The organism is Gordonia sp. McavH-238-E (assembly GCF_022348225.1).
Taxonomy (GTDB): domain Bacteria; phylum Actinomycetota; class Actinomycetes; order Mycobacteriales; family Mycobacteriaceae; genus Gordonia; species Gordonia terrae.
On the sequence record NZ_JAKRFE010000002.1, the window covers coordinates 230687 to 288357 of the forward strand.

A 57671-nucleotide genomic window follows, 5' to 3' on the forward strand; every position below is an offset into this window, starting at 1 on the left:
CGGGTTGCCGTCGGAATCCACGACCATCACGTTCGAGACGTGGATCGAGGCTTCCTGGGTCACGATGCCGCCGGAGGAGGCACCGCGCTCGTTGGCCGACGCGGCGGTGTGCTTCTTGATTCGGTTGACGCCCTCGACGAGAACTCGCTGCGTCTTCGGGAAGGCCTGGATGACCTTGCCCTTGGCGCCCTTGTCCTTGCCAGAGATGACGATCACGGTGTCACCCTTGTGGACCTTCATGTCAGATCACCTCCGGTGCCAGCGACACGATCTTCATGAACTTCTTCTCGCGCAGCTCGCGGCCGACCGGGCCGAAGATGCGGGTACCGCGGGGGTCGCTCTCACCCTTGAGGATGACGGCGGCGTTCTCGTCGAAGCGGATGTAGCTTCCGTCCGCACGACGGCGCTCCTTGGTGGTGCGCACGATGACGGCCTTGACGACCTCACCCTTCTTGACGTTGCCGCCCGGGATGGCGTCCTTGACAGTGGCGACGATGACGTCGCCAATGCCGGCGTAGCGCCGCGAGGAACCGCCGAGCACGCGGATGCACAAGATCTCCTTGGCACCGGTGTTGTCGGCAACTCGCAGGCGGGATTCCTGCTGAATCACTCGTTAGTCTCCTTGACCTGGCTTCTTATGTACGGCGGATTTCCGACCCGACGCACACGGTCCGTTGCCACCGAACACACGCCTGCCTGGGGTTTTGGCCAGGCTGTGACACCTGAGCGGTCCGCCCCAGTGGGTTCGTGAGCCGATTCGCGACACAACAGTGCCGCAGGCAACCCCACAAGTGTAGGGGAATGCCCAGGTCCGGGCCAAATCGGTGCCGCCGTCATCGGCCGCGGGTTTCGGATGACACCGGGCCGGGAAAGTTTTTTTCGCATCGACCCATCTGGGGTGTACCGCCACGCGAAGCACCCATGAGACGAGATCGACCAGATTACAAGCCCGCCCGGCGAGCCACGAGAGCGCGTCGGGAGGGAGCGAAACACGGGGGGCGTGTCAGCACCGGGGGAAATCTCGGCTGCCGATCGTGAGCCGAACGATCACCATGCCTCCCGGCTCCGCAGCTCAGTCCGACAACCGCGGGCCTGACGGCAAGTCCTCGACTCCGGGCCACCCGCCCCGAGTTCGTGGACCGGAGTTCGAATCCCCACGCTCGATCCGGGTTCGACGCTGCCGTGCGGGCGCACTCACAGGGGAGGCACGCGTGACCACAGACGACGCGGTCCGGAACACCGTTGCTACCGACATCGACACCGGCCTGACGATCCCGATGACCGCCGCACAGCGCGGCATCTTCTACGCACAGCAGCTCGAGCCGGACGTGCCGATGACCATCGACGCGTACGTCGAGTTCCGCGGCGACACCTCGGGTCCACAGGCCGAGAACGGTGACGACCCCCTCGTCGACGTCGATCCGGACATCATGCAGCGGGCGGTCACCCTGACCGAGCGCGAGACCGAGGCCCCCCTGCTCCGCCTGATCCCGACCGACGACGGCGAGCCGATGATGGTGCTCGACCGGTCGCAGGGAGTGATACTCGGGCGGCAGGACTTCTCCGATGCCGACGACCCGCGCGCGGCCGCGCTGGCCTGGATCGACCGCAGGCGAAGCGCGAGCTCGGACGTGTTCGAAGACCGCATCCTGGAGACCCATCTGCTGAAAATCGGTCCCGGACACTCGATCTGGTACTGCCACGGTCACCACATCGGCTTCGACGGCTACGCGGCGATGTACATGATGCTGCGCGTCGCCTCGCACTACACCGCGATCGTGAACGGGACCCCGCCCCCGATCGCGGACACCGCGTCGATGGTCGACATCGCCGAGTTCGACCGCGAATACCGCGCGTCGGCGAAGTTCGTCGAGGACCGCGAGCACTGGGCGGCACACCTGGCCGATATGCCCGAGATGACCACTCTCACCAGCCTTTCGGCCTCGGCGGCGCCGCTGTCGGACGTCCGCTCGGCGGTGCTCGACGACACGCTCGTCGCGCGCATCCGCGAACTCGGCCGCACGCACCGGGTCCGGCCCGCCTCGGTCATCACTGCCGCCGTCGCCGCCTACGTCGCGCGCTACACCGACCGCGACGAGGCGATGCTGAGCCTGCCGGTCGCCGCCCGCGATCGCGATGTCCTCCGCACCTCGGCGGGCCTGACGTCGAACGTCATCCCGCTGCGCATCGCGCTCGACGACGACACGGCCACCCTGGCCGATCTGTTGACGTCGGCGAACTCGGAGATCAAGGTCGCCGTCCGCCATCAGAAGTTCCGGCACGAGGACATCACCTCGCAGATCCTCGGCGCGGCCGGTGCCCGACGAGGATTCTTCGGCCCGCTGGTCAACGTCATGCTGTTCTTCCAGCACATCGACTTCGGTCCGCTGAAGGGCGAATTGCACGTGCTGTCCACGGGTCCGATCGAGGACCTGTCGGTGAACGTCTACGACAGCCTCGACGGTGGGATGACCCTCGACCTCGAGGCGAACCCCAACATCTACCCGGCCGACGAGATCACCACCCATCACCGGCGCCTGGTCGACTTCGTCACCGCCTTCGTCGGAGCGCCGGTCGAGACCAGGGTGGCGGACCTGCATGTTCTCAGCGACGCCGAACGCACCGAACTCCCCGAGCGCATGACCGGGGAGCGGGTCGACCACGGCGACACCACCCTCGTCGACCTGCTCGACGACGCGGCCCGGGCCCACCCCGACGAGATCGCGATCACCGACGCGCAGGACGGCCGCTCGCTCACCCATCGCGAGTTCGCCCGCGCGGCAACGCAGATCGCCTCCGCACTCGCCCGTCGCGGGATCGGCCCCGAGAGCGTCGTCGGCGTTCAGCTGCCCCGCAGCACAGACCAGGTCGTGTCGTTGCACGGCGTCGTCCGGGCCGGCGCGGCGTTCCTGCCGATCGACCCGGCCGAGCCGGCCGACCGGCTCGGTCACATCCTCGAGGTGGCCTCGCCCGACCTCGTCATCACCGAATCGGTACTCGCCGAACTGCGCGCCGACGACGATCCCGACGCGGCCGCGCCGACGCCCCCGAGCCCCGACACGGCCGCCTACGTGCTGTTCACGTCCGGGTCCACCGGAAAGCCGAAGGGCGTGGTCATCACCCACCGCGCCATCGTCAACCGCCTCGCGTGGATGCAGTCCCGGTATGACCTCGCCACCGACGACCGCGTGCTGCAGAAGACCCCGGCCACCTTCGACGTGTCGGTGTGGGAGTTCTTCTGGCCGTTCACGACCGGCGCCGCGCTCGTCGTGCCGACCGCCGACGGGCACCGTGATCCGTGGTACCTGCGCGATGTGATCGCCGAACATCGGGTCACCACCGTGCATTTCGTCCCGTCGATGCTGGCCGCCTTCACCGCGGCGCTCGACACCGACGACGCGTCGGCGCTGACGAGTCTGCGCCGGATCTTCACCAGCGGTGAGGCACTGACGCCCTCGACGGTCGGCGCCTCGGCGACGCTGACCGCCGCACCGATCCACAACCTCTACGGTCCCACCGAGGCCGCGGTCGACGTCACCCATCACGACGACTGCCGCGCCGACCTCCCGGTCATCCCCATCGGCTCCCCGGTGTGGAACACCAGCGTCCACGTGCTCGATCACCGCCTGCGGCCGCAACCGCCCGGCGCGATCGGCGAGCTCTATCTCGGCGGTGTCCAGCTGGCCCGCGGGTACCGCTCCCGCGCAGACCTGACCTCGTCGCGGTTCGTCGCCTCGCCCGCGGCGCCGGGTGAACGTCTTTATCGCACCGGCGATCTCGTCCGTCTGAACGCCACCGGCGAGCTGGAGTACCTCGGCCGCACCGACTCCCAGGTCAAGATCCGCGGCCAGCGCGTCGAGCTCGGTGAGATCGAATCGACGCTCAGCGGCCTCGACCACGTCACCGCGGCCGGTGTGGTGATCCGCGACGATCTCATCGCCGGTGAGGCCACGATCGTCGGCTACGTCACGGGAACCGGGCTCGCCGACCGTGACCTGCGCGCCGAACTCCGCACCGCGCTTCCCGATCACATGATCCCCACCGCGATCATGGTCCTCGGCTCGTTGCCCACCACCGCCAACGGCAAGCTCGACCGGCGCGCCCTCCCCCGGCCGGATCTGCGGACCCACCGCGAGTTCGTCGCCGCCCGCACCCCGCTCGAGCGTCTCGTCGTGACCACCGTCGCCGACGTGCTGGACCTGCAGGACGAGGACGCGGCCGACCGCTCGTCGGGCAGTTCCGCGGACGCCGAGACGGCCTCGGTCTCCCTGAGCGACAACTTCTTCGAGATCGGCGGGACGTCGCTGTCCGCGACTCGGATGGCGTCGCGGCTCTCCCGGGCCACCGGCCACCGGATCGGGATCCGCACCGTGTTCGATGCCGACGACCTCGCCGGCATCGTCGCGACCATCGACGACCTCGGCGTCGACACCGACACCCTGGCCGCCGCGGGTACCGCGGGCGTCGACGAGACCGCGGGCCGGACCGCGTCCGGGGCCGTGCCGCTGTCCCCCGCCCAGCACCGCCTGTGGCTGGCGACCCGTCTGGACCCGGCGTCCTCGGCGACATACAACATGCCGTTCACCGTCCGGTTCGTCGGGGCACTCGACACCGACGCCCTCCGCGCGGCACTCGTCGACGTGGTCCGACGACACGAGCCGCTGCGCAGCGTCGTCGCCGAGATCGACGGCGTGGCCTGCATCTCCGCCACCGACCCGGGCGAGGTCGACGTCGACCTCCCGGTTCTCGCCGCCGCCGACGTCGCGCAGTGCCCTGACCGCGACTTCGCCTCGCGGCCCTTCGACCTGGCCACCGAGATCCCCGTTCGTGCACGCCTCGTCCGGACCGACGACGACGATCACCGGCTGACGATGGTCGTCCACCACATCGCGGCCGACGGCTGGTCGCTTGCCCCACTCGCCGGCGACCTGGCCACCGCCTACAAAGCCCGACGCGACGGGACCGAACCCACCTGGGCGGAGCTGCCGGTCAGCTACTCGCAGACCAGCGCCGTCCGGCATGCCTGGCTCGACGAGAGTCCCCACGCCGCAGCCGAACTCGACTTCTGGCGGGACACCCTCGCCGGCGCGCCGGGTGAGACCGAACTGCCCCTGGACCGGCCGCGGGGCCGGGACTCCGAGGTCACCGGCCGATCCGGCTCCTCGGTGACCTCGACGATCGACGCCGACACCTATACCGCGATCCGGACCATCGCCACCGACGCCGACGCCACGGTGTTCATGGTGCTCCATGCGTCGGTGGCGCTCCTGCTGCGTTCCCTCGCGCAGTCCTCGGACGTCCTCGTGGGCACACCGGTGTCCGGCCGCGGCGATGCCGATCTCGACGACCTCGTCGGCATGTTCGTCAACACGCTCGCGTTGCGCACCGACGTCGACAAGGACATGCCGTTCGCCGATCTGGTGGCCCGGGTCCGGGACACCGACCTGAACGCGTTCGACAACGCCGACATGCCGTTCGATCGGCTCGTGACGGAGCTGAACCCGGTCCGGTCGGGCAACGTCCACCCGTTCTTCCAGGTGTCGCTGGCCCTGGAGGACCGCTCCGCGATCCGCCTCGACTTCGCCGGACTCGCGGCGACCGCGTCCCGCGTGGACACCGGCCGCACCACCTTCGACCTGCAGTTCACCTTCACCGAGGTGCGCGGGGCGAGCGGCGAACCGACCGGGCTGACCCTCGAGATCGGTTACGCCACCGCACTCTTCGACCGGGGCACGGTGGCCGGGCTCGGCTCGCGACTGATCCGGATGCTGGAGGCGGCGACCGCCGACCCGAACGCACCCGTCGGCGATCTCCCCGTTCTCGACCTGCACGAGCGTCTCGACCTCGTGCCGGCCGTCGGCGACGGCCGCCGCCCGGTCGAGCACCTGACCCGGTTGCTGTCGGCGGCCGCGGAGTCCTCGCCGCACCGTATCGCGGTCACCGACGGCACGCGCTCGTTGACCTACCGCGAACTCGACACGGCGTCGAACCGGTTGGCGCGGTTGCTCATCGACGGCGGCGCCGGTCCCGAACGTCATGTGGCCGTGGCTCTTCCGCGCGGTGTCGAATGGATGACGACGATGTGGGCGATCGCCCGCACCGGAGCCGCCTGGGTCCCGATCGACCCCGCCTACCCGGCGGGCCGCATCGAACACATGCTGACCGACTCGGGAGCGCGGCTGCTCGTCACCGATCGCGCATCCGATCCCCGCGCCGGGGGTGAGGTCACCACCGTCGTGCTCGACGACCCGGACACCCGCACCCGCATCGACGCCGGATCCTCGGCGGCTGTGACGGATTCGGACCGCCGAGGCGTCCTCGACGTCGACCAGCCCGCCTACCTGATCTACACATCCGGCACCACCGGCACGCCGAAGGGCGTGGTGGTCAGTCATCGTGGACTCGCCGACTTCGGTGCGCAGCAGGTCACGCAGTACGGGATCACCCCCGGCAGCCGGACCATGCACATGGCGTCGCCGAGCTTCGACGCGTCGGTGCTCGAGATCCTGATGGCGATCTCCGCCGGGTCGACGATGCACATCGTCCCGCCGGGCATCGTCGGCGGCGCCGAACTCGCCGAGCTCATGCGGGACGCGCGGATCACGCACGCGTTCCTCACCCCGTCGGTGCTGACGACCATGTCCCCGGACGACGTGCCCGACCTCGAGGCACTCGTCATCGGTGGCGAACACCCGAACTCCGAGGTGGTGCGCACCTGGTCGTCCGGACCGAAGCTGTTCAACGCATACGGTCCCACCGAGACCACCGTCGTGGCCGCGGTGTCGGCGGCGATCAGTCCCGATTACACGACGCTGACGATCGGTCGCCCCATCCGCGGCATCTCCGCGGTGGTGCTGGACGAGCGCCTGCGCCCGGTCGCCCCCGGCGCGGTCGGCGAGTTGTACATCGCCGGCGAGCATCTCGCCCGCGGGTATCACGGTGTCCGGCCGCTGACGTCGAAGCGTTTCATCGCCAACCCGTACGGCGATCCCGGCGAGCGGATGTACCGTACCGGCGACCTCGTGCGCTGGACCGCCGACCACGAACTCGAGTTCCGCGGGCGCGCCGACCATCAGACCAAGATCCGCGGCCATCGCATCGAGCTCGGCGAGATCGACGCCGCCCTCGTCGCCGACGACGCGGTCCGCGCCGCGGTCACCACCACGCACGGCGAGGGCGATCGCGCCCATCTCGTGTCGTACGTGACGGTCACCGACGGTGGCCAAGGTCAGGCCGCGGCTGTGCGCGACCGGTTGGCGCAACGCCTGCCCCGGCACATGATCCCGTCCACGATCATCGAACTCGACGAGATCCCCACGACTCCCATCGGCAAGGTCGATCTCCGCGCCCTGCCCGCGCCCGAACCGGCCTCGGTGGGCGCCGACGTCGCGTTCATCGCACCCCGCACCCCCATCGAGCAGGCCGTCGCCGATCTCATCGCCGAGCGTCTGGAGCTGGAGCCCGGCACCATCGGGCGCGATCACGACTTCTTCGATCTCGGCGGCAACTCACTGCTGGCGACCCAGATCGTCGGCGCGCTGGAGAATCTCACCGGGCAGCGCATCCCCGTCCGCGAGGTCTTCGATCATTCGACCGTCGCCGGCATCGCCCGTCTCGCCGGCACCGACGACGGCCACGCCTCGCTCGTCGAGGCGCGGACACTGCCCGATCTGCGGCACGATCCGGACAGCCCGGCCCAGCCCGGACCCGCTCAGCAGCAGCTCTGGTTCCTCAACCAGCTGGCCGGCCTCCCGGATGCCGACGGAAGCCACCCGGAGGCCGAGACCGGCTCGCCGACTGCCGATTACGCCATCGCCTTCGCGCTGGACCTGCGCGGCGACCTCGACGTGGCCGCCCTGGCCGGCGCACTCCGGTACGCCGTCGAGCGCCACGAGATGCTCCGCACGGTCTACCCTGAGCACGACGGACGGCCCGTCCTCGACGTTCGTCCCGCCGACGAGGTCCACACCGACCTGACCGTCGACGAGACGACCGCGGCCGACTGGGCGGAGCGGGCACAGGCACTGGCCCGTCGTCCGTTCGACCTCACCGTCGACGTGCCGCTGCGCGTCGCTCTGCACCGGATCGACGGCGACGTCACGCATCACAAGCTGACTCTCGTCATCCACCACATCGCCGCCGACGGCTGGTCGATGGTGCCGTTGCACCGCGACATCACCCACGCGTACGCCGAACTGCGCGCCGCCGCCGAGAACGGCGCCGAGCCCACGCTCACCGCCACCCCGGCAGCCCTGGACTATCGCGACTACCTCCGCTGGCAGGCCGACCACCTCGAGTCCCGGACCGACCTGGCCGACCGGTGGCGCCAGGATCTCGACGGCCTCGACGTCGGACCGATCCTCCTCCCCGATGCGCCGGCCGGAACCAGCCGGACCGCCGGCGTCGTCGACATCGAGTTCGACACCGACCTGCGCAGCCGGTTGAGTGCGCTGGGTGACGGCCGGGCAACCGAGTTCATGTGCGTGCATGCGGTGTTCGCCGCGCTGCTGCACCGGTTGACGGCCGACCCGCAGGTCCACGTCGCCGGTACGCCGTCGGACATCGTCATCGGCACCCCGGTCGCCGGACGCACCGACCCCCGCCTCGCCGAGATCGTCGGCATGTTCGTGAACTCGGTCGTCCTCCGGACCCCGGTCGACGGGAGCAAGGGGTTCGCGGCGCTCCTCGAGTCGGTGCGCAACCGGGATCTCGAGGCGCTGTCGGCCGCGGACATGCCCTTCGAGCAGATCGTCTCGATGCTCAATCCGCCTCGAACAGATCGTCATCCGGTGTTCCAGATCGCCCTCGCCTTCGACGCGGGGGTCTCCGACACCCTCGAACCCGACCACACCCGGGTGGACCTGCCCGGCCTGGAGATCGTCGCCGAGGAGATCGAGACCGACGGCGTGCGGTTCGACCTCGAGCTGCGAATCCGCAGCGGTCGCGCACGATTCACCTACGCGACCGACGTCCACAGCGCCGAGCGTGTCACCGAACTGGCCCGCATGTTCGTCGATCTCGCGCGTACGGTCGTCGCGGACCCGTCCACCCCGCTCGACGACCTCGCCCTCGGCCACCCCGGCATCACCGGCAACGCGAACGTCGCCGACGCCGACGCCGATCGGGGTGACGCCGTCGAGCCGAGGCACCTCGCCGACATCATCGCCGACACCGTCATCGATCACGCCGAGCAGGTCGCGATCGAAGACGGCGACCGCACGCTCACCTACGCCGAACTCGACCGGGTGTCCGCCCGCTGGGCGCGGTCCCTGCGAGATCTCGGGGTCGGTCCGGAGGACGTGATCGCGATCGCCGTCGATCGCAGCCTGGAGTCGGTCATCGCCACCTGGGCCGTGGCCAAGTCCGGCGCCGCCGCCCTGCCGGTCGACATGCGTTATCCGGCCGAGCGGATCGCCCACATGATCGCCGACTCCGGCGCCATCCTCGGCATCAGCGGCACCGACCATCGTCGCGATGTGCCGCGCGACATCTGGTGGCTCACCCCGCAGGACCTGTGCGCAGGCGAGCGGACGGCGTTCGCGTCCCCGGCCCGCCACCTCGATTCGATCGCGTACATCGTCTACACGTCAGGATCCACCGGAAAGCCCAAGGGCGTCAGCGTGACCCACCGCGGTCTGGCCGCGTTCGCCGCGACCCAGCGGGAACGGTACGAGGTCGGCCCCGGTGACCGCACCCTGCTGTTCGCCTCCCCCTCGTTCGACGCGTCCATGCTGGAGTTCCTGCTCGCGGTCGAATCCGGCGCGACGATGGTGGTCGCCCCGACGACGATCTACGGCGGTGACGAACTCGTCGAATTCCTCGACGACCGCGAGGTGACCCACGCGTTCATCACCCCGTCGGCGCTCGCGGCCGCCGCGCCGCATCCCCTGCCGCACCTCCGGACGCTGGGTGTGGGTGGCGAGGCGAGCACGCCGGAGCTGGTGGCGCGTTGGGGAACCGGCCGTCGTTACATCAACTCCTACGGGCCCACCGAGACGACGATCGTCGCCGCGATGTCGGCCCCGCTGCACCCGGATGAGCCGATCACCATCGGCACGCCGGTCCACGAGTGCACCGCGCTCGTGCTCGACCACCGGTTGCGCCCGCTGCCCGACCACGTCCCCGGCGAGCTCTATCTCGCCGGGCCGGGAGTGGCACGCGGCTATCTCGGCCGGCGGAGTCTGACCGCCGGACGATTCGTGGCCTCACCCACCGGTCGCGGGGCCGTCATGTACCGTACCGGCGACATCGTCCACCGCGGCGCCGACGGCGCGCTGATCTACCACGGACGCAGCGACAACCAGGTGAAGGTCCGCGGCTTCCGCATCGAGCTCGACGAGGTGAGTGCCGCGCTGGCGGCCGTCGACGGGGTCGACTTCGCCACCACCGTCGTGCGCGGTGAGAGCGCATCGGCCACCCTGGTCGGCTACGTCACCCGGTCCGGCGGTAGCCCGGACGCCGAGACGCCGGAACACCAGACCTTGGACACGGCAACGGTTCTCGAGTCCGTGCGCCGTCGACTCCCCCGCCACATGGTCCCGTCCGCGATCGTCGTGCTGGACGAGATCCCGTTGACCGGCAACGGCAAGCTCGACCGGCGGGCGCTGCCGGAGCCCTCGGCGAGCAGCATCTCGTCCACCGGTCGCGCCCCGCGCACCGACGCCGAGACCGCGCTGGTCGAGATCGTCGCCGACGTGCTCGGTCTCGCCCGGGACGAGGTGGGGGCCACCGACGACTTCTTCCTGCTCGGCGGCACCTCACTGCAGGCGACCACGCTGGTCAGCCGGATCAACCGCGCGTCGATCGATGGTCGGCTGCGCGTCCGGGACGTGTTCGACAACCCGACCGCCGAGGCCCTCGCCGACCTCATCAGCCTGCCCGAGGACTGGGAATCCGCCGCTGCGGCCGACGCCTCGGCGGACCGCCCGGAGCGCCGGGACGCATTCCCGCTCGCGCCGGTCCAGCGCCGGTTGTGGTCATTGGCCGCGGCCGACCCGGCGTCGACCGAGTACCTCATGCCCTTCGTCCTGCGACTGTCCGGCGAGGTCGATGTCGACGCGCTGCGCGGGGCCCTGGCCGACGTGGTCGGGCGGCACACGAGCCTCCGGACGGTCTTCGAGGCCGTCGACGGCGCCCCGTCCGGCCGCGTGCTCGACGACCCCGAGGCGGTCGTCGGCGCGCTGACGCCGATCGTGCCCGCGAACCCGGACGCGCTCATGAGCGAGCTCGCACGTCTCGCGTCCACGCCGATCGATCCGACCACCGAGGCGCCGTTGCGCGCAGCGCTTCTCGTCGACCCCGGTACCGGTGACGACGCCGGCACCCGGCACTGCGCCGACCACGTACTGATGCTCGTCGTACACCACATCGCCGCCGACGGCGCGTCGTTGCCGATCCTCGTCGGCGACCTCGCGCAGGCCTACCGCGAACGGCGCTCCGGCCGGATCGGGACCTGGGCCGCCGCCGAACTCGACTACCGCGATCACGCCGTCGAGAGTGCAGCGGCGATCACGGCCGCCGAGGAGCTGGAGTTCTGGACCGGACATCTCACGGGTGCGCCCGCCGAGAGCACGGTCGAACCGGTGGCCGGTGGACAGCGTCGATCGGGCGGACAGGGCGAATCCGGCGCACGGTCGGTGAGCCTGCCTCTCCCGGCGCACACCCGGGCGGGCCTGACCGCCTTCGCCCGCGAGCAGTCGACGACACCGTTCTCGGTACTGCACACCGCGCTCGCGATCCTGCTGCACCGTCTCGGTGTCGGCGACGACCTCGTCATCGGCAGCCCCGTGGACAACCGCACCGGGGTGGCCGGAGTCGACCGCGACTACAGCGGCGTGGTCGGCATGTTCGTCAACATGGTGCCGCTGCGCAGCCGGCTGAGGAGCGCGGACACCGTCGCCGCGCTCGTCCGCCGGACCCGCGATGCCGACGTCGACGCCCTCGATCACCGGGGCGTGCCGTTCGACGACGTGGTGACCGCGCTCAACCCCGAACGGGCGCACGGCCGACACCCGCTCTTCCAGGTGGCGCTGTCGGTGCACGACTTCGCCGGCGGCGCACCGACTCCGGTCGGTGGTGCGGACTCCCTCGCCGGGACCGCCGTCCCGATGGACGACGACCTGCTCGCCGAGGTCGCCGAATTCGACTCGCTCGCAGCCAAGTTCGACCTCCAGTTCACCGTCACCGGCCTGGGTGCGACCGATGCCGACACCGACGCCGCCGTCCAGATCACCTACGACGCCGCGCGGTACGGCCACGACGACGCCCACCTGCTGGGGACCCGATTGATGCGGGTCCTGCGCGGGATGCTCGGCGATCCCGGACGCGCGATCGGCGACATCCGCATCACGGATCCGCTCGAGGTCGCCGAGCGCACCCCTGCGCTGGGTCCGCGCGGCAAGGCGCCGACCACGCTGGATGTCCTGATCGCCGACGCCGTGCGACGCAACCCGAACGGACTCGCCGCCATCGGCGGGTCCGCCGGGGACGGCGACGCCCCCGAGACAGTCACCTATGCCGAGCTCGACGCTCGTTCGAACCGGCTGGCGCGGGTGCTGCTCGGCCGCGGGGTCGGGGCCCACGCCCGTCCGGACGACGAGCCGGGGACCGCAGGTCCCGACGTCCGGTCGTCCCGGGAACCGGTGGTCGCGATGGCGATCAGTCGCTCCCTCGATTCCCTGGTGGCGATCTGGGCGATCGTGAAGGCCGGTGCCGCGTACGTTCCGATCGACCCGGAGTATCCGGCGGACCGCATCGCGCACATGCTGGACGACAGTGGCGCGCAACTGGTCGTGACGACCTCGTCGGCATGGGAACGCATGCGGGAGAGCTCGGCCGGCAACGACGTACCGACCCTGGTGCTCGACGCCGCGTCGACCCGGACCCGCATGAAGCACTCGTCGCCGGCACCGATCACCGACGCCGAACGGGAGGCGACGATTCGCCCGGATCAGTTGGCGTACATCATCTACACGTCGGGGTCGACCGGTAAGCCCAAGGGCGTCCTGGTCCCGCACAGCGGGTTGCGCGCCGTGCACGACGAACTCGCCGAACGGATGACCCCCGGGCCCACCTCCCGCGTGTTGCACTTCGCCTCACCGAGTTTCGACGCCTCGGTGCTGGAGATGCTGCTCGCACTGGCCGGTTCGTCGGCGCTGACCATCGTCGAACCGCACGTCTACGGCGGTACCGCACTCAGCGACGTGATCAACACGCGACAGGCGACGCATGCGTTCATCACCCCCGCCGCGGTCGCCAGCATGGATCCCGCCGCCGTGCCGTCACTGCGCGCTCTCGCGGTCGGCGGCGAGGCCTACGGAACCGATCTCGTGCGGCGCTGGTCGCCCGGTCGCACGATGATCAACGTCTACGGCCCCACCGAGACCACGATCATCACGACCGGCAGCCGTTCGCTCACCCCGAACACGCCGCTGACGATCGGCACGCCGAACAACGGCGTCGGCGCGCTCGTCCTCGACTACCGGCTCCACCCGGTGCCGCCCGGCGTCACCGGCGATCTGTACCTGACCGGCGTGCAGCTCACGCGCGGCTATCACCGCCGACCCGGCCTCACCGCCGTCCGGTTCGTCCCGGCTCCCATGGTCACCGGGCCGCGGTTCGCCGGTCAGCGGATGTACCGCACGGGTGACCTGGTCCGCTGGACCGGCGACGGCGAACTCGTCTACGTCGGCCGCAGCGACACCCAGGTCCAGGTCCGCGGGTTCCGCATCGAACTGGGTGAGATCGACGACGCGCTGGCCGCCGAACCCGACGTCGACTTCGCCGTCACGCTGGTCGACGGCACCGGGACGCAGGCGATCCTGCGGAGCTACGTCACCGCGACGCCCGGATCCGATCCGGAGCCCGCCGATCTGCGACGTCGGGTGGGGCGCCGCCTGCCCCGGCACATGGTGCCCGCGTCCGTGTCCGTGCTCGACGCCATCCCGCTGACCCCGACCGGCAAACTCGACCGGGCAGCCCTGCCGACGCCGTCGGCGTCCGCGTCGGGCCGAGCTCCGGCTCCCGGGACCGAGGCGACCGTCGCCCGCTTCTTCGCCGAGGTCCTCGAGATCGACGTCGACGCCGTCGGTGCCGACGACGGGTTCTTCGACCTGGGCGGCAACTCGCTGATGGCCACCGCGGTGACGAGCAGGCTGACCGAGCTCACCGGGCAGCACGTCGCGGCGCAGACGCTGTTCGGGGCCCCGAGTCCCGCGGAACTCGCCGACCTGCTCGACGGCGGGGCGGATCCGAACCGGGCCGACGAGCCGTCGGCATCCGGCCTCGGCACACTCCTGCCGCTGCGCCGCGTCCCGGACAGCGCCGGAAGCGACACTCCCGCACCGCTGTTCGTGGTTCACCCGGCAATCGGTCTGTCCTGGAGCTTCACCTCCCTGCTGCCTCACCTGCCCGCGGACCGCGCGGTGTACGGGCTGCAGCACCCGGCGCTCGCCGGCGATCCGTGCCCACAGACGATCGCCGACCTCGCCGAGGTGTACGTCGCGCGCCTGCGGTCGGTCTCGCCCGCGGGGCCGTACCACCTGCTCGGCTGGTCGCTGGGCGGGCTCATCGCCCACGAGATGGCCGTGCAGTTGCAGGATGCCGGTGAGACCGTCGAGCGGCTCGTCCTGCTCGACAGCTACGTCGTCGCCGAACGCCCCGATCTCGACACCGAGGCGTCGATCGCGGAACTGATGCGCGAGTTCGGACTCGACGTCCCCGACGAGATCGCCGAGAAGGGCACCGGCGACGCCGCCGAGCCCACGGTGGCGGATGCGTTCCGGGTCATCTCCGCGGCCGGCGGAGCACTCGGCGGGCTGTCCGAGGACACGCTCACGACGGTGCACGAGGTGTTCCGCCACGCGTCACCGCTGGCGCGGAACTGGCAACCCCGGGTCTTCGACGGCGACCTCACCTTCGTCACCGCGACCGTGGACGCCCACGACGGCCCACCGGCCGTCGCCGGCTGGCACGACAAGGTCACCGGTCGCATCGTCGAGGTCGAGGCCACCAGCACCCACGCACGCATGTTGCTGCCGGAGAACGTCTCCGAGTGGCTGACCGCAATCGAAACAAGCCCGGGCACACCGGGAATCGCAGCACAGGAGGAGGAATCATGACGAACCCGTTCGACGACACCGAGGGGACCTTCCGCGTCCTCGTCAACCACGAGAACCAGCATTCCCTGTGGCCGGACTTCGCTCCCGTCCCGGACGGCTGGCGCGTGGTGTTCGGCCCGTCGGGTCACGACGAGTGCCTCGAATACGTCGAGGAGAACTGGCGGGACATGCGCCCGGCCAGTCTGATCCGCGCCATGGAACGTTCGCAGGACAGTGAAAGGGAGGTCACACATGGGGCGGCACAGTATGGCTGACACGACATCGGCAGAGGCGACCACGACAACCCCGACGCCGGGTACCACCCCCGGCGCCGCCGCGCCGGCGCGGAACGCGCTCGAACTGCGCGGTCTGCGAAAGACGTTCCGCACCGGCCTGTTCGGTCGCGGCCGTCGCGTGCACGCCCTCAACGGTCTGGACCTGACCGTGCCCGCGGGCACCGTGCACGCGCTGCTCGGGCCCAACGGTGCGGGCAAGACCACCACCGTCCGCGCGGTCGCGACCCTGATGAGGCCCGACGAGGGCAGCGTCCTGGTCGACGGTGTCGACGCCATCGCCGACCCCGGCGCGGCCCGCAAGATCATCGGTGTCTCCGGCCAGTACGCGGCCGTCGACGGGAACCTGACCGGCTTCGAGAACCTGCGGATGGTCGGGCAGCTGTACGGGCTGTCGCGCGGCGAGGCCTCCACACGTGCCCGTGAGCTGATCGCCGACCTCGCCCTCCAAGACGCCGCCGACCGGCCGATGCGCACCTACTCCGGCGGCATGCGCCGACGGCTCGACCTCGCCGGCGCCCTCATCAACCGGCCGTCGCTGGTGATCCTCGACGAGCCGACCACCGGGTTGGATCCCCGTGGGCGGCGCCAGATGTGGGAGGTCATCACCGAACAGGTCGCGGGCGGCGCGACGGTGTTGCTGACGACGCAGTACCTCGAGGAGGCGGACGCACTGGCCGACGAGATCACCGTCATCGACCACGGGACCATCCGTGCCCAGGGCAGTGCCGCCGATCTCAAGGCGGCCACCGGCGGTTCGATCCTCACCGTCGAGGTCGACATGCGCTCGGGGTCGTCGGAACCGCAGGACGAGCTCGTCGCCACGACGCTGGCCGAGATCGGTCTCGGCATGCCCGAACGACTCGAGACGGAGGCCACCATTCACCCGGGATCGACGGGCACCCGATGGTCGATTCCCGTCGACAACGGAACGCGCAGTGCCGTCGAGGCCGTCCGCGCCCTCGACGCCGTCGGCATCGACGTCGTGGACGCCACGGTCGCGACCCCGACGCTCGACGACGTGTTCCTGACCCTCACGGAGCGCGACACGCACGGGACCGACGGCGACAGCGACCCCGGTGTCGATACACCGGCGGGGGCCCATGCCGATGCCGAGACCGCCGTCATCCCGAAGGTGTCCGACGCCGATCCCGACCTCTCCCACGCCCCGACGACCCGATCGGATCGACTCCATGCTCACTGACACCGCAGTCCTGGTCGAACGAAATCTGCTCACCGTCAAGCGAATTCCGACCCTGCTCATCAGCGCCACCATCCAGCCGCTGATGTTCGTGTTCCTGTTCGCCTACGTCTTCGGCGCGACGTTCGGCGGGGGTTCCTACCGCGAGTTCCTGATGGCGGGCATCTTCACCCAGACCGTGGTGTTCAACGCGGCGTTCACCACCGTCGGCCTGGCGAACGACACCTCCGACGGCATCGTCGACCGGCTCCGGTCCCTGCCGATGTCCCGGTTGGGCGTCATCAGCGGACGCGTCACCTCGGACATGCTGCTGGGGATCGTCGGTCTTGCGGTGATGGTCGCCTGCGGTCTCGCGATCGGCTGGCGGGTCCAGGGCAGCGCCGGCGACGCCGCCCTCGCCTTCGGCATCATCGGCCTGTTCGCACTCGCCATGGCCTGGGTCGGGGCCGTGACCGGCCTCGCCGCGCCGAATGTCGAAGCCGCGCAGAGCATCGGCTTCCTGTGGATGTTCCCGGTCACCTTCTTGTCGAGCGCGTTCATCTCGGCCCAGAGCCTGCCCGGACCGTTGCGTGCGATCGCCGAATGGAACCCGGTCACCGCAGTGGCGACGGCATCCCGGCAGCTCTTCGGCAACGAGGCGCCGCCCACCTTCCCCGAGGCCACCGGATGGGTCGCCGACCACGCGGTCGCGTACTCGGTCGGTTCGGCCCTGGTCATACTGGCGGTGTGCATACCTGCCTCGCTCATCCTGTACCGCCGTGCCGCCAACCGGTGACCTGTAGGTCCGTGATCCATGAATTCGCGATCGGTCTACCCGGGATCAACGATCACCCGAGAAATCCCCACGTGTTCGTTACCGTGGAACAGTGACACCGGACGATGGCAGCGCGGCCGCCGACGCGCACCACGGACGCGGGGGCGAAGCACAGGTGCTGCGGGAGTTGCTGGCCGCCGCGGCGACGGGCGACCGGACCGCGTTCTCCGCTCTGTACGACCGCACGAGTTCACGGATCTACGGACTCGCGTTCCGGGTCGTGCGGGACCGTCAGTACGCCGAGGAGATCGTCCAGGAGGCATATCTGCAGTACTGGCAGAAGGCCGGCGAGTACCAACCCGGACGCGGTTCGGTCATCACCTGGATGATGACCATCGCCCATCGGCGGGCCGTGGACCGCGTGCGCTCGGAGGAACTGCAGCAACAGCGGATGTCGCAGTACGGGGCGGTGTCGGTGGAGACCCCGCGAAACATACCGCTCGAGGTCGTTGTGCAGACCGACGAGGCGCGTACGCTACGAACATGTCTCGGTACGCTCACGGAACTGCAACGGAGCTGCATCGAGATGTCCTATTTCGGGGGCCTGACCTACCCGGAGGTCGCCCGGCACACCGATACCCCCCTGCCCACCATCAAGTCTCGGATTCGAGATGGCCTGCGTCGGTTGAGAACCTGCCTGAGGACGCACGAGGACGCCTGATCCCACAATGACCACACCCGATACGCCATCCGGGGACCGCGAGACCGCCTGGCTCGACGACCACGTCGAACTCTTCGCCGTCGGCGCCCTGACGCCCGACGAGACCACCCGCGTCGAGCGAGAACTCGCCGTCCTGCCGCCGCAGGAACGCGCGGTCTACGACGCGCAGATCACCGACATCCAGGCGGCGATGGCGGGCTTCGCCACGACCTACGCGCTCGACGCACCGCCCGAACTCCGGGACCGGGTACTGCACCATGTCTTCGAGGGCGCCGCGCTGACCCCGGACGCCTATGTGCCCGCGGGCGCCGATCCGGGCCCGCAGACCCCGATCGGAGCCGCGTCAGACCCCGAGCCCCCAGCCCCGGCCGGACCCGATCACAGCGGAGAGACCGACCTCGCGCCACCGCCGCCGGTCGAACTGCGACCCCGCGATTCCGCTCCCGGACAGCACCGGTCCGGCGGCACCGCACCGCGCCCGGCGCGTGCCACCGCGATCCTGGCCGCGGCGGCGGTGACCGTGGCGGTGGCCCTCGGCGCAGGCGTGCTCATCGGTCGCACCACCGCGCCCGAGACGTCCACCTCCTCGACGGCTCTCAGCGACTCGCAGCGAGAGGTGCTCGGGGTGCTCACGGCTGCCGACGCCTCGGTGAGCGTCGAACCCCTCGCCGACGATCGCGGCACCATCGCGGTGGTGACCTCCGAGTCGGCCGATCAGGCCGTGGCGCTCCTACGAGACCTGCGGACGCCGATCCCCACCGACAGCACCTATCAACTGTGGCTGGTGGGCGGCGCCGACCGGCCCGTACCGGCCGGGCTGATCCCCGGGGACGACACCGCCCCGGTGGTGGTGAACGACGTGAGCGGGTCGAGCGTGCTCGCGGTGACCATCGAGCCGGCCGGCGGCTCGCCACAGCCGACGACGCCGATCCTCGCCCAGGTCGCCCTCTAGACCCGGCGAGATTCGATCCTTCGGGTGACAGGCGCGGCGCGCTCTTCTCGTATCGTTTTCCCCTGGGCGGACGATCCACCCGAGGAGAGCCGGTCAATGCGTCAACGAACGAGTGCGTGTCGAGAACGAGTGGGTGCGATGTGAACGAAAGCGGTCGTCGAATCCAGCGGCACGTACGTCTCGGCGGTCGGAGACTGCTCGCAGCTCTGCTGACCGTGGGCGCGGTGATGGCGGGTCTCGCGGTCACCACCGGAGCGCCGGCTTCCGCTGCACCGCCGTCGTCCCCGGATGGCTCCCGCGTCATCGACTCCTACACCGACGACCCACAACAGGTGACGTTGCTCGTCCACTCCGCAGCCATGAACCGCACGGTCCCGGTCACGGTGCTCACCCCGCGGGATCGTGCCCGGCCGGCCCCGACGCTCTACCTCCTCAACGGTGCCGGTGGTGGCGAGGACTCCGCGACCTGGGACGCGCGGACCACCTACAAGCGCTACTTCGCCGACAAGCACGCCTACGTCGTCACCCCCATCGGTGGGGCCTACTCGTATTACACGGACTGGCAACGCGACGACCCCACCCTCGGCCGCAACAAATGGCAGACGTTCCTCACCGAGGAGCTCCCGCCCCTCATCGACGGCACGTTCGACACCACAGGGGTCAACGCGATCGCCGGGATCTCCATGGCCGGGACGTCCGTACTCAATCTGGCCATCGCCGCCCCGGGGCTGTACCGATCCGTCGCAGCGTTCAGCGGATGCGCCCGGACCAGCGACCCCGCCGGTCAGCAATACATCCGTCTCGTGGTCGAGGACCGCGGTCAGGCGGACATGACCAACATGTGGGGGCCCCTCGACGGGCCCGGCTGGCGGGCCAACGACCCCTATCTCAATGCGGCGAAGCTCCGCGGCAGCAAGGTCTATATGACCACCGGTACCGGCGCGCCGGGAGTCCACGAGCAGCTGACCGACCCGAGTATCGAGGGCGACGGGTTCACGCTCGCCAACCAGGCGATCCTGGGCGGTGGGATCGAGGTCGCGATCGACATCTGCACCCGGCAGATGGTCCAGCGCATGCGTTCCCTGAACGTCCCGGTCCACGTCAACTTCCGGCCGACCGGCACCCACTCGTGGGGCTACTGGCAGGACGACCTGTACCAGACCTGGCCACGTATCGAACGCGACCTGCGCTGACCACGCCGATCCCGTCCCGACCGAACGGTCCGCGCCGCACGCGACCCGCCCGGCCGAGAACTCACCACGAGTCGAGGCCGGTGTATCCGTCCTGGAGAGCCCGCGCGAAGAGATGCGTCTTGGTGGGGGCTCCCCGGCCGACCGCGGTGTATTTGGCACGGATTCGTGCAAGGTGGGTGCTGACCGTCGACGCCGAGATGAACAGGCGCGCCGCGGCATCCTCCTTGGAGTCGGCGGCCAGCCACGCCAGCAAGACCTCGATCTCCCGGTCGGACAGGCTCGGGCGCGGAATCGCGGCGGCCACCTCCCCGCTTCCCCGATAGTCGGCGAGTCGCGCAACAGGCTTGTGCGCCAGCATGTCCGAAGCATCAGCACGGCGTGGCGCCGACGACACCCCGGTCGTGAAGAATTCTGTGGTCGCCGTCATTGATCCATCCCCTTTTCGATCGGCGCATCGCTCACGTCCCCGACGCCGCACGCTCCACGCGTTCTCATCGTTGCCCCAACGGTAGGTCGGCCGACTACTGGTCGGTAGACCCAGAACTGGGGACCCCGGCGTCGCTCGAACTGTTCCCGCACCCGGTTCCCCATCGTTCCCCTCCTCTGCACTCCGGTCGGCGCCGGCTTCACCCGCGCCACCGTCTCTGCGCGCCACCGTCTCTGCGCGTCACCGTCTCTGGGCGTCACCGCCTCTGGGCGTCACCGTCTCTGGGCGCCACCGTCTCTGCGCCACGGCCCCCGACCGCCGGTGGTCCGCACCCACTCATCGTCGGCGTCCGCGTGAATCGTCGGACACCACCCGCGTCGTCCGCCGATACCGTTGCGGCACCGGCAACCAGCCGTCTTCGACGGCACGCTTGAACAGGTCCACCTTGGTGCGCGTGGGCCTCCCCGCATCCGCATACTTCTGCCGGATTCGTTTGAGGTACTCGTTGACCGTCTCGGCGGACACACCCAGGGCGGCGCCGACCCGCGCCGAGGTCTCCCCGGATGCGTACAGCGCCAGCACTTTCTGCAGCTGGGGCGACAGGTCGACCGCGGCGAGCTCGGGGTCGCCGTCGATGGCCGCGGCCCACTCCGTGGTGAGGACCGCCCTCCCCCGCGCCGCAGCCCGGATCGCTTCGATGATGACCGATTCATCGGCCGACTTGAGGACAACGCCGAGCGCTCCGGCCCGGGCGGCCGACCGTAGCAGCGCCGGATGCTCGCCGGACGTGTAGACGACGGTGGCGACCCCGGCCGCGGACAACGCGTTGACGTTCTCGCGAGGCGTCGTGCCGTCGTCGAGACGCAGGTCCAGCAGGACGACGTCGAGCGGCATCCCGCCGAGCACCGCGTCCACCGTGGAGGCTGCGCAGACCAGGGAGATGTCGGCGATCGGGTCGAGTACGCGCTCGATCCCCCAGATCGGCGAACGATGGTCGTCGACCATCCCGACTCGGACGAGAGATGCGCCGCCCGCCGAGTACTCTCCCGTCATCGCGTTCACCCCCTCGGAACCTGTCCGTGTGATCAGCGTCGACCGCGGTGGCTGCGGACGGTCGGCGACTCTCAGCAATTACACAGCGTTTTGTGACCGTGTACTCAGCGAACGTTATCCGACGACTCGGACATGACCCCCCGTGATCGACCTCACCAGCGGCGATCTGTCCCAATCTGCACGCGGTTGTGTCCACATTCCTGGGGACATCGACAGCTCGCGCCCATTGACCCCCGGTACGTGCAAGACTAGAACATGTTCTAGAAATCGCGATCGAATGTCCGCCCGGGCCGTCGATCGCACGTCGTCTCGCAGAAGGAGAACAGGTGAGCGCACCTTCGACCCACGACGTCCTCGGCACACCGGTGACGATGCCGGTCGAGATCCGACACGCGCGGTGCTTCGTCGCCGGCTTCACCGCCGACTCGACAGCCGTCGCGCGGGCCATCGACGCCGAGTCGCCGCGGCCCGGCACCCTCCGCCCCCTGCGCATCCGGCCGGGTCGCACGATGTGCATGCTCGTGTTCGTCGACTACGTCGACGGCGACCTCGGGCCGTACAACGAGTTCGGGGTGTGTTTCCTCGTCGAGGACCCGTCGGTCCCGCCGGCCTCCCCAGTCCGGGCACTGCGCTCCCTGCTGCGCGGCGACGCGCGTGCGCTCGTGCACCGACTTCCCGTCGACGGCGACTTCACCCTGGCCGCAGGCCGCGGCATCTGGGGGTTTCCCAAGACGCTCGCCGAGTTCGACGTGGACCACTCCTCGGCCACGAAGCACGGCCGGCTCGTCGCCGACGGAGCGCTCGTCGCCGACCTGAGCGTGAAGCCGGGGATCAAGGTCCCCGACTCCACCGCCGACACCGTGTTGCACGCCTACTCACAACTCGACGGGACCACCCGGATGACGCCCTGGCGACTCACCTCGACCAGCGGGACCCGCACCCGGATCGGTGGCGCGAGTCTGACACTCGGCGCGCACCCGATCGCCGACGAACTGCGGTCCCTGCGATTGGGCCGGCACGCTCTCATGTCCAGCTCGGTGGACCGGATCACGATGCGTTTCGAGGACCCGACCGTCGTCTGATCGGGGCGGGCCGCGTCGCTGCACACGGGTCGGCAGACGCCGGGGCCGCGGTCGCGGACAATGTGGTCATGAGCAATCTGGAAACGGACCCCGTCGAGGTCGAATGCCACGCCGACGCGGGCGTCGCCTCGGGTTCGGGCCACCTCCGCATGGACGTCCTCACCGCCCGCGACGTGCCCCTCGGCGGCCCGCGCGCGATGACCGTGCACCGAACTCTGCCGCAGCGGTCCCGATCGCTGATCGGGGCCTGGTGTTTCATCGACCATTACGGCCCCGACGATGTCGCGAGCAGTGGCGGGATGGACGTCCCGCCGCACCCGCACACCGGGCTGGCGACGGTCAGCTGGCTGTTCACCGGGGAGGTCGAGCACCGGGACACGATGGGCAATCACGCGATGGTCCGCCCCGGCGAGATCAACCTGATGACCGCCGGGCACGGCATCGCGCACACGGAGGTCTCGACACCCGACACCACCACCCTGCACGGGGTGCAGCTGTGGGTTGCCCTGCCGGCCGACAAGGCCGACACCCCACGCGACTTCGCGCATCACCGGCCCGTTCCGCTCGATCTCGGCGGGGTCACCGCCAGGGTCTTCCTGGGCGAACTGTTCGGCACCCGCTCGCCGGTGCACACGTTCACCCCGCTGACCGGCGCCCAGCTCGACTTCGCACCGGGCGCATCGGTCGCCATCGATGTCGATCCCGCACACGAGCACGGCATCCTCGTCGACACCGGGACCGTCGAGGTGACCGAGGCGGACGCGGCACCGTTGTCCCGCACCGAGCTGGGTTACGTGGGGCTGGGAGCGCGGCGGATCACGCTGACCAACGTCGCCGACACCGACGCCCGCGTCGTCTTCCTCGGTGGCGCACCGCTGTCCGAGGACATCGTGATGTGGTGGAACTTCATCGGTCGCACGCACGAGGAGATCGTCTCCTACCGGGAGCAGTGGGAGGCGCACAGCGAACGGTTCGGGCAGGTCCGCGGGTACGTCGGATCGACCCAGCACCTACCCGCGCCGCCACTGCCGCACTCCCGGCTGCGTGCCCGCAGCAACACCCCCGGTCGCGCCACTCCCTGACAGGGAGGGCTGCAGGCGATCACGCCGTGCCGAGCAACCTCGCGAAGTTCGCGATCCCAGCGGCCTCGACCGCCTGCTGCCGGCCGTCGGTGACGGCGGGCGCGTTCGACGGCTCGCGGCCGCCGGCGGCATCCGCCGACCCCGGACCGCCCCGCGGTGTGAGGAGCGACGCGAGTTCGGCTGCGGCACGGTCGATCCGGTCGTTCAGCGAAGCGGTGTCCCCGCCGGCGCCGGCCCAGTCCGCCGACGCGGCGTAGACACCGGTCGGCAGGACGACGGCCCGTAGGTAGGCGAACAGCGGTCGCAGAGCGTGGTCGAGCACCATCGAATGCCGCGGACTGCCGCCGGTCGCGCCGATCAGCACCGGTTTGCCCGCCATCGCCTCGATGTCGACGAGATCGAAGAACATCTTGAACAGGCCGCTGTAGGACGCGTTGAAGACCGGCGTCGCCACGATCAAGGCATCGGCCCCCTCGACCGCGTCGAGCGCCGCCCGCGCCCCGCCCGAGGCGAAGCCGACGGTCATCGCCTGCCCGAGGTCGACGGCGAGGTCACGGAGGTCGACGATCTCGACCTCGGTGCGTCCCTCACCGAGCCGTTCGGCCGCCGCCGCGACCATCCGGTCGATCAGCAGTCGCGTCGACGACGGTTCGGACAGGCCGGCATTCACCGCGACGATGCGCAGCGCTGTCATGACGACACCTCCACACTTTCCTCGGCGGCACCCTCCTGGGCCACTCTGTCCTGGGATTCGCGGCGCGCAGCGACCAGCGAGGAGTGCGTCGGCGCCTCGGGCACGTCCGCGGGCCGCCCTTCGGCGAATCCGGCACGCAGGTCCGGCAGCACCTCACCCAGCAGGTCGAGTTGCTCGAGAACGGTCTTGAGCGGCAACCCGGCGTGATCGACGAGGAACAACTGACGCTGGTAGTCGCCGAAGGTCTCCCGGAAGGTGAGCGTCTTGTCGACGAACTCGGCCGGGCTACCCACCGTCAGCGGCGTCTGCGAGGTGAAGTCCTCCAGCGACGGCCCGTGTCCGTACACCGGCGCGTTGTCGAAGTACGGACGGAACTCGCGCACCGCGTCCTGCGACTTCGGCCGGATGAAGAACTGCCCGCCGAGCCCGACGATGGCCTGATGGGCCTTGCCGTGTCCGTAGTGCTCATACCGTTCGCGATAGAAGTCGATCAGGCGCTGGAAGTGCTCATTGGGCCAGAAGATGTTGTTCGCGAAGAAGCCGTCGCCGTAATAGGCGGCCTGCTCGGCGATCTCGGGGCTGCGGATCGAGCCGTGCCACACGAACGGCGCGACGTCGTCGAGCGGCCGCGGGGTCGAGGTGAACGACGTCAGCGGGGTGCGGAACTGTCCCTCCCAGTCGACCACGTGCTCGGTCCACAGCCGGTGCAGCAGATGGTAGTTCTCGATCGCCAGCGGAATGCCCTGCCTGATGTCCTGACCGAACCAGGGGTACACCGGACCGGTGTTGCCCCGCCCGAGCATCAGGTCGACGCGCCCGTCGGCGAGGTGCTGCAGCATGGCGAAGTCCTCGGCGATCTTCACCGGGTCGTTCGTGGTGATCAGCGTGGTCGCGGTGCTCAGTTGCAGACGCTGCGTCTGCGCCGCGATGTAGGCCAGGGTCGTGGTCGGCGACGACGAGAAGAAGGGCTCGTTGTGGTGCTCGCCCAACGCGAACACATCGAGTCCGATGTCCTCGGCCTTCTTCGCGATCTCGACGATCGCCTTGATCCGCTCGTGCTCGGTCGGCGTCGTGCCCGTGGTGGGGTCGACGGTGATGTCGCTGACGCTGAAGAGTCCGAACTGCATGTCGCGCCTCCTTGTCGTGGTTACACAGACCATAACCGGACCGCGGTCCGATTAATTCCGGAGGGTGGTGAGTTAGTGTTGGCTCACTGCGGAGAACGCAACCCAACCGAGGAGAGTCGCATGAAGATCCGGAAGTCCATCGCTGCCGTCACCCTCGCCGGGGCCGCACTGTTCGTCGCCACCGGCTGTTCGGAGTCCACCGACACCGTCGACGAGGCGACGAGCGCGGTGTCGACCGCCGTCGAGTCCGCCGCCAGCCAGGTCGAGACCGCTGCGAGTGACGCGGTCGACGAGGTCACCGGGCTCAGCAACGACGACGCGACGGAAACCCTCCGCCAGGCCATCGACCCGGCCACCTCATCCGAGGAACTCGACAAGGTCATCGACGTCACGAACCCGGCGACCAAACCGGCCGCGATGGCATTCGCCAAGGGCGCATCCGCCGCGGGCTACACCCCGGATGCCTTCTCGGTGAAGGAGGTCACCGAGGACGGCGACAAGGCCACCGCAACCGTTGCCGTGAAGAGCCCGCATTCGCCGGCACCGGTCGACATCCAGCTCGGCTTCGTCAAGGTCGACGGCGACTGGAAGCTCAGCGGTGACGCCATCCAGCAGCTCATCAGCATGGGCAGCGGTCAGCAAGAGGGCAACTAGACCCACGGCGTACGTCGCCTCCTCGCCTACACTCGGACGGGTGCGGTTCCGACCCGGGGCCGAGCGGCGAGGAGGTGTACGTGCGTACCGATCAACCCACCCATCCGTTCGCTCCGCCGGTGACCCAGCGCCACGCGCGGTGGCCGCTCGTCAATGATCTCGACGACACCGAGCTACCCGCCGCGATCACGCCGGCCGACACCCGGATCGACGCGAGTGCCCCGGTATCCGACTCGCCCACGCCGACCAGAATCGACACCGCGGCGAGACCGGTGCCGCGGTCGGCAACCCGGGTGGAGACCAGACTGCCCGCACGCGAGCACGCTGCACTCCCGCCGGTGGGCGACTTCTGGGACCTGCAGCACGCGGACCGGTCACCCCTGGTCGCGATGTCCACACCGGTCCGGGTGGTCACTCCTTCACCGGCGCCCTATCTCACCCGGCCCGTCGGTGGTCGCCCTGTCGCTCCGGCCGCATCGCTGGCGTTGACCACCGGTTTGATCTCGATTCCGCTGACCCTCGTTCTCGGCCTGGGCGCGATCCTCGGCCTGGTCGCCGTGGTCTCCGGTGTCATCGGCGTCAAACAGGTTCGCCGCGCTCCCGCCGAGCGCAAGGGCACCGGTCGCGCGATCACCGGCATCATGACCGGCGCCGGCAGTATGGTCGTCGGCGGCCCGATCCTGCTGCTCGTCCTCTTTCTCGCCGGACTGTAGCCGACGGGCGCACCGTTCGAGGTTCGTCGCCTCCGCGATCGCACCACCACAGATACGACGAGACCCGCCTTTCGGCGGGTCTCGTCGTGTGTATGCGTGTGCCGGGGCCTAGCTGACCGCGCGGAGCCGCGGCCGGGCCGAGGCCACCTCGCCGCGTTCGCGCCCGAGCCAGGCCTGGATTTCACCGATCACCTGCAGCCGGGCGTCCACCGGGTCGATGTCCACCAGCGACGGCATGCAATGCATCAGGGCGGCGTAGAACGCCGAGGTCGGCGACATCCCGTATTCGGCGAGCACGTTTCCGTAGTCGTCGACGCGATCAGCGAGTTCACCGTAGGTGAGAGCGTCATCGCCCAGCCGAACTGCTGTCAGGTGGGGCGTGATCGCCCCTCGGGTCTGGATGTCATCCAGAAGTAGCTGGTCCATGATTACTGCCTTCCCGCCCGTGGAGCGTCGATCGCTGTGTCCCCGCCTCCCCTGACGTTGGTACCGAGCGATCCTTCAACCCAGTGTGCCCTACATCATTCAAGTAGTAGAACACTGGCTCAACATGTGTGGGATATTCCACAACATTTTCCGTAACTATGCTGCACTTTGATGTTACGGCTGTGACTGTAGTTGCAACAGGGCATCAGTGGTTTGATTCTTTACCTGTTATCCACATGCAACTGTCCCGACATTCGAGCACGTCCGACTTTGGCGATCGCGAGTGTCGACCTCCGAACCGAGGTTCAGGCGTCGCTGCTCTTGTCCGCTTCCATGGCCTCGATGAGGCTCTTGGGCCGGAGATCGGTCCAGTTCTGCTCCACATACTCCAGGCACGCCGCGCGGCTGTCCTCACCGAACACCTTGGTCCATCCGGCGGGGATGTCCGCGAAGGTCGGCCACAGCGAGTGCTGGTTCTCGTCGTTGACGAGCACGTAGAAGCGGCCGTCCTCGTCATCGAATGGGTTCGTCATGGGTGTCCTTTCTCCGGTGGCGCGGCGACTGTCGTCGCCCGCCTGCTTTGTTGTTGTCGAACGTAGTGGCTCTCGGCCGGGACGTCGGCGAGGTCAGGTCGATGATGTCACGCAAATCCCCTCATTCCGCTCCCTGTCCGGCTGAGCCGTCGACGCGCGACAACTGATCGTCGAGCGTCGGCCCGATCACCGAGAGCGCGTCGGCGTTCGCCATCCCGAGGTGATGGGTGGCGACATCCACGTTGTCGATCGCGCCGGTCACGTACGGACGCCAGGCACCGGCCAACAGCGACGGGTCGTCCTTGTCCTCGGTCGCGGTGAACACGTGCATGTCGCCGGCGAAGACGTCCGGGCGGTAGTCGAGAACCACCTGGGTCGAGGAATCGAAGCTGTCCATGATGCGCTCCACCTGGTCCTCGGCCAGCAGTCCCATGCCGGAGATCTGCTGCCGGATGATCGCGGTGACCTCCTCGGAGGTGGACGCCTGCACGTCGTCGCCGAGATCGAAGAGGTCACGCCAACCGCCGAGGACGTCGACGACCGTCGACGCATCGGGTTCGATGGTCTCGGCGACTGTCGACCCCGGCGCATCGGCCACGACGATGTCTCCGGGCTCGTCGCCGGCGGGCGACGGACGGTCGTGACCGGTGATCACCGGCTCGTCCTCCGGACGCGAGTCCATGATCCCCAGGTAGGCGACGCCCTCACCGAGTCCGACGAGGTGGGTGGCCATGGCGTGTGCGATGACACCGCCGACCGACCAGCCGAGCAGGTGGTACGGGCCGCGCGGCTGGACGCGCCGGATCTCCTCGACGTAGCGCCGGGCGAGTTCCCGGGCATCGGTGACGCTCGGTTCGCCGGTCACCACGTGCGGGTCCTGCAGCCCGTAGATCGGCCGGTCCCGCAGATACGGGGCCAGTCCGCCGTAGAACCAGGCCAGGCCACCGGCCGGGTGCACACAGAACAGCGGGGCCCGCGCCCCCTCGCCGCGAAGGGTGATCACGACGTCGCTGCTCACCGCATTGCCGTCGGCAAGGCGCCGGGCCAGACCACGCACGGTCGGATCGTTGAACAACCACGCGAGCTCGATGTCGAAGCCGTTGCGGTCGCGGAGTGCGGCCTTCACACGCGTGGCCGACAGCGAGTTGCCGCCCAGATCGAAGAAGCTGTCGGTGGCCCCGACCCGCTCGACGCCGAGGACCTCGGCGTAGGCATCGGCGATCGCCTGCTCGACCGGGGTGCCCGGGGCGACGAACTCGGTGGGCGCCACCTCGGGTGCGGGCAGCGCCGCCCGGTCCAGCTTGCCCACCGGGGTCAGCGGGAACTCGTCGAGCACCGTGATCGACGCGGGCACCATGTGCGCGGGCAACTGGGCGGACAGCAGGCCGCGCAGGGCGTCCACCTGTACGCCGCCACCGACGACATATGCGGCGAGACTCGCGGCGACCGAGCTCGGTGTCCCCGACGAACCGACACCGACGACGACCGCGGATCGCACCTCGGGCGCCGAGCGCAGCGTCGCCTCGATCTCCCCCAGCTCGATGCGGAGGCCGCGGAGCTTCACCTGGTCGTCGCTCCGACCGGAGTACTCGAGGGTGAGACCTCCCGAGCGCGACTCCCGCCACCGCACGACGTCACCGGTCCGGTACATCCGGCGTCCGGCGCCCGCATACGGACTGGCGACGAACCGCGCGGCGGTCAGGCCCGGCTTGTCGAGGTAGCCACGAGAGAGGGCGGGTCCGAGGACGTAGAGCTCGCCGGCCACGCCGACCGGAACGGGCCGCAGGTGCGCGTCGAGCACCAGGAACTCGACGCCGGGCAGCGGACCGCCGAGGCGGACCGGCTCGCCGGGCGTCGCCGCCTCACCGACCGCGATCATGATCGTCGTCTCGGTCGGGCCGTAACCGTTGTGGATGCGGGTGTGCGGTGCCCAGGCGTCCATCACCGACTGCGGCACCGCTTCGCCGCCCACGGACACCGCCTGCAGGCTGGGCAAGGCGGTCGGGTCGAGCGTCGACAGCACCGACGGCGTGAGGAAGGTCGTGGCGACCTCGTGCCGCTGCATGAACTCCTGCAGCTCCGTGCCACCCACCGCGGTCGACGGCCGGTAGGCGAGCGTCCCGCCGTTGACCGTCGCGAGGAGGTATTCGAGCACCGAGGCGTCGAAACTCGGGGACGCGAATCCCAGGACAACCGCGCCGTCCTCGACCCCGAGCGCCCGCGACTTCGCGATGGCGAAGTTCCGTAGACCCGAATGTGACACCGCGACACCCTTGGGGCGACCGGTCGAGCCCGAGGTGTAGATGACATAGGCGACGTTGTCGGTCCGAACCGGTCCGGCCTGCTCCCCCGGCTCCACGGCGGCCTCGGAGGTGGCGTCGAGTTCGGCGACCACCGACGTGTCGTCGAGGCGAAGCCACTCGAAACCCTCGTCCGGCAACGCTCCGACGGCGGTGACCGACAGACCCAGCCGGGCGCCCGCGTCCTCGACCATCGTCGCCACGCGTTCGGCGGGATAGTCCGGATCGATCGGGACGTACCCGCCGCCGGTCTTCGCCACCGCCCAGATCGCGACCAGGAGATCGACGGACCGCGGAATCGCCAGTGCCACCAGCGTTTCCGGGCCGACGCCGCGGCCGATCAGCCACCGGGCCAGGCGGTTGGACCGGGCATGCAGCGCCGAGTACGACAGCGTCGCCCCGGAGGCGTCGACCACCGCGGTCCGACGCCGATAGCGCGTGCCGGCCTCGGTGAACAGGTCGCCGAGCAACACGGGTTCGGCGGCCTCGCCACCGCGCACCGGCACCAGGGACTCGGCCTCACCCGCCAGCAGGATGGGCGCGGCGGCGACCGGAGCGCCCGGGGTCGCGGTGAGCGCGTCCAGCAGGTTGACGAACCGCGCCGTGAACCCGGCGGCGGTGGATTCGGTGAACAGATCGGTGGCGTATTGCAGTGCCGCCGTCCAGGTCTCGCCCGCCCCGGCCTTCGCGACCGAGAACAGCAGGTCCACCTTGGCCGGCACCTCCCCCGCGTCGAGCGGGGTGACCGCGATGTCGCCGAGATCGGCTGACAGCGACTGTCCGGCGAGCTCGGGCACCACGCTCTGGTCCAGGGTCAACCACACCTGGGTGAGCGGCGCGAACGACTCGGAGCGAACTGGATTGAGCCGATCGACGAGGGTCTCGAACGGCAGGTCCGCATGCGCGAAGGCGTCGAGGTCGACACGGCGGACGCGATCGAGCACGTCGGCGAAGGTGTCGGCTCCCGCGTGCGCGGTCCGCAGCACGAGCGTGTTCACGAACATCCCGACGAGCGGATCGAGCACGGCGGCGCCCCGACCGGCGATCGGCGTACCGACCGCCACGTCATCGGTGCCCGACAGATCGGCGAGCAGGACCGCCAGCGCCGCGTGCAACACCATGAACGGGGTGGCCCCGAACTCGTCGGCGACGGTGTCGATCCGCGCGGTGACGTCCGCCGGGATCGTGAAGGACACGCGCGCACCGCGCTGCGACGCGACCGCCGGACGCGGGCGGTCGGTCGGCAGCTCGAGCAGATCCGGCATGCCGGCCAGGTGTGCGGTCCAGTAGTCCAGCTGGGCGCCCATCGCCGACGTCGCGTCGTCGACATCGCCGAGGGCACGTCGCTGCCAGATGGCGTAGTCGGCGTACTGGACGGGCAACGGCTCGAATCGCGGCTGCTCCCCGGCCGTCCGCGCGAGATAGGCGGTGGTGAGGTCGGTGACGAGCGGGCCGAGGGATTCACCGTCGGAGGCCACGTGGTGCAGCACCACAGCCAGAACGTATTCCGTTGTGCCGGACGAGGTCTCGATCTCGAGCAGCCTGGTCCGCACCGGCCAGTCGGCAGTGAGGTCGAAGCCGGCGGTGACCGCGGACCCGACGACCGCTCCCGGATCACGACCGTCGGCCGCCGGCACGAACTCGTGGTCGAGCCGGGTCGCGATGTCGGACACCGGGGCGATCACCTGGACCGGCATACCGCCGACCTCGGGGTAGGTGGTGCGGAGGATCTCGTGCCGCGCGACGACGTCGGCGATGGCGGCGCCGAGCGCCTCGGGATCGAGTGCACCGGTCAGGCGCATCACGGCCGGGATGTTGTAGGCCGCCAACGTCGGATCGAACCGGTTGATGAACCACATCCGCTGCTGGGCGTACGACAGCGGAATCCGGTCGGGCCGCGGTGTCGCCGCGGCGATCGGCGGGAGTCCGCCGGTCCGGTCGGCGAGGCGTTCGGCCAGCAGGCGCGGCGTCGGAGCCTCGAAGACGTCACGAACCGTGACGTCGGCACCGAGGGCGTCACCGAGACGGGCTGCCGCCCTCATCGCCGACAGCGAGTTGCCGCCGATGTCGAAGAAGTTGGTGGTGGCGCCGACGTTCTCCGCAGACATCGACAACAGTTCGGCGAAGACCGCTGCGGCGGCCGTCTCTCGTGCGCCCGCGACCGGCACGATCGCGGCCGCGTCGACGGTCGGCGCAGGCAACTGCTGCCGCACGATCTTGCCCGCGCTGCTGAGCGGCATCTCCTCCAGCAGCATCCACATACCGGGACGCATGAACTCCGGAAGGGACTGCGCCACGGCGTGTTTGACCGCGTCGAGGTCCACCGACGACGGGGTCAGGTAGGCCACGAGCTGCTGACCGGCCGGGGTCTCGACGACCGCCGCCGCGGCGTACACGACCCCCGGCGCCGACATGAGGGCCGACTCGATCTCGCCGAGCTCGATCCGCTGGCCACGCAGCTTCACCTGGAAGTCGGTGCGGCCCTGATACTCCAGCTCACCGTCGGCTCGCCAGCGGACCAGGTCACCGGTCCGATACAGGCGGGATCCCGGTGCGCCGTAGGGGTTCGGCACGAACCGTTCGGCGGTGAGGGCGGGCCGCGAGGTGTATCCGCGCGCCAGCTGGACACCACCGAGGTACAGCTCGCCGGTGAATCCCGGTGCCACCGGCCGCAACCGATGGTCGAGCACCAGCGCGGTGGTGTTCGCGACGGGTCGCCCGATGGCGACCGAGTCACCCGAGACCCGGGCGACGGTCGCGTAGATCGTCGCCTCGGTCGGTCCGTACTGGTTGCTGACGGGGGCGTGTGGGATGAGCTCCCGGACGGTCTCGGCAACGCTCTGCGGGAGGGCTTCGCCACCGGTGTGCAGGTGACGCAACCGGGTGAGCCCCCGCAGTTGCTCGGGTTCCGCGACCTCGGTGAGCACGGCGAGCATCGAGGGCACCAGCGTCGCCGAGGTGACGCCGAAGTCGGCGAGGTGACGCAGTACCGCGACGGGATCACGATGCGCACCCGGCTCCATGACCACGAGGCGGCCACCCGACAGCGGCGGACGCAGGATCTCACCGACGGAGGGATCGAAGGTCAGTTCCAGCACCTGTAGGAACACGTCGTCGGGACCGAATTCGTAGGCGCCGCGGTCGTAGTCGAGATGCGCGCGCAGTGTCTGGTGACTGACCGTGACGCCCTTCGGACGACCCGTCGAACCGGACGTGAAGATGGTGTAGGCCGGATTCGCGCCGTCGACCGCCGACACGCGTTCGGCAGGACTGAAAAGCGGTACCGCCGCGTCCGAGTCGTCGTCGACGGTCAGGACGGTCACCTCGGGGTCGAGCGCCTCGATGCCCGCCGGGGACGGCCCCGGGCCGATCAGTACGGCAGCGACCCCGGCGGTGCGCGCCAGGTAGTCGATGCGGTCGGCCGGGGCGGCGGGGTCCATCGGCACGAACTGCCCACCGGCAGCGAGGATCGCGTGGACCGCGACGATCATCTCCGTCGACCGCGGGATGCACACGCCCACCGCGACTTCCGGCCCGACACCCAGACCGACCAGCCGTCGGGCGAGCACACTCACCCGGTTGCCCAGTTCGGCGTAGGTCGCCTCCCCGAACCGACCCTGCACCGCGATCGCGTCCGGAGACGCAGCGATCCGCTCGAGGAGCAGATCGGCGACGTGGGTGCCGGCGGGCGTGAGGTCCGGGCCGGCCGACCACGTGTCGAGGCGGGCCTCGTCCACGGTCGACATCGGCGGGATGTCGGCGATGGGAGTCTGCGCGTCGTCGGCGATCGTCCGCAGGATCCGCACGAGCGACCGCGCGAAGACGGCGACCTCGTCGTCGGTGAAGGCGTCGGGGAGGTAGGTCAACCGGACCGCGATGCCCGACGCGGTCGGCGAGGTCGCCAGGTTGAGGGGATAGTGCGTGGCGTCGGAGACCTCGACGTCGCGGATCGACAGCCCCACCGCGGCACTCGCGGCGCCGCCGGCCAGCGAATCGTTGTCCACGGGATAGGACTCGTGCACGGTCAGGGTGTCGAAGAGCTGCGGATGACCGACAGCGGTGAGGATCTCGGGCAGGCCGATGTGCTGGTGATCGAGGACGGCGGTCTTGTCCGACTGCAACCGGCCGAGGACCTCGGCGATCGTGGCGTCCGGATCGACGTCGACGACGGCGGGCAGGGTGTTGATGAACAGGCCGACCATCGACTCGACCCCGTCGAGTCCGGCAGGCCGCCCGGAGACGGTCTCACCGAAGGTGACCACCCGGTTGTCGGTGAGACGGGACAGCAGGACCGCCCACGCGAGCTGGAGCGTCGTGGCCATGGTCGAGCCCGACTGCCGTGCCGTGCGCTCGAGCGCCGCGACGAGGTCGGGTTCGAGGACCCAGCGGTGCTCCCGCGGCAGATGTTCTGCCGCGGTGCGGTTCTCGCCGTCCTCGACGGACGTGCCGGTGAGGCCGGGGGCGACCAGGGTGGGCTCGGTGACCGGTCCGAGGACCCGTGCCCACGCGGCGAGACCGGCGTCGAGGTCGGTGTCGGCGATGCGGGCGAGGTAATCGGCGAAGTCGGTGCGCTCACCCGTCCCCTGTCCGGTGAACGGGGACCCGGTCGCGTAGAGCGCGAGCAGGTCGGCCAGCACGAGCGGACCGGACCAACCGTCGAACAGGATGTGGTGGTTGGTGATGACCACACTCGTCCCCTGCGCGTGCCGCACCACCACCGCACGCAGCAGCGGCGGGTCGGCGAGGTCGAACGGTTCGGTGCGCTCGGCCGCCGACACCTCGTCCACGGCAGCCCGGAGATCGTCGTCACCGGCTGCCGGCACGTCGATCACGCGCCAGCGCAACGGCACCGTCTCGGGCACGACGGTGACCACGTGTCCACTGGGCACCCGTACGAAGCCGGACTTCAGCGTGCGGTGGTGATCGAGCAGAGCGACCACGGCGGTGCGCAATCGGTCCAGGTCGACATCGCCGTCGAGATGCAGGACCGCTTGGGTCACATACACGTCGAGCTGGTCGGTACCGGCGAGCTGCGACTGGAAGTACAGTCCGCGCTGCAGCGGCGACAGTGCCCAGACCTGGGCGCCGGGGAACCGCTGCGCCACCGTGTCGAGATCGTGCTGGGTGACGTCGGCACCCGGGACGTCCGCGGGCGACCGGCCGACGTCGACGCCGTCGGCGACGAGGCGGACCACGTCGGTGAGTTCCGCTGTCCACCGCCGTGCGATGTCGCGGACATCCTCCGGCGACAGGATCGCCGCGGGGAACTGCAGGTCGGCCGACAGCACGCGGCCGTCCGGGGACGCGCCGGTACTCGCGTTGACCGTCAGCACACTCATCGCCGCCACCCCGTCGGACACGGCAGCGGGCAGAAACGGCGCGTCGGGTGCGGGCAGGAACGCGGCGCCGGCGAGCGCCGCTACACCGGACGTCGGGGTGTCGACCTCGCCGGGCGCCGTCGGCGCCTCGCTGCGTCCGGTCGCGCCGCGGGTGCCGAGATAGTTGAACGCGATCGTGGGCAGCGGACGGGACCGCAGTTGTGCGACCGGGTCGGTGGGGTCGCCGACAGCTGCGGCATAGCGCAGCAGGCCGAACCCGATCCCGGAGTCGGGCATGCCGAGACGCTCTTCCTTGGCCGCCTTGATCGCGTGGACGACGTCGTCGGCCGGATCGATGGCGAGCGGGGCGATCGAGGTGAACCAGCCGACCGTGCGCGACAGGTCCGCGCGACGCGGCTCCGGGCCGGCGAGCAGCACGTCCTCGTAACGGCCGTGTCCCTCGGTGAGCACGGTGACCGGTGCGGCGTCGGCGATGTCGCGATCGCGCTGCCAGGACCGCACCGCCCGCGCGAGGGTGCCGAGCAGGACATCGACGACGGACGCCGAGAACGCTTCGGGCACAGTCGTCGTCAGCGGATCCACGATGGCCGGCTCGACGCGGTGGACGATCGAGGTCAGCGTGCCGTACCGGTCGCGGTCGGGGTCGAGCGGCGCGCCGAAGTCGGTCGGTTCGGCCGGCGAGCGGTCGAGCCAGTACCCGGCCTCGGTCCGACGTGCGTCGAGCTGCGCGGTGAGTGCGCCCTGCCACGCACGCTGCGAGGTCTCCTCGGCCCGGACCGCCACGGGCTGTCCGGCGGTCAGCTGGGCGTGGACGGTGAGGAGGTCCTCGATCAGGATCGGCCACGACACCGCGTCGACACCGAGGTGGTGGATCACCAGCACGATCCGAGCGGGTGCGCCGGGCTCCGCGGGCGCGGACTCCCGGGTCGTGGCGCCGCTGACGATCGTCGCGGCGACCAGTCGCCCGGCGGCCGGGTCGAGGCGGCCCGCGGCCTGGGCATGCGCGTCGGCCAGCGCGTCGGCGAAGCCGGGCTCGCCGACGGCCGTGTCGGTCGAGAGCGCGACGATCGAGGCGTCGGCGTCGAACGGCGTTCCGGCAGTGAGGGTCCAGGTGTCCCCGGTCTGGGTGTCCCCGGTCTGGGTGTCCCCGGTCTGGGTGTCCCCGGTCTGGGCGCCACCGGCGGGCTCCAGGCGCGCGCCGAGCATCGGATGCGCGTCGACGAGCGCCCCGAGCACGTCGCCGAGGTGGGCGACGGTGAGGCCGGCCGGCGCGGTCAGCACCATCGACTGGTTGAAGTCGGCGAGGTCGGCCGGTGTCGGCGCGGCATCGACGAGCCAGGACACGATCGGCGGGAGGTCGACCCGTCCGGCGGGATCGCCGGTGGGTTCGGCGAGCATCGGGGCGCGGTCCCCGCCCGCCGAGGCGACCCGCGCCATCGCGCGGATGGTCTTCTGTTCGAAGATCTCTCGGGGTGACAGGGGCAACCCGGCCGCCTTTGCGGCGGAGGCGAGCTGGATCGACATGATCGAATCGCCGCCGAGCGCGAAGAAGGACTCGGTCACCGAGACGGTCTCGAGACCCAGCAGCCCCGCGACGATCGCGACGAGCGTCTCTTCGGCGGTCGTCGCCGGTGCGACGTATCCGTCGGCGGGAGTGGTGAACTCGGGGGTGGGCAGCGCGCGCCGGTCGAGCTTGCCACCCGGCGTCACGGGCAGTTCGTCGAGCACCATCGCCGAGTGCGGGATCATGTGTCCGGCAAGGCGGTCGGCCGCCCCGGCGAGAACCGCGTCGGCATCGAGGCGCCGGTCGCCGGTGGTGTCGTCGGCCACGAGGTAGGCGACGAGCCGGGTGCGCCCGTGGTCGTCGTCGACGCCGGTCACGACGACCGAGCCGACGCCCGGCTGATCGCCGAGCACGGACTCGATCTCGCCGAGTTCGACGCGCTGGCCGTTGATCTTCACCTGATGGTCGGCGCGCCCGGCGAACTCGATCTCACCGGTCGCGGTGATCCGCACCAGGTCACCGGTGGCGTACATGCGCCGGCCCGGTTCGCGGGCGAAGGGATCGGCCACGAAGGACGATGCGGTGAGGCCGGGCCGGCCGAGGTAACCCCGGGCCAGCGAGTCGCCGGTGGACAGGTAGAGCTCACCCACCACGCCCTGCGGGACCGGATGCAGACGGCCGTCGAGCACGTGGGCGGTGAAGCCGCGGACCGCGCGACCGATGGTCACCGGCGCCCCGGGCTCGGATCGTCCGGTGGTCGCCCAGACGGTGGCCTCCGACGGCCCGTAGAAGTTGTACATCCGGCGCCCGGATTCCGGTGTGGCCCAGCGCGCTATCAGCTCGGGCGGGCACGCCTCGCCGCCGGTGACCAGGTTCCGGACGGTGCGGCCCCGCCGTGGGTCGACGGTCGCCAGCACCGTGGGGGTGATGAGGGTGTCGGTGACCCGGTCGCGTTCGAGGATGCGCCCGAGCGCGTCGCCGGCGTACTCCGCGGCAGGCGCGACGACGAGGGTGTGCCCGACCGCGATCGACCACATCATCTCCAGCACCGAGGCGTCGAAGCTCGGTGAGGCGACGTGCAGGACACGGGTGTCGGGGGCCTGTGCCGGTGTGCCGGTGACCTCGGTCAGCGCGGCGACGAAGTTCGCGATGCCGCGATGCGGGACCCCGACGGCCTTGGGGCGTCCGGTGGAGCCGGAGGTGTAGACGAGGTAGGCCAGGTCGTCGAGCCGGACCGGTCGGCGACGTTCGGCGTCGGTGACCGGCCCGCCGGCGACGGCCTGGTCGTCGAGCGAACCGAGTTCGAGCCACTCGCAGGATGATTCGCCGAGCCGGGCCCGCGTCGAGGCGTCGGTGATGCCGAGCCGGACACCGGAGTCGGCCACCATGAAGTCGATGCGATCACTCGGATAGGCGGGATCGATCGGCACATACGCAGCGCCTGCCTTGATGACACCGAACACCGCGACCACCGACCCGATGGACCGTTCGAGGCCGACGGCCACCACGTCGCCGGGGCCGACCCCACGCGAGATCAGCCGGCGCGCAAGGCAATCGGTGCGGTCCTCGAACTCCGCGTAGGAGATCTCGGCCCCGTCGTGGATCAGGGCCGGACGGTGCGGATCGAGGTCGCGTCGCGTGAGGAGCTCGGTGAGGGTCACCGGTTCGGTCACCCCGCCGTCGGCAGCGGGTGTGACCTCGCCGACGGAGTTGCGGCTCGGAGCGCTCAGAGTCGCGGCGTCGATGCCGACGATGTCGATGTCGCCGACGGGCACCGCGGGGTCGGTGGCCATCGCGGCGATCACCTGGAGCCACACCTCGGCGACGCGGCGGATGGTCGCGGCGTCGAACAACGAGGTGGCATAGAGGAAATCGGCCCGCATCGGCGACGACCCGGTGCGTTCGGACACCGAGACCGTGAGGTCGAACTTGGCGGTCGGCGTGGCGACCCCGAGCGGTTCGGCACTCAGGTCCGAGAACTCCACCCGGTCGATCTCCTCCGGGCGGCCGCCCGCGGCGGCCAGGGTGTACGCGATCTGCACCAGCGGCGGGTACGAAGTCGACCGCTCCGGCGCGAGTTCCTCGATCAGGTCGTCGAATTGGACGTCCGCGTGCGCGAAGGCGTCCAGGTCGGTGGCGCGGATCGTGGCGATGAGGTCGTCCATCGTCGATGCCGGGTCGACGGCCGTGCGCAGCACCAGCGTGTTGACGAACATGCCGACGAGGTCGTGGAGGGCGGCGTCGGGGCGGCCGGCGATCGGTGTGCCGATCACGACGTCCCGGGTGGCGGCGAGCCGGGCGACGGTGACGGCGAGCGCGGCGTGCAGCACCATGAAGAGCGTGACGTCGCGGTTGCGTGCGAGGTCGTCCAGGGCGGTGACGAGTGCGTCGTCCACGGTCACCGATTCGACCGCCGCCGCGGTGTCGAGGACGGCCGGTCGCGGCCGGTCCATCGGCAGGTCGGTCACCGCGGGGAGATCCGCGAGGACCGCGCGCCAGTGGTCGAGCTGGCGGCCCATCGGCGTGCCCGGATCGTCGGCGGCGCCGAGGTATTCGCGCTGCCAGAGGGCGAAGTCCGCGTACTGGACCGTCGGCGCGGCGACCGGGGGCGCGGCGTTCGTCCGACTCAGGTAGGAGCCGAGCAGATCGCGCACGAACACCGGGGTCGACTCACCGTCGAAGGCGATGTGATGCACGGTGAGCACCACGTCGACCGCGTCGTCCCCGCGACGCAGGACCCGGCCGCGCAGCGGGAATTCGCTCGCGACGTCGAATCCGGTTGTCGCCGAGACGAACAGCTCCTCGTCGGTCTCCACGGCCCGCCAGTCGAGGCGGGCACGGGCGGAGTCGGGATCGGTGACGAGCTGGAGCGGCCCCTGCTCGTCGCTGGGATAGGTGGTCCGCAGGATCTCGTGGTTGGCGACCACATCACCGACCGCGGCCTCCAGCGCGTCGAGGTCGAGAGCTCCGGTGAGACGCAGCGCCATCGGGATGTTGTAGGCCGCCGAGGCGGTGTCGAACTGGTTGATGAACCACATGCGACTCTGCGCCGTCGACAACGGCAATCGCTCGGGTCGCGGCATCGCGGTGACGCGCGGGACGCTCCGGCCGCGTCCGGCCACCAGGCCGGCCAGGGCCCGCACCGACGGCGCGTCGAACAGGTCACCCACCGACACGTCGACGTCGAGCAGGTCGGCCACCCGCGCCGCCACCCGCGCCGCGGACAGCGAGTTGCCGCCGAGGTCGAAGAACGATTGCGTCACGCTGACGCGATCGGTGCCCAGCACATCGGCGACGATGGCCGCGATCGAGGTCTCGGCGTCGGACTCGGGGGCGGCGAACTCCTCGACGGTCAGTTCGGGGACCGGCAGCTTACGCCGGGCGACCTTGCCCGCACTGTTCAGCGGCAGTTGCTCGAGCGTCATCCACACCGTGGGTCGCATGTAGGCCGGGAGCGCCTGCGCGACAACCGATTTGACCGCGTCCACGTCGACGGACGCGGGCGCGAGGTAGGCGACGAGGTGGGCTTGTCCGGACACCTTCGCCACGGTGGCGGCCGCGTGCAACACACCCGGCGCCGACATCAGGACGGACTCGACCTCGCCCAGCTCGAGTCGCTGGCCGCGGAGCTTCACCTGGAAGTCCGTGCGGCCCAGGTACTCCAGCTGGCCGCGTGCATTCCATCGCACGAGGTCGCCGGTCCGGTACAGACGCTCGCCGGGGTCGCCGAAACCCTCGGTGCCGCCGGCGGAGTCGCCGGCGGTGGAGTCACCGTCCGGGGCATCGCCGCGTGCGGGAGCCGCGAAGGGGCTGGCGACGAAGCGTTCGGCGGTCAGGCCGGGCTGCGAGGCGTAACCGCGGGCGAGTTGCACGCCCCCGAGGTACAGCTCACCGGGCACGCCCGAGGGCACGAGCTGTAGTCGCGAGTCGAGGACGAAGGTGGTGGTGCTCGGGACCGGGACGCCGATCGGCACTGACGTCTCCCCCGCCCGCACCTGATGGGCGGTCACGTCCACCGCTGCCTCGGTCGGGCCGTACAGGTTGTGAAGCTCGTTGTGCGGCAACGCCGTCACCAGCGCCTGCGCCACCGGAGCGGTCAGCGCCTCGCCGGAGGTGAACGTCAACCGCAGGGACGACAGGTCGCCCACCCGATCGCCGAGGACGTCGAGGAACACCGACAGCATCGACGGCACGAAGTGGATGACCGACACCTTCTCGGCCGTGATCAGCTCGGCCAGATACCGCGGATCACCGTGTCGATCGGGTTCGGCCACCACCAGCGTCGCCCCCACCGCGAACGGCAGGAACAGCTCCCACACGGACACGTCGAACGTCACCGGCGTCTTCTGGACGAAGACATCCGAGTCCTTGATCGAATACCAGTCCCGCATCCACTCCAGGCGGTTCACGATCGCCGCATGCGACACCGTGACGCCCTTCGGCCGACCCGTCGACCCCGAGGTGAACAGCGTGTATGCCGCGTCCGCGGGCGCCAGCGGCGCCCGGCGTTCGTCGTCGGTGACCGGTGCGGTGGCGAGGTCGACCTCGGTGGTCGTGTCGACCACGACCGCGGTGACGTCCACCGGCAGCTCGACGGCCGAGCCGGCGGCGACGAGGGCCAGCCGGGCGTTCGCGGTGTCGAGCATGTACCGGGTGCGGTCGGACGGCGCGTCGATGTCGAGCGGGACGTAGTGACCGCCCGCGGCGACGATGCCGTGGATGGCGACGAGGAGCTCGACCGAACGGGGAATGGCGACCGCCACGGCGACGTCGGGTCCGACACCGAGGGAGATCAGATGACGAGCCAGTGAGTCGACCCGCGCCCCGAACTCGGCGTAGCTGACGCGACGCGGACCGAACACGATGGCCGGTACGTCGGACCTCGTCGCCACATGCACCACATCGGTCACCGTTGGGCCTCCATCTCGCCTCGTCGTCTGCCGTCTCGTCCTGCGTTCCCCATTCCCCCCGTGTGTTCGCTGCGCCCCGGGTGTTCTCTCCGCTCAGTCATCCCCACCGGGACCACTGTCGGAACCATCGTCACCGTAGCGACTCTCGTCCCCACCGCGACCGTTGTACCCGACCTCGCGGCCGGCCACACCGTTCTCGCCGACTCCCGGCTCCCCCGCGCCGGACTGCCGGGATCCGACGATGCCCGGCAGGGTGGCGCCGGTCGGCCGCGTCGCGGCACCCGCCGACCAGGCCAGCACGCGATCCCGTTCCGCCGGTGTCACCAGTGGACACTCCCCGACCGCGGCGTCCGGCCGGGCCGTGAGCCCGTCGAGGAGCGTAACCAGGCGCTGCGCGAGCAGCTCGACGGTCCCCTCGTCGAACAGGTCCGTCGCGTAGACCATCGACGCCGACCAGGACCGGTCCGGACGGGCGACCACCGCGACCGTGAGGTCGAGCTGGGCGGACGTCACCGGCGACTCGAGCGCCGCGACCCGCAGACCCTCCGCCTCGAACACCGGCGCGGTGTTGCCCGCGTTGGTCAGCGTCAGCATGACCTGCGCGAGCGGCGAGAACGCCCTGGACCGGGTCGGGTTCAGCCGCTCGACCAGCGTCTCGAACGGCACGTCGGCGTTGGTGAACGCGTCCAGGTCGACGACGCGGGTGTCCTCGAGCAGTTCCGCGAAGCTCATCGCCGGGTCCACCTCGGCCCGCAGGACCAGGGTGTTGACGAACATGCCGATCAGCTGATCGATCTCGGCGCGTCCCCGGCCCGCGATGGGAGTGGCGACCGCGATGTCGTCGGTCGCGGTGACCCGGGCGAGCAGCACCGACAGGCCCGCGTGCACCACCATGAACGGCGTCATCCCGCGCTCGCGCGCCAGCGCCGAGATCCGCGTCGCGACCTCATGCGGGATCTCGAAGTCGACCCGCGCACCCCGCATCGACGCCACGGTCGGGCGCGGCCGGTCGGCGGGCAGCTCCAGCACGTCGGGTACCCCGGCGAGCTGACGCAACCAGTACGACAGTTGCCGTCCGACCACCGACGTCGGGTCGTCGACCGCGCCCAGCTCGCGTTGCTGCCACAGCGCGTAGTCGGCGAACTGGACCGGCAGCGGCGGCAGGTCCGGTGCCCGGCTCGCGGCCCGGTCCCGGTAGGCCGTCACGACGTCGGACATCAGTGGCCGCATGGACTCACCGTCACCCACGATGTGATGCAGTACCGCGAGCAGGACCCACGAACCCTCGTCGCGTCGCCACAACCGGATCCGGACGGGCACCTCGGTGGTCACGTCGAATCCGGCGGACAGCGCCTCGAGAAGCTCCGCCTCCGAATCACATTCGACGAGGCGGGGCAGCGCCGCCGGACCGTCGGCGTCGTGGACGACCTGGGTCGGCCGGCCGTCGACGGCGGGGAACGTGGTCCGCAGGATCTCGTGCCGCGCGACGACGTCGCCGATCGCCGCACCGAGGGCCTCGACGTCCAGCCGGCCGCCGAGTTCGACACCGATCGGCAGGTTGTAGGCCGCCGAGGCCGGGTCGAGGCGATTGATGAACCAGATCCGCTGCTGCGCGAACGACAGCGGGATCTCCGCCGGCCTCGGCTCGACCCGGGTGACCGGCGCGCGCAGACCGCCCCGGTGCTGACCGAGAGCGGCCAGTGCCCGCGGCGTCGGCGACTCGAACACGTCCCGCACGCCGATGTCGGCGTTGAGGGCGTCGCCGACGCGTGCTGCCAGTCGGGTCGCGGAGAGCGAGTTGCCGCCCAGGGCGAAGAAGTCACCGGTCACCGACACCGCGTCGACGCCCAGCAGGTCGGCGAAGACGGCGACCACGCGCGCCTCCGCCGCGGTCTCCGGTGCGACGAGGTCGTCGGCCTCGATGTCCGGTGCCGGCAGTGCCCGCTTGTCCAGCTTGCCCGTCGCGGTGAGCGGCAGGTCGGCCAGGACCGTGATCGTCGCCGGGATCATGTACGACGGCAGTCGATCCGCCAGGTGGTCCCGCAGCGCAGCGGTGTCGACGGCAGGAGTCTCGCCGCCGGTGCTCAGCGCGTCCGATGCCGGTACCACGTAGGCGGCCAGCGACGACGCGACCGACCCGCCGACCCCGAGCACCACCGCGGTCTTCACCGACGGATGCGTGGACAGCGCGTTCTCGATCTCGCCCAGTTCGATGCGCAGGCCGCGCAGCTTCACCTGGTCGTCGGAACGACCGAGATACTCGAGCACCAGCTCGCCGGATGCCGAGCGCACCCACCGGACACGGTCGCCCGTGCGGTACATGCGGTCGCCTGGCGCCCCGAACGGGGACGCGACGAAGCGTTCGGCGGTCAGCTGCGGACGCCGGAGATATCCGCGGGCCGACGAGACACCGGTGGCGTACAGCTCGCCCGCCATCCCGATGGGCACCGGGGACAATCGCTGATCCAGGACCAGCAGGCCGGTACCCGCCACCGGGCCGCCGATCGTCACCGGCTCGTCCGGGTCGAGCGGACCGCTGATCGCGACCGCCACCGACGTCTCCGTCGGCCCGTACGCGTTGTGGAACGAGACGCGGCCCGCCCAGGTGCGGACGAGAGCGGTGGAGACCGCCTCGCCACCCGAGGCCAGCATCCGCAGTGCGGGCAGGTCGTCGGGTTCGACGGTCGCCAGCACACTCGGCGTGAGGAACACGTGCGTCAGTTCGTGCTCGCGGAGGAAGGCGGTCAGCGCCTCGCCACCGACGATGTCGTCCGGCCGGTACACCAGCGTCGAACCCGAGGTCGAGGCCAGCAGCCACTCCAGCACCGAGGCATCGAAACTCGGTGAGGCGTAACCGAGTACCCGCGAACCCGGATCGATGCCGAACCGGTGCGCCTCGGCGACGGCGAAGGCGTGCGCACCGAGCTGGGTGACCGCCACGCCCTTGGGCACTCCGGTCGACCCGGAGGTGTAGATGACATAAGCGAGTGCATCCAGACGCGGGGTACCCACCAGCTCGCCCGGCGCGAGGGCGGTGCCCTCGATGCCACGCATGGCGTCGGCGACGGCGGACACGTCGATCCATTCGACGTCACCGCGGGCACCCGCTTCCGGCCCCGGGCCGCCCTGTTCCGGACTTCCCGATGCCGACGCGATCACCAGACGCACACCGGAATCGGTGACCATGTGCGCGATGCGGTCGGCGGGCAGCGTCGGGTCGATGGACAGGTACGCCGCGCCCAGCTTCGCCAGGGCCCATTGCCCCGCCAGCCGGTCGACGGTGCGACCGAGCGCCAGCCCCACGACCGAGTCCACGCCGATCCCGCGGCCGATCATCCACCGCGCGAGCCGGTTCGAGCGCTCGTCGAGCTCGGCGTAGGTGAGCGACGCGCCGTCGCCGTCGGTGACCGCGACGATCCCCGCGTGCGCGGCCGCGACGTCGGCGAACACCTCGCCCAGCAGACGCGGTTCCGGCGCCGCCGGACCGTTCACCGGCGTGAGCTCGGCAGCTGCCGCGGCGTCGAGGAGCGCGATCGACGAGGTCGGCGAATCCACATCGTCGACGGTTGTCCGCAGGATCTCGCGCAGCGCCGCACCGAACACCCCCACCTGGTCGTCGGCGAAGGCCGACGGGAGGTACTTGAGCTTCAGCAGCAGGCGGTCACCGGACGGTGACGACGCGAGGTTGAGCGGATAGTGCGTCGAGTCGCCGGCGTCCACGCCGACGATCTGCAGACCGCCGGCCAGCGACGTGTCCGCCGTGGACAGCGAGTCGGAGTCCACCGGGAACGACTCGAACACGGTCAGCGTGTCGAAGAGCGCACCGATCCCCGCAAGCGCGGTGAGGTCGGCGAGACCGACGTGCTGGTGGTCGAGGACTGCGACCTTGTCGGCCTGCATCGCGGCGAGCACGTCGCCGATCGGGGCAGCCGGGTCGACGTCGACGACGCTCGGGACCGTGTTGATGAACAGGCCGACCATGCCCTCGACACCGTCGAGGTCCGACGGGCGCCCCGACACGGTCTCGCCGAAGGCGACCACCTGGTTGCCGGTCATGCGCGACAGCAGCACCGCCCAGGCGAACTGCAGGATCGTGCTGACCGTGACACCGCGTTCGCGCGCCAGCCGGTTGATCGCCGCCGTCGTCTCGGCGTCGATCCACTCCTCGTGGTCACGCGGCAACGACGTGGTCGTGGCCTCCTCGGCGCCGGACACCAGCGTCGGCTCCGCCAGCGGCGCCAGCACATCCCGCCAGGCGGCGAGACCCGCGGCCGGGTCGGCGGCGGCGAGCCGCCGGACGTGGTCGCCGAAGTCGGAGTCCGCTGAAATGGTTGCCGTGTACGGACCCACCCCGGCGTAGAGCGCGAGCAGGTCGGCGAGAACCAGCGGACCGGACCAGCCGTCGAGCAGGATGTGATGGTTGGTCACGATCAGGCTCAGCGTCGTGTCGGATCCGGAGCCGTGCTCGACGCTCACGAACCGCACCAGCGGCGGCGCCGCGAGATCGAACGGTTCGATCCGTTCGGTGTCGGCGATCTCGCGCACTCGTCGCGCTGCCTCGTCACCGTCGAGGTCGGGTTCCAGGGACACCTCGGACCACGGCAGGTCGACGCGCGGCGGTACGACGGCCACCAGGGCCCCGCCCGCCGTGCGCACATACCCGCTGCGCAGCACACGATGATGTGCGACGAGTTCCTCGGCCGCCGAACGCAATCGCGCCCGGTCGACCTCACCGCCGAGATGCAGCACCGCCTGCGTGACGTAGACGTCCACGTTGTCGGAGCCCGTGGGAGCGACACCGTCGGCTCCCACGGTGTTCTGCGCAGCCATCTGCGACTGGAAGTACAGACCGGCCTGCAGCGGCGTGAGCGGCCAGACGTCCGCACCCGGGAACCGCACCGCGAGCGCGTCGAGTTCGGTCTGGGTGACGGGCGTACCGGGCACGTCCGACGGCGACCGGCCCGGGTCACCGACGACCGCGACGTGCTCGGCGAGTGCGGCGAGCTCGGCGGCCCACAACTCGGCGAGCGCCGTGATGTCGTCGGTCCCGAACAGAGCCGACGGGAACGTGAAGTTTGCCGTGAGGCGCCGGGTCTCGCCGTCGCTTCGCGTTCCGACGTTGACGCTCAACGGGTTCAGCGCGACCATCGCACCAGACACCGACGGCGGCATCCCCGGCGCGCCGGGCGCACCGGTGAACGGGATGACGTCGGGCGCGGGTTCCGCCGCGGGGCGTCCCGCGCGTCCGGCACCGAAGAAGTTGAAACCGATGCTCGGCAGCGGACGCTGCGACAGCTCGGTGTCGGCGCCGTAACGCAGCGCACCGAAGCCGAGACCGCCGTCGGGTTGCCCGAGACGTTCCTCCTTGGCCGACTTCACCGCATGGGTGACGTCGGTGGACGGATCGACAGCGACCGGGGCGATGGTGGTGAACCAGCCGACCGTGCGGGACAGGTCCACTGCTCGTTCGCCGTCGGCGGTGACGATCTCGTCCTTGCGCCCGTGGCCCTCCACCAGGACCGTGACGGGTGCGACGTCGGCGATACCGCGCGCGGCCTGCCACGCCCGCACCGCACGTGCGAACGTACCGAGCAGGACGTCGTTGGCGTTGCCGCGGAACGCTTCCGGCACCGAGGTCAGCGCCGCCTCGGTCACCTGCGCGTCGAATGCGTGGACCACCGACACCTCGGTGCCGAACCGGTCCCGCGACGCGTCGAAGTCGATCCCGAGATCGGTGGGTCGGGCCGGGAGACGGTCGAGCCAGTACGGCAGCTCGGCCGAGCGCCGGTCGGCCTGTGCGCCGACCGCGTGGGCCCACGCCCGCTCGGACGTCGCCTCGGCACGCAGCGCGATCGGTTGCCCCGATGCCCGCTGCGCCCATCCGGTGACCAGGTCCTCGACGAGGATCGGCCAGGACACCGCGTCGACACCGAGATGGTGGATCGCCAGGACGACCCGACCGACGCCGTCGGCGTCGGTGACGATGCCCGCCGCGACGAGCACACCGGCCGACGGATCGAGGTGAGCCAGTGCCTCGGCATGTGCGGCACGAAGATCCGCGCCGTGGCCGGGACTGCCCACCGGTGCGACCGAGGAGCGTGCGAATACATAGGGCGCCGCGCTCGGACCACCGGCGTTCTCATCCGATCCGGCGACCAATCGCCAGCGGTCATCGCTCCGGGTGAGACGCGCGGACAGCATCGGGTGCACCGCGATGAGCTCGGACAGCAACTCCGACAACGCGTCCACGGTGAGATCCGCCGGCGCGTGGAGCACCCGGTACTGCGAGAAGTCCGCGAAATCAGATGCGTGCGTGGAGTGTTCGATCATCCACGACATCACCGGCAGCAGTGGCAGGTCGCCGCGCCCGCCGCCCGCGGGTTCGTCGAGAGCGGGCAGACGGTGCGCCTCCCCGGCGACCACGCGGGCCATCGCCCGAATGGTCCGTTGCTCGAAGATGTCTCGCGGTGTCAGGGTGAACCCGGCGGCGCGAACCGCCGAGGCGAGCTGGATCGACATGATCGAGTCACCGCCGAGCGCGAAGAACGACTGGGTGACCGAGACCCGGTCCAGTCCGAGCAGACCCGCCACGATGGTCGCCAGGGTCTCCTCCGTCGCGTTGGCGGGCGCGACGTGATCGGCGTCGAGCCCCGCGAAGTCGGGTGCGGGCAGGGCGCGGCGGTCGAGCTTGCCCGCGCTGTTCAGCACCACCTCGTCGATCGGCATCCACAGCGTCGGACGCATGTACTCCGGGAGTGCCCGGGTCACCGCGTCCCGCAGGACCTCGAGGTCCACGGTCGACGGCGCGACATAGGCGACCAGATGCTGTCCGCCACCCGGCGCGTCGGCCACCGACACCGCGGCGTGCACGACGCCGGGCGCCGCCGCGACGACGGACTCGATCTCGCCGAGTTCGATGCGCTGGCCGCGCAGCTTCACCTGGAAGTCGGTGCGGCCGAGGTATTCGATCTCCCCCTCGGTGTTCCACCGCACGAGATCACCGGTCCGGTAGAGCCGCGAGCCGGGCCGGCCGAACGGGTCGGCCACGAAGCGCTCGGCGGACAGGCCCGGTTGCGCGGCATACCCGCGGGCCACCTGATCGCCACCCAGATAGAGCTCGCCCGGGACCCCCGTCGGGACAGGATTCAGTCGCGCGTCGAGCACATGGGTCGTCGTGTTCCAGACCGGCACGCCGATCGGCACGATCGACGGCGCCCGGGTCACGTCGGCGTAGGCCACCTCGACCGCCGCCTCGGTGGGACCGAACAGGTTCACGATCTGGACGTGCGGCAGCAGCTCGTGGGCACGGGCCACCACCGCGGGCGGCAGCGCCTCACCGGAGGCGAACAGCCAGCGGAGCGTACCCAGGCGCGAGATCGTCTCGGCCGGCACGACATCGAGGAACACCGACAGCATCGACGGGACGAAATGCACCGAGGTGGCACCGCTGGACGCGATCAGGTCGACGATGTAGAGCGGATCGGCATGGCCGCCCGGTTCGGCGATCACCATCGTCGCACCGGTCAGCAACGGCGCGAACAGCTCCGGCACCGAGACGTCGAAGGTGTACGGCGTCTTCTGGATGATCCGGTCACCCACGGTCCAGGGATACTCGTCGAGTCCCCACCACAACCGGTTGGCCACCGCGGCGTGGGAGACGGTCACGCCCTTGGGTCGTCCGGTCGAGCCGGAGGTGAAGAGCGTGTACAGCGCATCGTCACCGCGGATCGGCCGGACACGTTCGGCGTCGGTGACCGGCGGTGTCGACGGATCGATGTCGCGGGTCGAGTCGACGGTGACGCGCCGGACGCCGTCGTCGAGTCCGGACAGATCGGCCGCCACGGGCCGCGGTCCGACGAGCAGGACCCGCGCGCCCGCGGTCTCGACCATGTAGCGCACACGGTCGCCCGGGGCAGCGGTGTCGATGGGCACGTACCGGCCACCGGCCGCGGTCACCGCGTGGACGGCCACCACCATGTCCACACCGCGGTCGATGCAGACCGCCACCGCGACATCGGGTCCCACGCCCAGCCCGAGGAGTTCCCGGGCGAGATCGGCGACCCGAGCGCCGAACTCGCGGTAGGTCAACTCACGGTCGGCGTAGGTCAGCGCGATCGAGTCGAGCGACCGCGCCCCGCGAAACGAGAGCGCATCGGCCACCGATCCCGCCGGTATGGCGGTCTCCGTGCCCCGTGATCGCCGGAGTATCTCCTCGATCTCGGCGGGTTCGAGGAGGGCGGCGTCGGCCACCGGGTCGTCGGTGTGCCGGGTGAGCTGGTCGAGCAGCCCGACGAACCGGCGCGCCAGCTGGGCGACGGTGTCCTCGTCGAAGAGATCCCGCGCGAACACCAGCGAGAGCGGCCAGTCCCCGTCCCCGTCGGGAACGGACACACCGATCGTCAGGTCCAGTTTCGCCGGCGGATCGGCCGGCGGCATCGGTTCGATCTCCAGCCCCGCGACCGCGGCCGGCGCGGTCTCCGCCATCTCGGGCAGTGCCGTCTGACCGAACGTGAGCATGATCTGGGCCAGCGGCGCGAACGCCTCGGACCGGACCGGATTGAGCTTCTCGACGAGCATCTCGAAGGCCACGTCGGCGTTCGCGAATGCTTCCAGGTCGGTGTCGCGGGCCTGCTCCAGCAGTTCGGCGAACGACATCGACGGATCCACCTGGGCCCGCAGGACCAGGGTGTTGACGAACATGCCCACGAGCGGGTCGAGTACACGCTGTCCGCGTCCGGCGACCGGGGTGGCGATCGCCACGTCCTCGCCGGCCGACAGTCGCGCGAGCAACACGGCGAGCGCCGCGTGCACGACGATGAACGGGGTCGCGTCGACCTCGCGTGCGAGGTCGCGGACCCGGTTCCCGATCTCGGCCGGGATCGCGGCGCCGACGCGACCGCCGCGCTGCGAGGCCACCAACGGCCGGGGCCGGTCGAACGGCAGGTTCAGCACCTCGGGCAGATCGGCGAGTTTGTCTGTCCAATAGGCCAACTGGGAGCCGATGACCGAGGTCGGATCGGATCCGTCGCCGAGGACCTCGTGCTGCCAGAGGGCGTAGTCGGCGAACTGGACCTCGAGGGGCTCGAAGTCGGGCTCGTTCCCCGACACCCGGGCGTCGTACGCCGTGAGGACGTCGACGAGCAGCGGGTTCATCGACTCGCCGTCGGCGGCGATGTGGTGGACGACGACCGCGACGACCGCACGCTCGGCGTCGACGTGCCAGACCCGCACGCGGATCGGCCAGTCGGCGGCGACGTCGAACCCGGAGACCACCGCACGCTCGAAGGCGTGCTGGTCGGCGGCGATCCCCCAGTCCAGCCGGTCGGCGATCTGCTCGGCCGGATGGACCAGTTGATGGGCGACCCCGTCGACGGACGGGAAGGTGGTCCGCAGGACCTCGTGGCGTTCGACGACGTCGACGATCGCCAGGCGCAACGCCTCGGTGTCGAGAGCACCGCGCACCTGGAGCACGAACGGGATGTTGTAGGTCGGCAGCGACGGATCGAACTGGTTGATGAACCACATCCGCTGCTGGGCGAAGGACAACGGTACGAGTTCCGGACGATCCGCGCGGGCGACGATCGGCGGCAGCGCCTCGGCATGTCCGGACACCTCGGCCACGAGCGCACGCACCGTCGGTGCCTCGAACAGGTCGCGCACCGAGGTCTCCACGCCGAGCACCTCGCCCACCCGGGCGGCCACGCGCGTCGCCGACAGCGAGTTGCCACCGAGGTCGAAGAAGGACTCGGTCACGCTGACCTGGTCGATTCCCAGGACCTCGGCGAACACCGCGGCGACCGCGGCTTCCTCGTTCGTCTCCGGTTCGACGATCTCGCCGACCTCGATGACCGGTTCGGGCAGGGCGGCCTTGTCGAGCTTGCCGACCGGGGTGAGCGGGAGCTCGTCGAGCACCGCGACCGACGCCGGCACCATGTGCGCCGGGAGTCGTTCGCCGACAAACGATCTCAGCTCTGCCGGATCGACCTCGGCGCCGCCCCCTGTGCCGGCCGCGACCACGTAGGCGGCCAGCGCGGTGGCGACCGAACCGCCGACACCGACGACCACGGCCGAGCGGACCGCCGGGTGCTCGGCGAGGACCGCCTCGATCTCGCCGAGTTCGATGCGCAGACCGCGCAGCTTCACCTGGTCGTCACTGCGGCCGGAGTACTCGAGGACCGGCGCACCGGTGGAGTCCTGCTTCCAGCGGACGATGTCGCCGGTGCGATACATCCGGTCACCCGGGTGACCATGCGGGTTCGCCACGAACTTCTCCGCGGTCAGGCCCGGGCGGTCGAGGTATCCGCGCGACAGCGCACCGCCGTTGACATACAGCTCCCCCGCGACACCGACGGGGACCGGACGCAACTGCGCGTCGAGCACCATCAGGCCCACGCCGGCGAGCGGGCCGCCGAGCGAGACCGGCTCGCCCACCGCCATCGGCGCACTGATGGTGACGCCGATCGTGGTCTCGGTGGGGCCGTACAGGTTCTGGATCCGCCGGAACGGAGCCCAGCTGTCCTTGAGCGCCTGCGGCACGGCCTCGCCACCGGCATAGACGACTCGGAGGGCCGGGACCGCGTGCGGTTCGATGGTCGCGAGCACGGTCGGCGTCAGGAACGTGTGGGTGATCGCCTGCCGCATCATCAGGTCCTGCAGCGGCGGGCCACCGACCGCGTCGGCGGGGCGATAGATCAACACGCCGCCGGACACGATCGCGAGCAGGTACTCGAGCACCGACGCGTCGAAGCTGGGCGAGGCGAAGCCGAGCACCCGCGAGTACTCGTCGGCACCCGAACGCCGGATCTCTTCGGCGGCGAAGTTCGCCAGACCCGAGTGGGTCACGGCGACACCCTTCGGGCGCCCGGTGGAGCCGGAGGTGTAGATGACGTAGGCGACGTTGTCCACCCGTACCGGCCCACGCCGATCCGATGAGGTGATCGGCGCGTCGGACAGCGCCTCGATCTCGGCGGACAGCGTGGCGTCGTCGAGACTGCGCCACGAGAAACGTTCCCCGGGCAGGGTTCCCGACGCCTGGACGGCCAGGCCCAGGATCGCGCCCGAGTCCTCGACCATGTTCGCCACTCGTTCGGCGGGGTAGTCCGGGTCGATCGGCACGTAGCCACCGCCGGTCTTGGCCACCGCCCAGATGGCGGTGAGCAGCTGCGCGGATCGGCCGATCGCCAGCGCGACCAGTTTCTCCGGGCCGATGCCCTGACCGATCAGCCAGCGCGCCAAGCGGTTCGACCGCGCGTCGAGGTCCGCGTACGACAGCCAGACATTGTCCGCGTCGACGACGGCCTGGCGCGGTCCCCACTTCGCGGCGGCCTGCGCGAAGAGATCACTCAGGACGACCGGCTCGGTTCCCGGTCCCCCGGTCACGACCGCGTCGGAGTCGGCGATCGACACCGTCTGCCGCTGCGGTTCGGGTTGCGTTGCCGCGCGGGCGAGTTCGGCCACCGACATGGTCGCCTCGCCGAGGGAGATCTGCCGCAGTGGCACCTCGGGTTCCGCCAGGGCCTCGGTCAGCAGCGTCACCAGCTGCTCGGCGAGACGCGCCACCGACGGTTCGTCGAACAGATCGGTCGCGTAGGTGATCGCACCCGACCAGTCCTCGGACCCGGCCGGCTGCGAGAGCGCGACCAGCAGGTCGACGCGGGCCGGGATGCGCTCGGTGGTCACCGAACTCACCTGGAGGCCGGCGACCTCGCCGATCGAGAGATCCGGACCCGCCAGTTCGGGGAGGGTCGACTGGTCGAACGTCAGCCACACCTGGGTGAAGGGCGCGAACGCTGCCGACCGCTGGGCCCCGGCCGCATCCGCGACCACGTCGAACGGGACGTCGGCGTTGGCGAAAGCAGCGAGGTCGGCGTCCTTGGCTGCGTCGAGCAGGTCGGCGAAGCCGCGGTCGCGGTCGACGGTCGTCCGCAACACCAGGGTGTTGACGAACATGCCGACGAGCGGATCGAGCACGCGCTGCCCGCGACCGGCGATCGGTGTGCCGACGGCGATGTCGTCGGTTGCCGACAGCCGTGACAGGAGGGCGGCCAGTGCGGCGTGGACCACCATGAACGGGGTCGTCCCGGTCTCCTGGGCGAACCCGGCGATGCGATCGCCGACCGACGCGGGCACGCCGAACAGGACGCGGCCGCCGCGCTGGCTGGCCCGCGCGGGCCGGGGACGGTCGGTGGGCAACTCGATCACGTCGGGGAGGCCGGCGAGACGGTCGGTCCAGTAGGTGAGCTGGCGGCCCACGACGGACTCGGGATCCTCGGGCGAACCGAGAACCTCGTGCTGCCAGATCGCGAAGTCGGCGAACTGGACGTCGAGGTCGGCGAATTCCGGGTCGGTGTCGGCGGACTCGGCGAGGTAGGCGGTCACGACGTCGCGCACGAGCGGCGTCATCGACTGCCCGTCCGAGGCGATGTGATGGGTGATCACCGCGAACACGTGCTCGTCGGGCGTCACCTCCCAGATCCGGGCGCGGATGGGCCATTCCCGCGAGACGTCGAAGCCTGCGGAGACCGCCGCCTCGATCTCCTCCTGCGAGGACACCTCCTGCCAGTCCAGCTTGGCCGCGACCGACGTCGCGCGGTTGATCTTCTGGTACGGCATGCCGTCGGCCGACGGGAACGTCGTGCGCAGTGACTCGTGGCGCGACACCACGTCGATCAGAGCGGCGTGCAGCGCGTCGGTGTCGAGCGCACCGGACAGCCGCAGCACGATCGGCAGGTTGTAGGCCGACGAGGTGGTGTCGGCCTGGTTGACGAACCACATCCGCTGCTGGGCGAACGCCAGCGGGATCCGTTCGGGCCGGGACTCGACGGCCACGATCGGGGCGCGTGCGGAGTCGAGACCGGAACTCACCCGCGTCAGTTCACGCACGTTCGGGGCGTTGAAGAGTTCCCGGATCGAGATCTCCGTGCCGGTGACCTCGCCCACGCGGGCGACGAGCCGCATCGCGGCGAGCGAGTTGCCACCGAGGTCGAAGAACGAGTCGGTCACGCTGACGCGATCGACACCGAGGATGTCGGCGAACACCTCGGCGACCGCGGCCTCCGCCTCACCGGCGGGGGCGACGTACTCGCCCGCGGTGAAGACCGGTTCCGGCAGCGCACGACGATCGATCTTGCCTGCCGTGTTGAGCGCGATGTCGTCCACCGGCATCCACACGGTCGGTCGCATGTAGCCCGGAAGTGCCTCGGCGACAACGGCCTTGACCCTGTCCAGGTCGATGTGCTCACCCGGGACACCCGCCAGGTAGCCGACGAGGTGTTCCCCGCCGCCGGGTGCGGTGGCCACGGTGGCCGCGGCGTGGACGACGCCGGGAGCCGAGGCGATGACCGCCTCGATCTCGCCGAGCTCGATGCGCTGGCCGCGGAGCTTGACCTGGAAATCGGTGCGTCCCAAGTACTCCAGGACGCCGTCGGGGCGCCTGCGCACGAGGTCGCCGGTGCGGTAGAGCCGCGAACCCGGTTCGCCGTACGGATCGGCGACGAACCGTTCGGAGGTGAGGTCCGGGCGGGCCGCGTAACCGCGGGCGAGTTGCACGCCACCGAGGTAGAGCTCACCGGGGACACCGGCGGGCACCCGGCGCAACCGGGCGTCGAGCACGACGGCCGAGGAGTTCCACACCGGGATGCCGATCGGCACGGTCGGATCGTCGGCGGCAACCGAGTGGATGCGTTCGAAGGTGATCTCCACCGCGGCCTCGGTCGGACCGTACAGGTTGAAGAACCATGCGTCCGGCCAGATCTCGCGGACGGGTGCCGCGACCGCGGGCGGCAACGCCTCACCCGTGGTCGAGACGATGCGGATGGTGTCGAGGGCGGCGAGCTGCTCACGGCCGACCACCTCGAGGAACACCGACAGCATCGACGGCACGAAGTGGATCATCGTCGTGCCCGTGCGGGCGATCTCGTCGGCGACCTGACGCGGGTTCAGGTGTCCGCCGTCGGCGAGGACCACCAGCCGGGCACCGATCGACAACGGCGCGAACAATTCCGGCACCGAACAGTCGAATGTGTACGGCGTCTTCTGCATGACGACGTCGTCGGGACCGATCGGCAGGGCGTCCAGGCCCCACCACAACCGGTTCAGCACCGCGGCATGCGACAACGTGACGCCCTTGGGGCGACCCGTGGAGCCCGAGGTGAACAGGGTGTACGCGGCGTCGTCGGGGCGCAGCGGGGAGAGCCGCTCCGCGTCGGACACCGGTGCGGCGGCCGACGAGTCGACGTCCACCAGGGCCGAGGCGTCGACCACGACGACCCGCACACCGGTGTCGTCGGCCGCGGCCACCGCGTCCCGGACACCCTCGGCGTCGGCGACGAGCAGCACCCGCACACCGGCGGTCTCGTACATGTAGCGGACGCGGTCGGCTGGCGCGGCCACGTCGACCGGGACGTACTGTCCACCCGCGGCGATGACGGCGTGGATCGCGACCATCATCTCGACGGAGCGCGGAATGCACAGGGCGACTGCCACATCCGGCCCGACACCGGCCTCGATGAGGTCGCGGGCCAGTGTGTTGACCCGGGCGACGAACTCGGCGTAGGACACCTCGCGGTCGCCGAAGACGATCGCGGTGGCGTCCGGGGTGCGCTGCGCCTGGGCGGAGACGGCGTCGCTGACGGTCTGCACTGCGGGCAGTTCCACCCGCTCGCCCCACTCGGCCGACTCGATGGCGGCCGTCGTGTCCTCGGCGACGAACGGCGCATCCCCCACCGCCCGGTCCGGGACCGAGGTCAGGGCATCGAGAAGACGGATGAAGCGTTCGCCGAACTCGAGCACCGTCGGCTCGTCGAAGAGGTCGGTCGAGTAGTCGAGGTTCACCGGCCAGGTCTGCCCGGCGGGCCGCGAGGAGACGGTGATCCAGAGATCGATCTGCGACGAGACCATCACATCCGCGTACGGCGTCACCGTGATGCCGGCCGCGTCACCGAGTGCCTCGGCGGCGGTCGCCGACGGGCTGAACGAGAACATGACCTGGGCCAGCGGCGCGAAGGCCTCCGAGCGCACCGGACTCAGCCGGTCGACCACGGTCTCGAACGGGACGTCGGCGTGGGCGAACGCGTTCAGGTCGACGTCGCGCACCGCGGACAGGAGCTGTTCGAACGACTGGGCGCCGTCGACCAGTGTCCGCAGCACCAGGGTGTTGACGAACATGCCGACGAGCGGATCGAGCTCCGCCTGACCGCGACCGGCGATCGGCGTGCTGACGACGATGTCGTCGGTGGCCGACAGGCGTGCGAGCAGCACCGCGACGGCGCCGTGCAGCACCATGAACGGCGTCACGTCGGCTCCGCGCGCGACCTCGGTGACGCGCTCGCCGATCCCGGCCGGGATCTCGACCCGTGCGCGGGCGCCGCGCCCGGAGGCGACCGGCGGACGCGGACGGTCCGACGGCAGTTCGAGTACGTCGGGAACACCGGCGAGGTGCCCGGCCCAGTAGGCCAATTGGCGTCCGACGACCGAATCCGGGTCGTCGACCGAGCCGAGGACGGTGTGCTGCCAGATCGCGTAATCGGCGAATTGCACGGCGAACGGCGGGAATTGCGGCTCGTCCCCGGCGACGCGGGCGCTGTAGGCGGAGACCAGGTCGGAGACGAGCGGGGC

21 protein-coding genes (2 of these 21 running past the window's edge) are annotated in these 57671 nt (G+C 70.4%); 11 read left to right on the plus strand and 10 right to left on the minus strand.

From position 1 onward, the window contains the following. Both rplX and rplN read right to left on the minus strand, forming a co-directional pair. Positions 1-240: the 5' portion of a 50S ribosomal protein L24 gene (gene rplX / locus MHN80_RS03435; protein ID WP_004019492.1), read on the minus strand. The gene continues 78 nt to the left of window position 1, outside the view; the window shows 240 of its 318 coding nt (coding positions 1-240); its start codon is at positions 238-240; its stop codon lies off the left edge, out of view. A 1-nt stretch (position 241) separates the two neighbouring features. Further along, positions 242-610 (minus strand): 50S ribosomal protein L14, encoded by a 369-nt coding sequence (gene rplN / locus MHN80_RS03440; RefSeq protein ID WP_004019493.1) that lies wholly within the window; start codon positions 608-610, stop codon positions 242-244. Between the two features lie 601 nt (positions 611-1211). On the opposite strand from rplN, the gene MHN80_RS03445 reads away from it, so the two are divergent. From MHN80_RS03445 to MHN80_RS03475, 7 genes are all read left to right on the plus strand, one after another. After that, positions 1212-15119 carry a non-ribosomal peptide synthetase gene (locus tag MHN80_RS03445; RefSeq protein ID WP_239399561.1) on the plus strand — a complete coding sequence of 4636 codons (13908 nt, stop codon included), beginning with the start codon at positions 1212-1214 and terminating at the stop codon, positions 15117-15119. Further along, complete coding sequence (locus tag MHN80_RS03450) at positions 15116-15373, plus strand: MbtH family protein (protein ID WP_004020520.1); 258 nt, start codon at positions 15116-15118, stop codon at positions 15371-15373. Before MHN80_RS03445 ends, MHN80_RS03450 begins: the two co-directional genes overlap by 4 nt. Next, positions 15351-16595 (plus strand): ABC transporter ATP-binding protein, encoded by a 1245-nt coding sequence (locus tag MHN80_RS03455; RefSeq protein ID WP_374206302.1) that lies wholly within the window; start codon positions 15351-15353, stop codon positions 16593-16595. Before MHN80_RS03450 ends, MHN80_RS03455 begins: the two co-directional genes overlap by 23 nt. Further along, a complete protein-coding gene (locus tag MHN80_RS03460) occupies positions 16585-17367 on the plus strand; it encodes an ABC transporter permease (RefSeq protein ID WP_004020522.1) in 783 nt (260 codons plus the stop codon). Before MHN80_RS03455 ends, MHN80_RS03460 begins: the two co-directional genes overlap by 11 nt. A gap of 91 nt (positions 17368-17458) precedes the next feature. Continuing rightward, complete coding sequence (gene sigK, locus MHN80_RS03465; protein WP_004020523.1) at positions 17459-18067, plus strand: ECF RNA polymerase sigma factor SigK; 609 nt, start codon at positions 17459-17461, stop codon at positions 18065-18067. Between the two features lie 7 nt (positions 18068-18074). Next, positions 18075-19019 (plus strand): anti-sigma factor, encoded by a 945-nt coding sequence (locus tag MHN80_RS03470; protein WP_239399565.1) that lies wholly within the window; start codon positions 18075-18077, stop codon positions 19017-19019. A 140-nt stretch (positions 19020-19159) separates the two neighbouring features. Continuing rightward, positions 19160-20212, plus strand: coding sequence for an alpha/beta hydrolase (locus MHN80_RS03475; protein ID WP_374206303.1), 1053 nt, complete (start codon positions 19160-19162; stop codon positions 20210-20212). Between the two features lie 61 nt (positions 20213-20273). Here the strand turns inward: MHN80_RS03475 and MHN80_RS03480 are convergent, their stop codons facing one another. Then, positions 20274-20639: a response regulator transcription factor gene (locus MHN80_RS03480; protein ID WP_101821591.1), complete on the minus strand. Its 366-nt coding sequence runs from the start codon at positions 20637-20639 to the stop codon at positions 20274-20276. A gap of 336 nt (positions 20640-20975) precedes the next feature. Continuing rightward, positions 20976-21692, minus strand: coding sequence for a LuxR C-terminal-related transcriptional regulator (locus tag MHN80_RS03485; RefSeq protein ID WP_239399567.1), 717 nt, complete (start codon positions 21690-21692; stop codon positions 20976-20978). Positions 21693-22018: 326 nt separating this feature from the next. On the opposite strand from MHN80_RS03485, the gene MHN80_RS03490 reads away from it, so the two are divergent. Together MHN80_RS03490 and MHN80_RS03495 are read left to right on the plus strand one after the other, a co-directional pair. Next, positions 22019-22774, plus strand: coding sequence for an acetoacetate decarboxylase family protein (locus MHN80_RS03490; protein ID WP_101821593.1), 756 nt, complete (start codon positions 22019-22021; stop codon positions 22772-22774). 68 nt (positions 22775-22842) lie between these two features. After that, the gene (locus MHN80_RS03495; protein ID WP_239399569.1) at positions 22843-23856 is read left to right on the plus strand and encodes a pirin family protein; all 1014 of its coding nucleotides are present in this window, start codon (positions 22843-22845) and stop codon (positions 23854-23856) included. Positions 23857-23875: 19 nt separating this feature from the next. On the opposite strand, the gene MHN80_RS03500 is transcribed toward MHN80_RS03495, so the two are convergent. Next, positions 23876-24550 carry a CE1759 family FMN reductase gene (locus MHN80_RS03500; protein WP_239399571.1) on the minus strand — a complete coding sequence of 225 codons (675 nt, stop codon included), beginning with the start codon at positions 24548-24550 and terminating at the stop codon, positions 23876-23878. Continuing rightward, a complete protein-coding gene (locus tag MHN80_RS03505; protein ID WP_064569435.1) occupies positions 24547-25677 on the minus strand; it encodes an LLM class flavin-dependent oxidoreductase in 1131 nt (376 codons plus the stop codon). Before MHN80_RS03505 ends, MHN80_RS03500 begins: the two co-directional genes overlap by 4 nt. Before the next feature lie 120 nt (positions 25678-25797). On the opposite strand from MHN80_RS03505, the gene MHN80_RS03510 reads away from it, so the two are divergent. Both MHN80_RS03510 and MHN80_RS03515 read left to right on the plus strand, forming a co-directional pair. After that, positions 25798-26331 (plus strand): DUF4878 domain-containing protein, encoded by a 534-nt coding sequence (locus MHN80_RS03510; RefSeq protein ID WP_239399573.1) that lies wholly within the window; start codon positions 25798-25800, stop codon positions 26329-26331. A gap of 80 nt (positions 26332-26411) precedes the next feature. Then, positions 26412-27044 (plus strand): DUF4190 domain-containing protein, encoded by a 633-nt coding sequence (locus MHN80_RS03515; RefSeq protein WP_239399575.1) that lies wholly within the window; start codon positions 26412-26414, stop codon positions 27042-27044. Positions 27045-27152: 108 nt separating this feature from the next. On the opposite strand, the gene MHN80_RS03520 is transcribed toward MHN80_RS03515, so the two are convergent. From MHN80_RS03520 to MHN80_RS03535, 4 genes are all read right to left on the minus strand, one after another. Continuing rightward, entirely contained in the window at positions 27153-27470 is a 318-nt protein-coding gene (locus MHN80_RS03520; protein WP_004020534.1) for a hypothetical protein, read from the minus strand. A 305-nt stretch (positions 27471-27775) separates the two neighbouring features. Then, positions 27776-28003 carry an MbtH family protein gene (locus MHN80_RS03525; RefSeq protein ID WP_004020535.1) on the minus strand — a complete coding sequence of 76 codons (228 nt, stop codon included), beginning with the start codon at positions 28001-28003 and terminating at the stop codon, positions 27776-27778. Between the two features lie 121 nt (positions 28004-28124). After that, positions 28125-42056 carry a non-ribosomal peptide synthetase gene (locus tag MHN80_RS03530; RefSeq protein WP_239399577.1) on the minus strand — a complete coding sequence of 4644 codons (13932 nt, stop codon included), beginning with the start codon at positions 42054-42056 and terminating at the stop codon, positions 28125-28127. Positions 42057-42149: 93 nt separating this feature from the next. Then, positions 42150-57671, minus strand: the end of a protein-coding gene (locus MHN80_RS03535; protein ID WP_239399579.1) for a non-ribosomal peptide synthase/polyketide synthase. 24723 nt of this gene lie beyond the right edge of the window; 15522 of the gene's 40245 nt are visible here — the last part of the coding sequence; the start codon falls outside the window, past its right edge; it ends in the stop codon at positions 42150-42152.

Bases quoted from the DNA above. Each gene is read 5' to 3' on its own strand.
- MHN80_RS03450 (WP_004020520.1), top strand. From the start codon at position 15,116: ATGACGAACCCGTTCGACGACACCGAGGGGACCTTCCGCGTCCTCGTC.
- MHN80_RS03455 (WP_374206302.1), top strand. From the start codon at position 15,351: ATGGGGCGGCACAGTATGGCTGACACGACATCGGCAGAGGCGACCACG.
- MHN80_RS03460 (WP_004020522.1), top strand. From the start codon at position 16,585: ATGCTCACTGACACCGCAGTCCTGGTCGAACGAAATCTGCTCACCGTC.
- MHN80_RS03470 (WP_239399565.1), top strand. From the start codon at position 18,075: ATGACCACACCCGATACGCCATCCGGGGACCGCGAGACCGCCTGGCTC.
- MHN80_RS03480 (WP_101821591.1), bottom strand. From the start codon at position 20,639: ATGACGGCGACCACAGAATTCTTCACGACCGGGGTGTCGTCGGCGCCA.
- MHN80_RS03485 (WP_239399567.1), bottom strand. From the start codon at position 21,692: ATGACGGGAGAGTACTCGGCGGGCGGCGCATCTCTCGTCCGAGTCGGG.
- MHN80_RS03495 (WP_239399569.1), top strand. From the start codon at position 22,843: ATGAGCAATCTGGAAACGGACCCCGTCGAGGTCGAATGCCACGCCGAC.
- MHN80_RS03500 (WP_239399571.1), bottom strand. From the start codon at position 24,550: ATGACAGCGCTGCGCATCGTCGCGGTGAATGCCGGCCTGTCCGAACCG.
- MHN80_RS03505 (WP_064569435.1), bottom strand. From the start codon at position 25,677: ATGCAGTTCGGACTCTTCAGCGTCAGCGACATCACCGTCGACCCCACC.
- MHN80_RS03510 (WP_239399573.1), top strand. From the start codon at position 25,798: ATGAAGATCCGGAAGTCCATCGCTGCCGTCACCCTCGCCGGGGCCGCA.
- MHN80_RS03520 (WP_004020534.1), bottom strand. From the start codon at position 27,470: ATGGACCAGCTACTTCTGGATGACATCCAGACCCGAGGGGCGATCACG.
- MHN80_RS03525 (WP_004020535.1), bottom strand. From the start codon at position 28,003: ATGACGAACCCATTCGATGACGAGGACGGCCGCTTCTACGTGCTCGTC.